This window comes from Acidianus infernus, from assembly GCF_009729545.1.
GTDB classification, from domain to species: Archaea; Thermoproteota; Thermoprotei_A; order Sulfolobales; family Sulfolobaceae; genus Acidianus; species Acidianus infernus.
In genome coordinates this window covers 1,932,352-1,990,022 of sequence record NZ_WFIY01000004.1, presented here as the reverse complement: position 1 = coordinate 1,990,022, position 57,671 = coordinate 1,932,352, and the positions used below count along the sequence as shown (strand labels likewise).

The 57,671-nt window shown below is 35.7% G+C and carries 42 protein-coding genes and 2 pseudogenes; 25 read left to right on the top strand and 19 right to left on the bottom strand.

Features of this window, described 5'->3' with window-relative positions; all coding sequences use genetic code 11:
• The first annotated feature begins 203 nt into the window (after window positions 1-203).
• Window positions 204-1,355 carry an RNA-guided endonuclease TnpB family protein gene (locus tag D1867_RS11205; RefSeq protein WP_155864207.1) on the top strand — a complete coding sequence of 384 codons (1,152 nt, stop codon included), beginning with the start codon at window positions 204-206 and terminating at the stop codon, window positions 1,353-1,355.
• 35 nt (window positions 1,356-1,390) lie between these two features.
• Here D1867_RS11205 and D1867_RS11200 read toward each other — a convergent pair whose 3' ends face one another.
• Both D1867_RS11200 and D1867_RS12785 read right to left on the bottom strand, forming a co-directional pair.
• Entirely contained in the window at window positions 1,391-1,951 is a 561-nt protein-coding gene (locus D1867_RS11200; protein WP_155864206.1) for a zinc ribbon domain-containing protein, read from the bottom strand.
• 57 nt (window positions 1,952-2,008) lie between these two features.
• Window positions 2,009-2,143, bottom strand: coding sequence for a TM1812 family CRISPR-associated protein (locus D1867_RS12785; RefSeq protein ID WP_420809279.1), 135 nt, complete (start codon window positions 2,141-2,143; stop codon window positions 2,009-2,011).
• Window positions 2,144-2,359: 216 nt separating this feature from the next.
• Between D1867_RS12785 and D1867_RS11195 the strand changes: the two genes are divergently transcribed.
• The 4 genes and pseudogenes from D1867_RS11195 (at window position 2,360) to D1867_RS11180 (ending at window position 7,997) form a co-directional block, all read left to right on the top strand.
• On the top strand, window positions 2,360-2,971 hold the full coding sequence (locus D1867_RS11195; protein WP_240872377.1) for a hypothetical protein: 612 nt from the start codon (window positions 2,360-2,362) through the stop codon (window positions 2,969-2,971).
• Window positions 2,940-4,154, top strand: a pseudogene (locus D1867_RS12710) (glycosyltransferase family protein). Before D1867_RS11195 ends, D1867_RS12710 begins: the two are co-directional and overlap by 32 nt.
• A gap of 980 nt (window positions 4,155-5,134) precedes the next feature.
• Window positions 5,135-6,142 carry a protein kinase domain-containing protein gene (locus tag D1867_RS12185; protein WP_162309171.1) on the top strand — a complete coding sequence of 336 codons (1,008 nt, stop codon included), beginning with the start codon at window positions 5,135-5,137 and terminating at the stop codon, window positions 6,140-6,142.
• A 736-nt stretch (window positions 6,143-6,878) separates the two neighbouring features.
• Window positions 6,879-7,997 (top strand): hypothetical protein, encoded by a 1,119-nt coding sequence (locus tag D1867_RS11180; protein WP_155864203.1) that lies wholly within the window; start codon window positions 6,879-6,881, stop codon window positions 7,995-7,997.
• A gap of 717 nt (window positions 7,998-8,714) precedes the next feature.
• Here the strand turns inward: D1867_RS11180 and D1867_RS12780 are convergent.
• The 3 genes from D1867_RS12780 to D1867_RS11170 all read right to left on the bottom strand — a co-directional run bounded on the left by D1867_RS12780 (window position 8,715) and on the right by D1867_RS11170 (window position 11,275).
• On the bottom strand, window positions 8,715-8,864 hold the full coding sequence (locus D1867_RS12780) for a TM1812 family CRISPR-associated protein (RefSeq protein ID WP_420809299.1): 150 nt from the start codon (window positions 8,862-8,864) through the stop codon (window positions 8,715-8,717).
• The gene (gene csx1 / locus D1867_RS11175; RefSeq protein WP_240872244.1) at window positions 8,807-9,982 is read right to left on the bottom strand and encodes a CRISPR-associated CARF protein Csx1; all 1,176 of its coding nucleotides are present in this window, start codon (window positions 9,980-9,982) and stop codon (window positions 8,807-8,809) included. Before csx1 ends, D1867_RS12780 begins: the two co-directional genes overlap by 58 nt.
• A gap of 189 nt (window positions 9,983-10,171) precedes the next feature.
• Entirely contained in the window at window positions 10,172-11,275 is a 1,104-nt protein-coding gene (locus D1867_RS11170; protein ID WP_155864202.1) for an MFS transporter, read from the bottom strand.
• Window positions 11,276-12,093: 818 nt separating this feature from the next.
• On the opposite strand from D1867_RS11170, the gene D1867_RS11165 reads away from it, so the two are divergent.
• The 9 genes from D1867_RS11165 (at window position 12,094) to D1867_RS11125 (ending at window position 31,159) form a co-directional block, all read left to right on the top strand.
• Window positions 12,094-14,829, top strand: a complete 2,736-nt coding sequence (locus D1867_RS11165; protein ID WP_338078052.1) for a DUF1156 domain-containing protein — start codon at window positions 12,094-12,096, stop codon at window positions 14,827-14,829.
• The gene (locus D1867_RS11160) at window positions 14,826-18,107 is read left to right on the top strand and encodes a DUF499 domain-containing protein (RefSeq protein ID WP_338078051.1); all 3,282 of its coding nucleotides are present in this window, start codon (window positions 14,826-14,828) and stop codon (window positions 18,105-18,107) included. Before D1867_RS11165 ends, D1867_RS11160 begins: the two co-directional genes overlap by 4 nt.
• Window positions 18,107-18,499 (top strand): hypothetical protein, encoded by a 393-nt coding sequence (locus tag D1867_RS11155; RefSeq protein ID WP_155864200.1) that lies wholly within the window; start codon window positions 18,107-18,109, stop codon window positions 18,497-18,499. The genes D1867_RS11160 and D1867_RS11155 overlap by 1 nt, the downstream gene beginning before the upstream one ends.
• Window positions 18,492-21,179 carry a DEAD/DEAH box helicase gene (locus D1867_RS11150; RefSeq protein ID WP_155864199.1) on the top strand — a complete coding sequence of 896 codons (2,688 nt, stop codon included), beginning with the start codon at window positions 18,492-18,494 and terminating at the stop codon, window positions 21,177-21,179. The genes D1867_RS11155 and D1867_RS11150 overlap by 8 nt, the downstream gene beginning before the upstream one ends.
• Window positions 21,172-22,458 carry an MBL fold metallo-hydrolase gene (locus tag D1867_RS11145; RefSeq protein WP_155864198.1) on the top strand — a complete coding sequence of 429 codons (1,287 nt, stop codon included), beginning with the start codon at window positions 21,172-21,174 and terminating at the stop codon, window positions 22,456-22,458. Before D1867_RS11150 ends, D1867_RS11145 begins: the two co-directional genes overlap by 8 nt.
• Before the next feature lie 66 nt (window positions 22,459-22,524).
• On the top strand, window positions 22,525-24,081 hold the full coding sequence (locus D1867_RS11140) for a zinc ribbon domain-containing protein (RefSeq protein ID WP_155864197.1): 1,557 nt from the start codon (window positions 22,525-22,527) through the stop codon (window positions 24,079-24,081).
• A gap of 788 nt (window positions 24,082-24,869) precedes the next feature.
• Window positions 24,870-26,153, top strand: coding sequence for a hypothetical protein (locus D1867_RS11135; protein WP_155864196.1), 1,284 nt, complete (start codon window positions 24,870-24,872; stop codon window positions 26,151-26,153).
• The gene (locus tag D1867_RS11130) at window positions 26,137-29,031 is read left to right on the top strand and encodes a DEAD/DEAH box helicase (RefSeq protein WP_155864195.1); all 2,895 of its coding nucleotides are present in this window, start codon (window positions 26,137-26,139) and stop codon (window positions 29,029-29,031) included. Before D1867_RS11135 ends, D1867_RS11130 begins: the two co-directional genes overlap by 17 nt.
• Entirely contained in the window at window positions 29,024-31,159 is a 2,136-nt protein-coding gene (locus D1867_RS11125; RefSeq protein WP_170283913.1) for a phospholipase D-like domain-containing protein, read from the top strand. The genes D1867_RS11130 and D1867_RS11125 overlap by 8 nt, the downstream gene beginning before the upstream one ends.
• Here the strand turns inward: D1867_RS11125 and D1867_RS11120 are convergent.
• Together D1867_RS11120 and D1867_RS11115 are read right to left on the bottom strand one after the other, a co-directional pair.
• Complete coding sequence (locus D1867_RS11120; RefSeq protein ID WP_155864194.1) at window positions 31,150-32,223, bottom strand: DNA adenine methylase; 1,074 nt, start codon at window positions 32,221-32,223, stop codon at window positions 31,150-31,152. The genes D1867_RS11125 and D1867_RS11120 overlap by 10 nt on opposite strands.
• A gap of 101 nt (window positions 32,224-32,324) precedes the next feature.
• Complete coding sequence (locus tag D1867_RS11115) at window positions 32,325-32,591, bottom strand: hypothetical protein (RefSeq protein WP_240872242.1); 267 nt, start codon at window positions 32,589-32,591, stop codon at window positions 32,325-32,327.
• A gap of 70 nt (window positions 32,592-32,661) precedes the next feature.
• Between D1867_RS11115 and D1867_RS12705 the strand changes: the two genes are divergently transcribed.
• Window positions 32,662-34,455 (top strand): DNA/RNA helicase domain-containing protein, encoded by a 1,794-nt coding sequence (locus D1867_RS12705; RefSeq protein WP_338078050.1) that lies wholly within the window; start codon window positions 32,662-32,664, stop codon window positions 34,453-34,455.
• A 47-nt stretch (window positions 34,456-34,502) separates the two neighbouring features.
• Window positions 34,503-35,006 carry a PaREP1 family protein gene (locus D1867_RS11105; RefSeq protein WP_155864192.1) on the top strand — a complete coding sequence of 168 codons (504 nt, stop codon included), beginning with the start codon at window positions 34,503-34,505 and terminating at the stop codon, window positions 35,004-35,006.
• A gap of 538 nt (window positions 35,007-35,544) precedes the next feature.
• On the opposite strand, the gene D1867_RS11100 is transcribed toward D1867_RS11105, so the two are convergent.
• The 3 genes from D1867_RS11100 to D1867_RS12505 form a co-directional block, all read right to left on the bottom strand.
• A complete protein-coding gene (locus D1867_RS11100; protein ID WP_155864191.1) occupies window positions 35,545-36,039 on the bottom strand; it encodes a hypothetical protein in 495 nt (164 codons plus the stop codon).
• Between the two features lie 5 nt (window positions 36,040-36,044).
• Window positions 36,045-36,959, bottom strand: coding sequence for a hypothetical protein (locus D1867_RS11095; RefSeq protein ID WP_155864190.1), 915 nt, complete (start codon window positions 36,957-36,959; stop codon window positions 36,045-36,047).
• A gap of 891 nt (window positions 36,960-37,850) precedes the next feature.
• Entirely contained in the window at window positions 37,851-38,006 is a 156-nt protein-coding gene (locus D1867_RS12505; protein ID WP_338078049.1) for an ATP-binding cassette domain-containing protein, read from the bottom strand.
• A gap of 867 nt (window positions 38,007-38,873) precedes the next feature.
• Here D1867_RS12505 and D1867_RS11085 point away from each other — a divergent pair.
• From D1867_RS11085 to D1867_RS11075, 3 genes are read left to right on the top strand one after another with little or no spacing between them, the layout of a single operon-like run.
• Entirely contained in the window at window positions 38,874-39,287 is a 414-nt protein-coding gene (locus tag D1867_RS11085) for a hypothetical protein (RefSeq protein ID WP_155864189.1), read from the top strand.
• 12 nt (window positions 39,288-39,299) lie between these two features.
• The gene (locus D1867_RS11080) at window positions 39,300-40,103 is read left to right on the top strand and encodes an ABC transporter permease (RefSeq protein WP_155864188.1); all 804 of its coding nucleotides are present in this window, start codon (window positions 39,300-39,302) and stop codon (window positions 40,101-40,103) included.
• Window positions 40,104-40,107: 4 nt separating this feature from the next.
• Window positions 40,108-40,920: an ABC transporter ATP-binding protein gene (locus D1867_RS11075; RefSeq protein ID WP_155864187.1), complete on the top strand. Its 813-nt coding sequence runs from the start codon at window positions 40,108-40,110 to the stop codon at window positions 40,918-40,920.
• A 136-nt stretch (window positions 40,921-41,056) separates the two neighbouring features.
• Here the strand turns inward: D1867_RS11075 and D1867_RS11070 are convergent, their stop codons facing one another.
• The 3 genes from D1867_RS11070 to D1867_RS11060 form a co-directional block, all read right to left on the bottom strand.
• Complete coding sequence (locus tag D1867_RS11070) at window positions 41,057-42,340, bottom strand: ankyrin repeat domain-containing protein (protein WP_155864186.1); 1,284 nt, start codon at window positions 42,338-42,340, stop codon at window positions 41,057-41,059.
• Between the two features lie 703 nt (window positions 42,341-43,043).
• Window positions 43,044-43,400 (bottom strand): aspartyl protease family protein, encoded by a 357-nt coding sequence (locus tag D1867_RS11065; RefSeq protein WP_338078048.1) that lies wholly within the window; start codon window positions 43,398-43,400, stop codon window positions 43,044-43,046.
• A gap of 480 nt (window positions 43,401-43,880) precedes the next feature.
• Entirely contained in the window at window positions 43,881-44,666 is a 786-nt protein-coding gene (locus D1867_RS11060; RefSeq protein ID WP_155864185.1) for a helix-turn-helix transcriptional regulator, read from the bottom strand.
• A gap of 93 nt (window positions 44,667-44,759) precedes the next feature.
• On the opposite strand from D1867_RS11060, the gene D1867_RS11055 reads away from it, so the two are divergent.
• Together D1867_RS11055 and D1867_RS11050 are read left to right on the top strand one after the other, a co-directional pair.
• On the top strand, window positions 44,760-45,173 hold the full coding sequence (locus D1867_RS11055) for a hypothetical protein (RefSeq protein ID WP_155864184.1): 414 nt from the start codon (window positions 44,760-44,762) through the stop codon (window positions 45,171-45,173).
• Between the two features lie 54 nt (window positions 45,174-45,227).
• A complete protein-coding gene (locus D1867_RS11050; RefSeq protein ID WP_155864183.1) occupies window positions 45,228-45,701 on the top strand; it encodes a hypothetical protein in 474 nt (157 codons plus the stop codon).
• A 447-nt stretch (window positions 45,702-46,148) separates the two neighbouring features.
• Here D1867_RS11050 and D1867_RS11045 read toward each other — a convergent pair whose 3' ends face one another.
• Window positions 46,149-46,748, bottom strand: a complete 600-nt coding sequence (locus D1867_RS11045) for a 7-cyano-7-deazaguanine synthase (protein WP_155864182.1) — start codon at window positions 46,746-46,748, stop codon at window positions 46,149-46,151.
• Between the two features lie 156 nt (window positions 46,749-46,904).
• On the opposite strand from D1867_RS11045, the gene D1867_RS11040 reads away from it, so the two are divergent.
• The 3 genes from D1867_RS11040 (at window position 46,905) to D1867_RS11030 (ending at window position 49,990) form a co-directional block, all read left to right on the top strand.
• Complete coding sequence (locus tag D1867_RS11040) at window positions 46,905-47,543, top strand: ferritin family protein (protein ID WP_155864181.1); 639 nt, start codon at window positions 46,905-46,907, stop codon at window positions 47,541-47,543.
• Window positions 47,544-47,784: 241 nt separating this feature from the next.
• Window positions 47,785-48,687, top strand: coding sequence for a mechanosensitive ion channel family protein (locus D1867_RS11035; RefSeq protein WP_155864180.1), 903 nt, complete (start codon window positions 47,785-47,787; stop codon window positions 48,685-48,687).
• A 565-nt stretch (window positions 48,688-49,252) separates the two neighbouring features.
• The gene (locus tag D1867_RS11030; protein ID WP_338078047.1) at window positions 49,253-49,990 is read left to right on the top strand and encodes an exodeoxyribonuclease III; all 738 of its coding nucleotides are present in this window, start codon (window positions 49,253-49,255) and stop codon (window positions 49,988-49,990) included.
• Between the two features lie 432 nt (window positions 49,991-50,422).
• Here the strand turns inward: D1867_RS11030 and D1867_RS11025 are convergent, their stop codons facing one another.
• Window positions 50,423-50,869 (bottom strand): HPP family protein, encoded by a 447-nt coding sequence (locus D1867_RS11025; RefSeq protein ID WP_155864179.1) that lies wholly within the window; start codon window positions 50,867-50,869, stop codon window positions 50,423-50,425.
• A gap of 25 nt (window positions 50,870-50,894) precedes the next feature.
• The gene (locus D1867_RS11020; RefSeq protein WP_155864178.1) at window positions 50,895-51,512 is read right to left on the bottom strand and encodes a 7-carboxy-7-deazaguanine synthase QueE; all 618 of its coding nucleotides are present in this window, start codon (window positions 51,510-51,512) and stop codon (window positions 50,895-50,897) included.
• A 159-nt stretch (window positions 51,513-51,671) separates the two neighbouring features.
• Here D1867_RS11020 and D1867_RS11015 point away from each other — a divergent pair, with 159 nt between their 5' ends.
• Complete coding sequence (locus D1867_RS11015; RefSeq protein ID WP_155864177.1) at window positions 51,672-53,240, top strand: serine protease; 1,569 nt, start codon at window positions 51,672-51,674, stop codon at window positions 53,238-53,240.
• A gap of 46 nt (window positions 53,241-53,286) precedes the next feature.
• Here the strand turns inward: D1867_RS11015 and D1867_RS11010 are convergent, their stop codons facing one another.
• The 3 genes and pseudogenes from D1867_RS11010 to D1867_RS11000 form a co-directional block, all read right to left on the bottom strand.
• On the bottom strand, window positions 53,287-54,513 hold the full coding sequence (locus D1867_RS11010; protein WP_155864176.1) for a metallopeptidase TldD-related protein: 1,227 nt from the start codon (window positions 54,511-54,513) through the stop codon (window positions 53,287-53,289).
• Window positions 54,514-55,833 (bottom strand): annotated as a pseudogene (locus D1867_RS11005) (TldD/PmbA family protein); the annotation flags it as partial. It abuts the gene before it with no gap.
• Window positions 55,834-55,906: 73 nt separating this feature from the next.
• Complete coding sequence (locus D1867_RS11000; protein ID WP_155864174.1) at window positions 55,907-57,109, bottom strand: AAA family ATPase; 1,203 nt, start codon at window positions 57,107-57,109, stop codon at window positions 55,907-55,909.
• Window positions 57,110-57,671: the final 562 nt, after the last annotated feature.

Below are 57,671 nucleotides of genomic sequence, written 5' to 3'. Positions count from 1 at the left end.
GTGAGCAAAATTATGCTATAGATAACGCCAAAAATTGACTATTCTGATACTTTAAATACAGAAAGAGCTGAAAAGTTGGCTATTTTGCTGGCGGTTAACTAACATGATGTTACAAAACTGGGGGTTAAGGGGGCGGAAAGCCTAAGGGATGGATAGCCCCCTTATAGAAAGCTTTTTTAAACTTTTTTCCTAGTCAATATTCAATGGCTAGGAGGGATAAAAACCCAATCAGAGCAACAGTTTCGATGAAGATTGGCTTATCTGACCCTCTCCTAGCCCTCGTGAACAACTACGTTAAGGCACTCCGTTTTGCCCTATTTTGGATGAAAGAAAACGTGAAAGATCCAAACGAGAAGGGCACACTTTCTAAAGTGCACGAGGGATTGTATGAAAAGCTGAGGAAAGAATACAATCTGCCATCAAAGGTTGCTGAGGACTGCTATCGTGATGCCCTAGCAATATATAAGAGTTGGTACAACAACCCCAAGAGGGGTAGGTTCCCGCGCGTCTATAAGCCGACAGTGTGGTTAACACCAAAAGCTAGCTACAGTGTAGACTTAGATAGGATGGTAGTTAAGATAGCAAGTGTTTGTGAACTGCCAATACTAGGTTATCCTAGGAACTTAAAGGATTACTCAACCTGGGAGATGAAGGAGGCTAGGCTCACAATCAAGGATGGCAAAGCTTTCCTCAAAGTAACTTTCGAGAAGGAAGAAGAGAAAGTTAAACCTAAAGACAGTGTTGCCGTAGACGTAAACATGAATGACATTGTAGTGGGGAAAGACGACAGTCACTACGTTAGGATTCCCACTCGCCTTCACGATGCTTATCACTTCAAGTCATTAGCTGAACATTTGCAGAAGAAGTATCCTAAGAGGTGGAAGGAGAACAAGAGAATTCTACACAGAATACGTTATTTTCATCAAAAGGCTAAACGAATCATGGAGGATTTTGCTAGGAAAGTTGGCAGATGGACCATTGAGATTGCTGAGAAATTGGGTGCCAACGTTATAAAGTTGGAGAACTTGAAGAACCTCATTAAGGACGTTGATAAGCTACCAAGTGAGTTTCGCGATAAACTCTACTTGATGCAATATCGTCGTATTCAGTATTGGATAGAGTGGCAGGCTAAGAAGCACGGAATGATTGTTAAGTATGTTAATCCTAGTTACTCTTCCGTTTCCTGTCCTAAGTGTGGCAAGAAGATGATTGAGATGGCTTATAGATATTTTCACTGCCCCTCGTGTGGTTATGAGAACGATCGTGACGTTATTGCTGTCACGAATTTAAATGGGAGGGGGTCTCTGACCCTCTCGACTGCCCCTCAGATGAGAGATGTAAACCCAAATCGATGAGGGGAACCCTCGCTGACGGGGAGGAAGTCAGTTTCTCACCTTAATCTATATCCACAATTTGGGCAGAATTTGTATTGCGGAGCAACTGGGTAACCGCAGTTAGGACAATACCTAGGCGTTTGTTGGCTTACGGCTTGTTGGTGCGACGTTATCACTTGCACAATTTGGTTTATAATCTCTTGTTCTTGTTCATAACTACCCAAGACGCTGGCTACATCTACTCCCGCAAAAGCACTACCTAGCAAGGCTAGAAACTTGTTATGTAATAGTAAGTCCGAAGCGCCCGCTATTCCACCTTCGACCCCAGCCCACTCTAGTTGGACTCTGGCACTAGTTATCCCAGTCTCGATTACGACTTTGTTGTTATCTTGACATATCTTGGTTGTGTAATAATGCCCCTTTAACCCCCTAGCGTGTAATTGCAATATGAGGATATTAGGGGAGTAGGTAGCGTAAACAGTCATCCCCTCGCTTCGGAAGAGCATCTTCAAATCTTGTGCTAATGCTTTCATGTCAAGGGGCTTGTTGATGTTTAATTGTATGACTTTACCTCCAACTGGTTGGCATATCATTGACTGCACAAAATTATTAGACATAAAATGAATTATGCCACGTCAAATAAAAATGTTATAACTGGTCTTCCACGTTATAGTCTATGCAGATATCTTCACCACAATTCTTACGTTTTTCTCAAAGCCTCCGTGGGCGTATAAGTTCCTCTTATCAACGCTACATATTTTAACCTCTTCTTCCTCATTCTCTTCCTTTTTCATTACCTCTGCAAGCATCGTGGGTTTTCAATTCTACCAATGAGGAACTTGTAGTGTATCCTCTTGTGCATTTCTCGATCTCCTCAACCGATTTATTGATGTGTTTAGGAACGAGAAATGATCGTGAAGTGATAGTCTTCACGGTCCAAGAATTCGTAATGTACACTTGAATCAGCTAATAAATTAGGAATAAGTTAAATTTATACTTCTCTCTAATCTGAAGATAAATTGATAATGGCTAAGTTTATCATAGAGCATTTAGACGTTTTAGGCAAGTGGATATTAATTGAGTATAAACATAGCTATGAGATAGCTAAGAGAGAGGGAGTAGATTTATTAATTTGTGGACTAAAGCTTGAGGGAATACCATCAACTGAAAAAAGATTTTATGAGATATTTGATCCCAAAAATGTTATAATTTTGGATCCTCAAGCAAATGAACCCTTGAAAACAGAAGATTTTGATGGAATTGACGCAGTAATTATAGGAGGAATACTTGGGGATCATCCTCCTAGGGGAAGAACTAAGAGCCTTCTTTCTGATAGATTCCCTCAATCTAAAAAGAGAAACATAGGGAAATTGCAATTCGCAATAGATGGTGCATTATATGTTGCTATACAAGTAATGAAAGGTAAAAAACTTGAGGAAATACCCACTATAAATGGTTTGAAAATAATATCAGAATTTAAGGGTGTAGAGGATGAGATAATTTTGCCTTTTGGGTATCCGTTAGTTAACGGGAAGCCCTTAATTTCGGAAGAGCTTATTAAATATTTAATAGGTAACAGACCACATAGAATCAAATGGGGAGAAGATGAATATATTAGCTATTGGCAACATGTTTAACTTGTCTGGGGCATCAGTACATATTATTAACGTTTTAAAAGAATTAGCCAAAATGGGCAATGAGGTCACACTTTATGTTCCCTCTTTTTTAGTTAAAGAAGATTATAACGTATTTTAGAGAAAAACGGAGTTAACGTTTACCATTCAGTTTATGAGGTAATCGAGAAGAGATTAAATACGACAGTTAATAGATATTTGTATTTTATCGATTCACATACAGTTTATCTAAGGTGGAATAATATAGGATTAGATAAAATATATGTAGATAATTTGAGTAAAGAGACTAAAGCTGATGTAATTTATGATATGCATGAAGATAGTATAACGCTTAGATTAGCACATTACATTTCCAAAAAGATGGGTAAACCGGTAGTTAAACTCCTACATGATGAACCATTTAGGAATTCTTTCGGAAGGGGATATAGGAAATTTATGATACGCTAATGTGGTTATAAGTTAGATAAAAGGGTATTCATTCTATGCAAGACGGAATTTTGAGGGGTATAGCTTCCGTTTCCAAAGCTCCAGTTTATTTGTCAAATATAGATAAAATTACTAATTAGTAAATATAATGTTAAACTAAGAGTATTTAAGGTGGGTAACGCATTTAATAAGGATCTCATATATAAGTATAGAAGAGTGAAAAATAAGGAAAATTACGCGGTATTTTTTGCTAGATTAGTTCCACAAAAGGGAATAAGAGAACTACCTAAAATAGCCGAGTTAATAGATAGTCGGAAAGTTCTTTAACGAAAGAGATAAGAGGTTGTTAATAGGTAATCATAAGATAGAATATAGGGGATATAGACCAATAGAAGGGTTATATGACACTGTTTCCAGGGCTAAGGTATTAATATACTCATCAAGATGGATTTTCCTTAGTAGTCTTAGATACTTTAGCTTTAGGTACGTCAATTGTAGCTTATGATATCCCTGCAATAAGGTCAGTCTATTCTGGGTTGAAACCAGTTAGAATCGTAAAGGAATATGATATGGCTAGGGCTGTAAATGAAGTCCTTAAAATGAGTGATGAGGAGTACGAAATTGAGCATAATGATGAGGAGGTAAGGAAATTCTTAGATGATCACTCTTCATGGTAGCTAAGGAAACTTATGATTTCCTCTCCGAGTTCATCTCTCACTATTCCCACTCACGATGTTCACAACTTCAAGTCGTTAGCTGAAAATTAGTTCAACTACTTATAGGCGTAGTTTCCCTCAAAGTCCTCAATTAGCTCGTAGAAAAAAGTCGATAAAAAATGACTATTTATCAAAGTCCTCAATTAGCTCGTAGTAACCCTTGAGAAGGGGGAGGTTATTCTTTTCTTTTTAGACAAGTCGTAAAACTAATAAATTTGGAAGTCAAGTTTTGTAGATGAAGTTTTCAATAACTACCTTAGCAATCGTAGGGCTCCCTTACGTACTGTTAATCTATTACACCTTAAGGCTACAGACGTTCACGATCGAGCTAACGATATTGTACATAGTGCTTTACGTGTCCTTTATAATGAGCTCACGGTTACTCCCAAAATATGCTTTCATGCCCCCGTTGATAACCTTCCTAATTCCGATAATATACACTATACTGTACCCTCAACTCTTACAGCTTAACTTTAGCAACCCACTAACTTCTATTGCCTCGGATTTTGAGCTCTTGATTATAATTATAGGCATAATTTTTGCTGTCTTATCGGGTCTGGATTTGGCGTCAGATGACGGATCACAGTTAGCGGGACCCCTCCTCTTTCTAGGAGTATTCGCCAACGGAGTCCAACTCTACCTTGCTCTTCAAGGCTATCAATTCAACATGGGTTATATTCTAATCCTAGACCCCATGTTCCTAACAATTGCTACTGCGAGTTACGTGCTCCCAAGGAAACAGACTACAAGAAACGTTACTACAACAATACCGACTTTAAGTAAAAGCCCTACAGCCAATACAAGAAAAGCAGCTGCTAAAAGAACCGGACAAAAAATGAAGTCTACACCAACATCCAATACAAGAAACGTTACTACAACAGCTAACGTATATTTTGAACTGCAAGGTCTACCACCAAGCTGTACTCCTATCATCAGGATAAACGGTTATGACAAACCGGTGTATTACAATAACGGGAAGTTCCTACTTAAGGTAGATTACAGTTGTGTTTGGGAGGCATTGCCAGTGAATTGCAATGGCGAACAGTACTATCCAGACAAAAAGAGCGGGTTGGCTACCATAGGGGATCACGTGATAATTAACTACAGTAAAACTGTAACTCTTATTTCGCTAAGTCAACCTAGTGGCTCCGTGAATCCAACAAGTGCCCAACCTCTGCCAAAAGTCCCAGACGTGTGGATAGGTAGTACTATAGGGTCATACAAAATCGAAAGCCTCATAGGTGAAGGAGGTACTGGGTACGTACTCAAGGGCAGGTTTTCTAACCAAGAGGTGGCAATAAAAGTCCTCAAGATTGATAAAGACCCAGACCTCTTTGCTAACTTAGCAAGGGAGGCGTTCAACTTGGCAGAACTATCTAAACACCCTAATGTGGTGAAGATCTACGCAATTAACGTCGACAAGCTCGTAATAGATAAGATTTTGAACGGTGACACGTTGCTTTACGTAAAAAGCCCACCTTACATAGTAATGGAACTCATGAAGGGCAGTATCTACGACCTCATGATGAAGGACGAGTTCTTTTACTCCCAAGCCTGGAGGAGGACAGTGATTAGGGCTATAAAAAAGATAGCCGAGGCGTTGTACTACATGCACTCAAATGGTTACGTACACATGGACGTTAAACCCCAAAACATTTTAATAGATAAGGTACCATCAGAACCAGCAGAGCTAGACAACGTAAACTTTAAGCTCGGAGACATGGGAGGGGCGGTGAGGGTTGGAGAAAAGGTCATTCAATTCACTCCGACTTATGCACCTCCAGAAGTATTTTTATATAAGGCGATGCCAGTCTTTGATGTTTTTTCCCTAGGGATGACGCTTTACGTACTTTTGACCAGAAAAATAGATAGGCCAGACCTGCAGGAAATGAACGAAGCTTTTAACGACTTGAGCAAGGTTAAGGTCGCTAGAGACAAGCTAAACGCGTGGAGCCAGAACTTGGATGAAGTGATAAGAAAAGCGATATTGTTACGAGCTACGATAAAGGATTTCATGAACTTACAGTACTGACTAGCTACGAAGCGCTGCTCGACTTGACCGTGAGTACCTCCTCGTCTTGCAGGAATCCCTTCCGGGGTCAGACTAATTTCGTCAATAAGGTCTCAGCTTATTTTTCTCTTTTGAAGAATTCTACCCGCCTTTATAAGTGTCTCAGTATAGCCTGCCCGGATAATAACGCTAATCTTTCAAGTATGAACACCTTCCACATAAGCGTAGCAGTGCTAACTGTGTAGTTTTAGCGGTACTTCTCGTCTCTAAAGAGGTATGAGCCCTCTGGGAGGCAACATTGGCGGAAAACGTCAGTTGAGTGAGCGCTAATAAGGCAACTTCAGATTTGTTAGCTGTTGTAGACATGAAATGTATTAAGATAGAACCAATTCGCAAAACGTCGATTTGAGCGACTTCTCAACCCGTCGTTTACTTGAATACCCACCGTAGAGAAACACAGAGGCGCTTACGTAAATAGAAAGCCTAGATAAACTAGATTTTAGCAAGAACTCCGCTAGTATTTCAGTCTTATAAGAACGTTAAAAGGCATAAACATTGAGAAATTCCCTTGCTAAGTCAATCGAAATTTAAACGTTATGGTCAATCAGCTTTCTATATTTGTACGAAATTCGCATTAGGCAATTGAGACTTGCAATATCGAAAATGCTCAGCATTTCCCTCCTATAGGCTTTTTTCCAATAATGGCGAGACCCTTAACTCTCGATAGAAATAAAAAGAAGTGAGGCAAGAAATATTCATGGACGTTACGTTTTACTCTCACGAATTTAAGCTTTTCATATTCTCCATCCTCTCGTTCATAGTAATACATTATTTTTTAACGACCTTTTACATAACATTGCCGTATACATGTAATTATGAGGTAATAGACGTAATCGTAAATCTTGTGGTCTACTCTTTAGTTCTATCCCTACTGACTTATAAGCTCTTTAGGGGAAACGAACCCGGAAAATATTACATAATCTGGTTCTGGTCTATATTCCTTAACTATTACTTTTTTAATGTTTCCCTCTATTTCCCTTTTGATCTAGGTATATTAACCGGTGTAATTTCCGCTTTATTATACTCAATCCCACCATCGCTAGTAATGTCTGCAGTAAGGATGAAGAATAAGGATTTAACTTGGTCCTTATCTACTCCTCAATTATGGGCTGGCACAGTGATGTTCGCTTCACTGTTTTTACTCTCCTTTTATACTGGGATAAATATTGATTTCTTTATTTATGGTGCACTGGCTGGGCTTCTACTGTCTTTCATAGCCGTGGGGACAATGGAGACCATGGTAAATCTTTCATTAATACCTTTATTTGTTATAGCCTTTTATTACACTGGCAAATCAATATATTACGTAACTCCTTATACTCTCTTACTTGTTTTCGGGGGCTCTCTCCTTATCTTCTGGGCTTCCATGAAGCCAGCAATTATAATTAATCGCTTCACTGGCGAAGTCACTCCATTAGGAGTAGTGTCTTCTATTTCTTTATCGTTTTTCTTCCCAATAATACTCTTAGCCTTGTGGTATATAGCAAGGACTATAGCATTTAATTACAGCGATTACATTTCGCCCGTCACTTTGTCAACATTCCCTATAATCTTCTTACCTACCGTGATAGGCAATACCTTAGTTGACTATCTTAAGGGAAAAAAGCTTGATAAGATGATGAGATATTACGGCGGTAAAACAGGTGGGATAATTGGCGGAGTCGGTTTAGCTGATGGCTTATGGCTAGACTTAGTAGGGCTTATGATATACTACTTAACGGCACTTAGGTTCGGGTTTATCGACGGCACCACACTTTATTTATTAATAATAGTACCAGTTATTACAATTCTCTTGCGTTTTGGTAGGATAGCTTGAGATGAAGAGAGCAACATTCAATCTTTTCTCTCCCACCTATATGGCCCATTTATAACTGTCTTTGATGATGAATTGAAGCAAATATATGAAGAAGCAAGTATTTATAATAGCAATACTGCCTTTGATTTCATAACTCTCAAAGACCACATTTAGGAACCTTGAGCGTTAATTTGAAGGAGTGCATAGAGATGGAATTTTAAAGTGCATCATTTAGGAACCTTGAGCGTTAGTCTTGACTCCCTTAGTCCTCCAGTAAACTATTTAACGCATTTACCTTCGCTCTAAAAGCCTTTTACATTAAACGAGTTATTTCTACGTCCCCTTTCACCTTTCAATTTTGATAAAGATCCCCTTAAACGAGTTAGGGAGTTTAATGAGTTTTAAGATAAACGAATATACAGGCTATGATGAAATTGGTTATAAGAACAACACGAAGAATCTAAAACTTCTCCTTCTATGTGATATAGACATATTACTTGAGTATAGTAGTTTTATGGAAAAAGGGTCCACCATTCTCTTAAAGAGATGGTTAGAAGGTTTTTATTTCTAATATCAATGAAGAAATAAGATTAGAGAGAATAAAAAGAAAAATATAAAAAGAAATTCAAGGAAATTATAAGAACAACCTTTGATAAAAGGAGCAGCGCGGCTAATGAGGAAGTTGTTGCTTAAGTAGCGTAACCAGCAAGGGTTGTATGACGACGAAGCTGTTAAACATTATAATTGCTCTTCCACGTTTTTAATACAATCTTTATAGTCTACGCCTTTATAGTCTACGCAGATATCTTCGCCACAATTCCAGAGGAACGTTACGTTTTTCTCAAAGCCTCCGTGGGCGTATAAGTTCCTCTTATCAACGCTACATATTTTAACCTCTTCTCATCCTCTTCCTTCGCCTTTTTCATTACCTCTGCAAGTATCATGGGTTTTTCAATTCCACCAATTTTCTTTACAATATTCTCTATATTATTTATCTCATTGAGGATTAGGTATTTAACTGAGTCTGACGTAGAGTACTTTTCAGCCATACGACGTATATTTTTCAGCGTGTTATTTCCTTCTGCTATGTGTTTAGAGATCATAAGTAGTGAGTGTAAGTAGCTAACTTCAATGTGCATCGATTCGTCGTAAATTACGTTACCTTTGTCGAAAGTTATATTTATGTTGAGATTCTCGCTATCAAGCTTTTGTAATTTATTTTCTACAGCTTCTAAGCAGGCGTCTATTTTATCCTTGCTCAGCAGTAAGTATAGGAATATCCCTCCTGACAATGCGTTGACCACGTGGTAAACGAAGTCTGGGTTACAAGAGCTGTCGCCTATCTCTTTAAATACCTTGTTTTTTATTACGTTCTTGCCCTCCTTTGATAGGAAAGGAGATATGATTGAGAGTATCGCTTGCCTAGTGGTTAATTTTTCCGAGTAGATTGCGTCTATTTTATAGGGGCCTTTGTTTCCTTTCACCACTGGTTCTGAATTGTAAACTTTTAGTTCAACTCCTTCCTTATCTTTTTCAATCATGTAAGTATATGTGGCTAGCTTAATTGCGTCTGTGGCGAGTAATGGCATGTGATTTATTCCGTGAGTTATATCTATGTAGACCTTGTCAGGCTTTTTGTCTTCTAGGATTTTTAAAGAATTGAAGTATACGAAATTAAAATAGAGCGTATTTCTCCTATCCTTTTGAGTGAATCTAGTGCCGTATATGTTTGGGGATATTAATAACTTGAAGTTATTGCCAAGTTTATTGGAGACTTTCTTTCTTATAGAATTTCTACAACAGTTGAGATCTGTACAACTATTATCGCATAAGCTCAACCCTGCATATACTATTATCTCGTCCTTGTTTAGGTTTAAAGCTTTAGATATTGCAATGAATGAAGCATTAGTGAATTCACTTACTTGCCCTCCATCCTCTTTATCAACTATATACGTAACCTCATCGTAATTTGTTGGGTCGCCTATAGGGGCAAATAAAATATTCATAATTCAAGATAGAGGTTTATTAATAAAAATCTTTGATTTTCTGACCTCCTGGGCTAGTAGTCAAGTGGTGTAACTAATAACGTCACTGAGCAACGTTTTTAGAGGGACGAGTAAGGGCTGAAAATGGGGAGAATCACTTCACGATAGCTGGAGGTTAATCCTTGAAAAGGTTAAACAATCAGACCTACCTCACTGCGTCTTAACAGTCTCCGGTAATTGAGTGGCAGATAAAAGGACAATTATCGAGGAAATCAATACGGTTAACGATAGATCCCTTTCCAAGCCGAAAGGCAGTAACAACACTAACGTAACTCCGAATCCCCCTCCTAATAACCTACCTAAAAACAACGTTATATTAGTCCCAGTAGCTTTAAAATTGATGGGATAAATCTCGCTCATCCAAATCCCGAAGTAAGCAAAGAAAGAAGAGCCGAACATCAGGAGGATAAAAGAGGCTATTACTAGGCCGGAAAAGAAGAGTAAAGACGAGAAAACGCTTATTCCTGCAAAGAGATAGCTCGCTTTCTTCCTCCCTATCCTATCTGAAATACTTCCCGCGATAGTAAACCCTATCATACCTATTATAAAACCAATTAAGATCACGGCGTAAGCGTTAAGCTTAAGGCTAGAGAAAAGCGTAAAGCTCAAGGAAACTAGGGGGACTAATAGTAGAAAAGCGCCAATGGAAAACAGTGAACCAAATACAGTGACTTTCACGAATTCTCTTGAAACCCTAAAGCTGAACTTAGCCTTCCACTTAGACTCCGGTATGAGGAACCATAACGGTATACTTATTGCTGATAACACGAAAATTATCGTGTAGTAGGGGAAGATAGTCTCCTTAGTAACAAAAGAAATCAACAATCCTAATATTGCACCGAGGAAATATAGACCTTGCATTATACTTCCTATTAGCCCTCTAATGCTTGGAGGTGAGAGTTCAGCGGCATATACGTAACTAATCCCGTTAACTGCGTTAACGCCAAAACCTATTAAAAACCAGATAAGATAGAAAAGGACGACATTATCAACAACCACGTTCCCTAAGATGGGGAAGACGAATAATAATATGGAAATTAATAACGATAATCTCTTACCCTTAGTGTCACCGAAGATACCCATCAAAAGCCCGCCTATAGCACCGCCTATCCAACTCAAGGGAATTGCGAAAGACGCTAGTCCCCCAAAGCTGGATATAAATTCCGGTAACACGAAGCTGATTGAATAAATTGCTAAAGCGGAAAACAAGAAAATCGTTAGTAATGCCGTTAAAGCTAGTTTATAGTTTGCCATGTTTTAATCTATCCCTTAGCGAGTAAAAAAAGTTGCATTAGCAATTATTTGGTACCTAACGGTTATAAGAAGACTGTAAGTCCTTATACATTCATTCACTCAACATTCTTGACACCTCAGACGTTAGGATTAAAAAAGGGACAGAGAGTTAGTTAACAAAGTCGTACAATACAAGGGGTAATAGACAAGATTGTTGTGAAGTACTATATCTGAAATTTCTGTGATTCACTACTTAAAGGGGAATGAGAGAGAAAGGTTATTTTAGGTTCTGAGGATTTTTACGTGAGTTCTTTAACCGTATTTAGTTAAGGAGAGTAAACTTCCTATCAGCGTTTAAGGTTATAAACCCCACTAGAAAGGACTCAATAATGGGCTCACGAATCTGGCCGAAGAATAATCATCAGAAAGCTTTGATACACTAATTTCCGCCCAAGCCAGTAAACAATGAATTAACTAAGAATTCAGATTTCTTAAAAATTAAAGAATTCAACGAGTTAAACTTAATTCTAATTTAAACAATAAATCCTTCTCAACAATACCACTCATTCAAACTTGCAATTTTAAACTTCTTGCAAACTAACACCTTTATTTAAATGAGTTCTCCACTTTCCAGAGGAGTGTGTCTAACTATTCTGTTAAATCAGTATTTACAAAATAAATGAGTAAAACTTTTCTAACCTAACGTGGGATTGTTAAAAAACTGATAACACTTTTTATAAGAGTTATTAAATAACGTCATTTGATGTTGATCTATGAATAAGTTTCAAACTCCCATAAAACAACCAAAAGCTTAAAATATGTCTATAAGATTACTACTTGTGACACAGAGAAAGCTTATCGAAAGTGAAAACTTTACCGAGATAATCCCACAAATAGACAAGGAAGCGGCAAGAGAAAAGGGTCCGGGCAGACCCCCTTATTGGGAAATGATTTTCTGGTGGACGAGAAAACCGTTAATCTCAGCTAGGGCATTCACCGCAGCTGCGCTCTTACCAGAAGACGTACCGATGACAGAGTTTAAGCGAATGGTTAGGCTTACTGATAATACGAGGCCACCACACAATTTACTCCCTATCACTAACGGTAGGTTTAAGGAGTTTACGGTCTTAGACCCATTTGCTGGTTTTGGTTCTATTCCACTTGAGGCTAAGAGGCTCGGTGTGGGTAAAGTCATAGCCTCAGACCTCTTACCTACTGCTTATATCTTCTTGAAGGCTGTACTAGAGTACCCAAAGTATGGGAAAAAACTCGTTGAAGACGTCAAAAAGTACGGTGAGGAAATGTTAAAGAGTATAGAGGAGGACGTCAAAGAATTGTATGGGGATACAACCGGTTACGTAGGGACTTGGGAGGTTAAGTGCCCACACTGTGGCAATTATACTCCTTTAGTAAACCAGTGGTGGTTGTTGAAGTTAGATAAAGGTGGAGGTAAAGGGTACGAGAGGCTTGTGTACATGAAGCCTGAGAAGCAGGGTAATAGTATTAGGATAAGGGTCGTTGATCTCAATAAGGAGTTGAATAAAAAAACGATTAAGGCAGAAGTTAACGAAAGCGATGGGACAAAGTATGAGGTACCAGAGGGTAATATAGAGGCTAAGAACAGTTATGCTAGGTGTTTAATATGCAATAACGTCTTCCCGGGAAAGGGTGATAAATGGTATGTGAAGGAGGCATTGAGGGAGTGGAACGAGAATTATGAGAGGTTCCTGAATGGCGAGATAACCCTAGGAGAGCTACGCAGTTCCAAGGCTAGACCTAAACTCCTAGTAAAATTCAAAGGGAGGTCAAAAGACCTTGATTTTGAAGAAATTACGGATGATGATGAGAAAATGTTCTGGGATTCATTCGAGAAACTTAAAGAAGTGGATATAAATAAAATACCAATTGAAAATCTTGCCCCATATGGTACTATTCGCATTAGTACATGGGGAACTGATAAATTTTTCAAAATGTTTAACGCTAGACAATTAATAATTTTCAGTAAAGTTGTTGACTATCTGAATAAGCTTTATGACGAAAACGACGAATACAAAAAAGCAGTGCTAACATATCTAGCCATAGCGTTCTTAAATCATATAAGACATAATTGCTTCTTTACAAGCATTGATCCCAGTAGAAAATTTATAGCTCACACGTTAGCATTTAGAAGGCTTGGTTTCACATGGAATTGGGTTGAAATCAATCCTTTGGCTGATGTAATAGGTTCTCTACGTAGATCTCTGGATCATGTGATAGAAGGGTTAGAATATTTAATACAAACTAATAGCGACTCGAAGATAGAGGTATTGAATGTCGACATAAACGAACTAAACCTACCCGAGAAGGTAGATGTTATAATTACTGATCCGCCTTTCGCTGATGATGTTCCTTATCCCGAGGTCAGTGATTTGTATTATGTGTGGCTGAAAAGAGTAATTCCAATGCCATATAGAACACAATGGGAAGAATTAATACCAAAGGATATAGGAGTTGAAGAGGGAAGGGCGAAAGTATTTGGAAATAACACTGGGACTTACGACGATTTCAGGGAGAAACTAGCTAAAGCATTTGGAAAGCTTAGTAACTTCTTGAAAGATGACGGACTGCTCGTAACATTCTATAACCACACCTCTACAGAAGCGTGGGTATCTCTACTCTACGCTGGCTGGTATTACTCAAAGTTCAAGATAACTGCTGTGCACGCGGTAACTACCGAGGATGAGACACGAATAACGGCTCAAAATACTACAATTTCTTTAGACAAGTCAATGGTTATAGTTTGGAGGAAGAAGGCTGAGGGGCAGAAGTTACTCCAAGAAGTTAGAAAGGAGGCAATCTCTACTGTGTCTGATTACGTTTCGACAATGGTACAGAAAGGAAAGCTTAAGCTCTCGACTGACACATATATTGAGGTATTAGGAAAAGTCCTTAGTGTGTTCACGAAGTATGAGAAACTTGCAGGATTGAAAGGAGAGAGGGAAAAGGCTGTCGAGGAGTTGATAACTAATCACGTTTACCCGGCTACTGTGCAATCTATAATTGAAGGTTTATCTAAGGGCGTAGGGGTTACGATCTCAGACCCCTACGCAGCTTATTACATTTTGGTGAAACTTCTAATCCCAAGACCGGAGAAGGGGGTGAGGAAGATAGACAAGACTTCTTTAACTTTCTTTAGCCTTACTGGGAACTTAGATTTTAAGGATTTGCAAGATAACGGGATAGTGAAGGCTGATAAGGATTCAATATCGTTAGCAGAACCGAACCAAGCTGCCAAGGAAACGTTGGAAGTTATCTCAGAGTTGGAGAAACTTCTTGACAAGAAAGCGCTCTTAGGGGACTATAACTTCTCTAACCCAGTTCAAGTTTTCCATTACCTAGAATATATAGCCCTTAAAAGTAAGGATAAACTCAAGGAGGAGATAGAGAAACTGAGGGAGAAAACTCGTTTCGTTGATGAGGCTTTAGCAATTGCTAAAATCTTTGCCAAGGTTTTGGATGAAAAAGACGTGGAGAAGGAACCATCAAAGCGTATATCCGGGGAAGAAAAAACTGGTATACTGAGGTGGACTAAGTGAGCAACCTAATTTACGAGAACAAGGTTAAGGAAGACGTATTTGATAGTAAGCTAGACGATCAAGTAGCACCAGAACTTAGCGATGTTATATTGAAGAAAGCGCCGAAGGTTTATCTCGATCCCAGAGAATTCTTGGCGTCAACTTACTTGACAGGCTCGATGAAGAGCCTAGTTAATGAAATTACTTATGCATTAAACCAAGGTAAGGGAATAACATTAGGGTTGTTTTCGTTATTTGGTGGAGGTAAGACTCACACAGTTCTATTGCTTTATCACGCTTTTACAAACCCCTCCCTAGCTAGACAATTAGGGCTAGAAGTTCCGGACAACGTCAAAGTTATAGGCATTGGCGGTAAAGACAGTAGGACTGCGCCGTCTCCCATTGACGTTCTAATGGAAGATGGTATAGAAATTAAGACTTTGTGGGGATACATTGCTAAAAAGCTTGGTAAGTACGACATCATAAGGAAATACGACGAGGATCAAATTTCCCCACCTAAAGATAAGCTGGAGGAGTTGTTTAAGGGAGAGAAAGTACTGATTTTAATCGACGAGATAGTATTTTATTTATCTAGAGTTAGGGGGTTAAAAACTGGAAACAACTTTTATGAACAATGTTTGACCTTTTTCGAGATCTTAGCGTCGGTAAGCACTAATTTACCAGTAGCTGTTATAGTTACAGTTCCAGCTAACTTACCAGAAGAGAAGAGTAAAGAGGGTGGTCTCCTAAATTTCATTCCTGAGCCTGGCTATGAGGAAGTTACTGAGGCTTTAGTTAAAAGAATACTGAGAGTGGGAAAAGTATATAGAGCTCCTATCGAAACCGCAGTTGATCTGGCTAACGTGTTAATCAAGAGGATATTTAAGGAGATAAATAATGAAGTCAAGAGGAGGGTAATAGAGGAGTACCAAAAATACGTTGACGAATTTAAGGATTACGTAATCGATAAAGCTGATTTAGTAGACACTTATCCTTTCCACCCACTTTACATTAATTTACTTAAGAATCTTTTGGAAGGAAATCGTCATTTACAGGGCACACGTGAAGCAATTAAGATTACTAGGATTGTAATTAGGAATATTTGGGAAAATAAACCAACAAGGAGTTTAATTCTACCATCGGATATTAGCATTAAGGATAACCAAATTAGACTTCTATTGTTAAAGGATTACAAGAATTACGATATTGTGGCCGACACTATAATTCAAAGGTCAAAGGGATTAGACATCGTATTCCTTTTAGCAAACTACATTTTCGTGTCTACATACTATAAACAATTAGGTCTTGACCCTGGACCGTTGATTACAGCACTGCCAGATTCTAAGGAAGTAGTTACCTCAGTTTTGGATCCAGAATATCTAAATTCTGTTGGTAAAACTCCTGCTGATGTCAAGGATATTTTAGATAGCATATCCAGTACTTCTAAGGACGTGGAGATGGTTATTCCTTATTTAATTTCAGATAAGGGAAGATATTGGGTTACGTTTTTTGCAGATCCAAAGACCATATGCGAGAAGGAAGCTAGTAAGATACTACCATCTGATGTAGAGAAGGAGTTAGACGAAAAGATACTCAGCCTAGCTGAAATTCCTATAGATGATATACAGAAGAAGAAGAGATATCAAGGCGGTAGATTATTAAAGCTCCATCGGACTGTAGTAAGGAACTTAAGTGCTCCAGTTGATATTGATGAACCTTCTTATTACCTTATTATATTAGGAACGCCAATTTGTAGGGATTGTAAAGACGATGAAGTGAAAAATAAGGCCAGAGATATAGCCAGAAGATTTATATACTATACTTCATCCGGTAAGGCTGAAAAGCCTAGGAAATATTCCAATACGATAGTATTATTATTCTCTTCACAAGGAAATAATGAGGATAAAATAAAGGATTACGTGAGGAGATATATATCTTGCTCTAATATGAACGTCGATCCTTACTATAGTGACAAAGCCACTAGAGATGTGGCAAAAAAGATTCTTGATGACTACGTTAGGGGGCTAGAAGGTACAATTTACAATCAAATATTCCAGTACTTTGATAAGGTAGCATATCCTTATGGCAATAACGACGTAAATATTGTTGATTTGAAGAGCAGTGGTAAGACACTATTACAACAAGTAGAAGATACTTTAGTCGAAGAATCGAAAATAATGATGAGCGATAGTTTTAATTTCGATACGCTAAAGTGGCTATTACAAAACATCAACATTGACATAACAAACGGTACGTTTAAAGTTGAGAATATAAAGGAAATGTTCTACACTAACCCTTCACTGCCATTTGTCCCAGAATCAGTCCTATTAAACGCTATAAAGGAAGGTGTGGATAGGTTAGAGATAGGCATCCTTAACGGCAGTAAGATCTATTACAAGAAGTACGGAGGTTTAAGTGAATTCACTATAAATGATTCTTCAATAATCTACCCACCACAGATTGCAGCAGAGAAGGAAATTGAGGAATTATCTAAGGAAGAGACTGTACAACTGGAGGACGGAGTTCTAAAGAGGTATTACGTTTTAGAGCTTGAAGGAAATAGAATTCCTATAAGCCAGCTGAGGAGAGAACAGGACTGGTTAGAGAAGTTTAAGGCAGGGGAAATTAAGCTAGTTGAGGAGAAGATCGAAAGTGGAGTAGAAATTTACGCTGAGCCAGACTCTATTGAAGGGATGAAAGGTGAGACTAAGGAGGTTAAGCTCATTGTAAGGAAGATCGGTAATTTCAATTCCAAAGTTTACCTCTCATCAACTTTAGGTGAGTTGAGCGTAAAGGAAGGTGTACCAGATTTCCAAGCTTCATTGAGGATTACGTTGGATCATGACACTGACGTGGTTGTAACTGCTAAGTATGAGAATAAGGAGAAGCAGACCAAGATTCATGTAAGAGTTTTACAAACCGTTTGCGAGAAGTACGTAGATGAGGTTTCGAAGGATTCAGTAATAACAGAGGTCGACATAGTGAATACGACTGATTTAAAGAACATTCTACCTAAGTTGAACTCTTCAATAATAGGTAAGAAATCTTTGACTGGAGAGTTAACTATTGAGGAGCCAGATAAGAAGATAAGCCTAGTAATAAAGCCTAACGGTTCTCAGATCAACGACTTCATTACCTTACTTTCACCGCTGTTGAGTTATGCTGGTTTACGTGCCAAGGTCTCGGGCAATCTGAAGGTAAAGGTTGAGGAGTTCAAAGGGTTGAGCGACGAAGGAGTAAAGAATTTAAATGAGTTATTGAAAGGACAAGTGATAAAAATAAACGTGAAGGTGTGCTGATGAAGTTCTTGATCAGAGAGGGGAGTTCTTTCTCTTACTACTACCTCGTGAGGGACAGTTCTACTTCAAAGGTTTTTAAAGCCTCTGTAACTTTAGGCGAATTTGACGACTTAATATTGAAAAAGATTAACGCAGAGTATAAGAGGACTAAAAAGACTATAAGCACAGATAACGAGAGGATTTTCAAAATCCTAGTCGTGTATGGCGGAGTTAGGCAGACTATGAGGAAGGTTCTAGCGTCAAGGATTAATAAACTCAGCGACGTACTAATTAATATGGACGAATTCAGTTTACACTATTGGTATAGTGAATTCCTGACGAGGTTTTCACGAAGGAATAACGTTGTAGACACATATAGAGTTGGGAGGGCATTCCGTGACCTCTATGAGTGAGTTCGTACTTAATTATTTAGATTTACTAAAAGAGACCCACCCCATGTTTAGGTACCCATTGCTTACTGCTGGTGATTACGAGCCATATGTCCACCAGTCAGAGATGTTTTATAGGATTCTCGCCAGAAACCCTTCGAGGTTTTTAATTGCCGACGACGTTGGATTGGGGAAGACTATTGAGGGAATTATGATAATGGATCAATTAATTAAGCTTAGGGGGGTTAAGAGGGTACTTTTAGTAGTTCCTAAAGTTTTAGTAAATCAATGGGTATACGAACTGAGGAGGTTTTCAAGGGAATGGAACCTATCTGTCTTTGAGTACGACCAGAGTTCGTCCATGGACGAGAACGGAATTTACGTTGTTAGTATTGATACTCTAAAGAGGAAAAATCATCTTGAGAAGTTTCTCTCATTGAATTGGGATTTGATTCTCGTTGACGAAATACACAAAGTTGGCGTAATAGGGAATAGGGAAAACCAAAGGTATAAAGCGATGGCATCACTGGTTAGCAAGAATCCCAATACTCACTTTTTAGGCATGACTGCTACTCCGCACAAAGGTAATGATAACGATTACTTGAAGAGGCTCGTCTTGATTGATCCCTACCTAAGGGATCCTAATGATCAAATATTGAGTGGTACAGTTAGGGCTATTACACTGAAGAGGAACAAGGATAACGTTAACAAAGTTTACGAGCAAGATGATATATTCCCCAAGGCCATATTTATACAGTATTTAGCCGAACCCACTGAAGATGAAAAGAATTACTACACTTTAATTAGGGATTTATCGCTATCCATTCTCAAGGAGTATTACAATCTAATAAATAAGCAACCAAAGGGGCTTCAGCTTTTAGCCTTCATTATCGGCAGACGATCGTTGTCTAGCCCGTGGGCTGGATTGAGAACATTAGAGCACATTATTGAAAACAGAGTTCCCGAGAAGAATATAGACGAGCAGGAAGTTTTAGAAGAGGCTGAAGAATATGCCGAGGAGGAAGAGACTGAAGAAGTAGAGCCAGACGAGCTAGCTGAGAAGCTAACTAAAATTAATGCGCCGTTTTTACAGAGATTTAAGGACTACATTGATAAGTTAATTGAATCAGCAAAAAAGGTGATGGAAAACGATACTAGGATAAAGTCAGTTGTTGAGCTAGTGAAATCCCACCTAGAGAAGGGAGATAAGGTAATAGTTTTCACCGAGTATAAGGACACTGCAAATTACATCCAAAAGAAGTTGAAAGAAAGCCTTAACTTGAGTGAAGACGAGATTGAAATAGCCTCAAGCGAGACTGTTAGTAAGAAGGGGATAGAGCACTTCAAGAAATGGATAGCGGAAAAAGGAAGGAAAGTCTTAGTTGCAACCGACGTAGCATCAGAAGGTTTAAACTTACAGAGCGCTAATGTGATAATTCATTACGAGATCCCGCTTAGTATAGTGAGGTTTGAACAGAGGAACGGAAGAGTGTGGAGGCTGAAGCAATTTAAACCGGTGTACATTTATTACGTTTCATTGAATGTTAAACTGGAACAAGCTTTACTGGAGAACTACTATAACAAACTATTATCAATAACTAGGGGGACTGGGTCTAACAGTAAAATAACTGACGCCTTAATCTATAAAGGACTCACTTCTAAAGCAGTATTTGACCTAACTGAGGAAAAAGAGGATATACCAATATATGCATTATACAACGACCCCGAGAAGAACGAGAAGATAACTCCAATGAAGATTTGGGAAGCAGCTTTGCAGGATAGGTTGGACGACGTAGTAAGGCAGATGATAAAGAGGATAAAAATAGTCAAGGACGCCATGAAAAAGTTCGCATTGTTTGAAAAAATGCATGGGGCTATAATAACTGAGATAGATAAGGTAAGGTCTATTTCTGGTTTTAGGAATAGAAAAGAGCTAAAGGAGGCTATTGAAGCGTTTCTAAAAGAGTTTGTAAAGCGTCAAGGTGGTACCTTTGATAACAACAGTATAATTATACGGAGTAAGCAGATTATAAAGAGCTTCGACGAGAATAGGATAGGGAAAGACATCTATTTATTATACTCAATAATTAAGGAATTCGCCAGGGATTATACAAGGGGCTTTGTGGTTTCTGACGCGTTAGATTATAACGTTTACCTCATAAAGGCTGAGGTTAGGGACAAGGATGGGAAAAAGTTGATTGAAATACCTTTAATCGTGAACTCCAAGGGGGATATAATAAGCCATAAGGACTTCTTTGAGAAAACCCTCCCACAATTACTGAGTGGAAATTATTTATACGCTGACGAAGTTGTACCAATAGGTAATTCTTGGAAGTTTAAAGTAATTAATTACGTTATGGATAACTTGTATGCTTTAGAACAACAGTTTGTCACGTATAGAAAAAGCAGAGGTATTAGAGATCATTGGTTCCCAGATAATAGGAACGACTTCAAGGTCAACGTTAATATCTTGGGGGGAATAATTGGCGTGAAAGGTCAAGCTAACGACGTTGAAAAGGAAGTGATAGAAGCTCTGCAGAAACTTGGGTGGAAAGTTAGCCAAGGGAGTGAAGTAAGGATAGAAAAACCTGGAGAAGTTAGATATATAAAGGTTATTAAACCTTTAGAAGTATTTAACAAGGGGAAAAACTGGGTTTACACGTACGTAAACGACGCTTTAGTGGGTGTTAGGGGTGATGTTTAAACACAAAGATACATTAATAGAAATAAAGCAAGGATTTAACGAAATAGGTGGTAATTTTATAATTATTAAAAATAAGGATAATAACGTTGTTTTCGATCAAGGGATAAGGTTCTCTAGGTTTAAGAAATTCTATAATGCAACTATTCAGCCCTCTTCTGTGACAGAGATGAAAAAACTGAAAATTATACCGCCTTCTGATGAATATAGTAAAATCTTCATTTCCCACCTACACTTAGACCACTTAGGGGTTTTACACTCATTGAACTTAGGGACTACGCTTTATGTCCCAGATACGGAAGTTTTTGAAAAATTTATTGGACCTTATAAGGAATCAAACAACTGGACAGCTTATATCTCACCCCCTATTGGAGTTAAAGTAGTTGACGTTAAAGGAAATAACGATAACGTTACTCCATTATCAGTGGAACATAGTGCTTATCCAGCTTATGCCTTATACTACGACAGCGGAGACACTAGAATACTTTATTCCGGAGATTTGAGGATTTCATCTCCATTACGACTACTAGATCCTCAACTTCACGAAAGGCTTCACCATAAGACTATACTAGAAGAATACGATGAGAAGGGATTAGACACTGACGTGTTATTATTGGAAGGAACAAACTTCTCATCAGCTTCTTCCCCAATTCAACCTCACTACTTCCTTGAACAAATTGACAACATCTTTGATAGCCACGAGAACTCTCTAATTATAGTCTCTGTAGATCCCATTGATTTAGAGGGCTTAGCTACTTTACTGCTCAAAACCAAGATCAGAAATAGAATTCCCATATTCTTAGGTAGGAGAATAATAGAGATGGCGAGTTTTTGGAACTCAAAGTTCCAGATAGTTGATAAAGCTTATCAGATAGTTGATAAAGCTTATCAATTTCGGAGTGAACCAATCGAGTTTGACATTATAGATAAGGAGGAGGTGGTAAAATCTCCCAAAGATTATGTAATATTTACTGCCAAGGGAAATTTAATAAACCTAGGGAGGGACTTAGGAGATGCCAGTAAAGGATCAGTAATTATATCCACTTCTACAGAATCAAAGAACGAAACGGGAGAAGACGAGAGCGTGGAAGATAATTGGTATAGGATGTTGGGTTTTATTACTTATAGGTTAAGGCTCTCTGGTCACTATTATCCTTACGAGCTCAAGCGGATACTTGACACTGTAAAGCCTAAAGAGGTGATCCCAATACACACTGAAGCCACTGATGTAATGTGCGATTACGTGAATAAGCTAGGATACAAGTGTGCAAATACAGCATAATAATAATACTAACCTCAAAATTTATTATCGTTATACTCTCTTCATTAAATATAATCCTTAATTCTCATGGGCGAAAGAGAAAAGGTGAAACTTGCAAAGTCAATTGTCCCCTATTGGAGAGGAAAATCAGTACCACCACCAATAATTAGAATTCTCAAGAACGCTGTAAATAGTCGAAAAGATGCCTTAGCTTCTGCTAGGGATATTGCTAAGGAGGTAGGGTTTAACAGTTTAAGGATGGAGGGTTGGATCGTTAAGTGCCCTTATTGTGGGCATAGGTTTGAGGTGGTGGATAATAAGGTAATAAGGTGCCCTAGGTGTAATAATGTCATAAAGAAGGTCAACTTTGAAGTATGGAACAGCTTGTTGGAAAAGTACGTTAACTACGAGGTCACAGAGGCAGAACTGAATGACTCGCCCGTAATACCCACAGATGACCAGTTTGAGTTAATGAAAGAACCTGACATAGCCTTCTTTTCAAAGACAAACTTCAAGGTTAGTAAGTACGGCTTTGACAAGATCTTTAAGTTCTTCTCGCCAACCCAAATCCGCATTATAACCACCCTAATTTCTAAAATAAGGGAGACTAAAGGGGACGTGAGGGTATTACTGTCTTTAGCCTTGTTAGATTACTTGTCGTACAACTCCATGTTTACAGATGTAGGTAAAAAGATAAGGAGTATGTTCCACTACTTACAACCTAAAGTTAGCTGGAAGTGGGTGATCTTACCTCCCTCGTATTTTATTGATTCCTTGAATGCTGTACTAAGAGCTGAAGATGGGGTTTACGTGCCATCACTAAACCTTGCCTTACAAGAGGAAATCTACAACTTCTACTTACAGTTCCTCAAATCTTCCTTGAGCGATTTTTCGGAAGGTGTTTTAACTCCCAATTTATACCCCGAGTATTTCTTTGAATGCCTAGATGAAAAATGCAACGCCTTTGTAGAAATTGGTAGGCATAAAATTTCTTTGGAGGATTTGACGGGAGGTAAAACGAGCTTCATGTTGAAAACGATTAGTGAGGACGATATCAACACGTTGTTAAATTCTGAATACAGGGTACTTTCAATAAAGTACGAGAGGGACGCGTTTAGGATACAAGTAGACAAGAATAGGAGTGAGAAGATAGCCCTACTATTAGACATTCACGCGAGGTTAAGAGATAATAAAATTGAGGGAAAGGACGTAGAAGCTTTGGCTAACGCACTAGAGGCCGTCTTAAGAGAGTTTACAAGTTATAAGAAAATAGTAGGAATGAAAGGTGTTACTGACGTATTTAATGAGGTTGCCAATGTACTGTGTAATTCAATTAACTGTAATGTCTCAGATAAGATGGCTAAATATTACATAATAGGCAAGTATTATGGCAAGAGTAAGAGATTCTTTAGAATGCTTTACATGATAAGTAATGGTACTAAAGTGAAGTTTAATGAGAATAGTAATAATGTGTTAGGACTTTTAGCTAAAGTAAGAAGAGATCCTACAATTTTAATGAAAATTCCACCTGCCAAAGTTCATGAATTAATACAAATTATAAGAATTTTGTCAAATACTGATAGCACATATAAGGAATTATTAAGTAAGGTTAAAGAGGAGATAGAGATTAACAGCAAGATTTAATATCATTTTGATCTACATTAATCAATTTGCTCTTAATAATCTATAAAATTCGTTTATGGATTAAGTATCAAATAAATGTTGAGCCTTGATGGTAATTGCCACAAAACTTATTTCAAAGGTCTTTTTGCACAAAACAAAGATGACAATTCTTTCAATTCAACCGTTAGTTTTTTTCACGTGATTTTATGGGGTTGTGTAGATTATCTTACATACTCCTTTAATGTAGAAAAAGATTATATCGCGTTATTTGAAAGAAATTTTTCAACACAAAAGTTTATACTCCGGTGAAAAGACGAGAAAAACTCGTCTAAAAATTCCCCAGATTGTGAACATTTTCAAACTCCCTAGTTTTTAGAAGAAATTGAAAGGGAGTAAATAGCCAAAGTATATATAATGGGGAAAGAAGAGAAAATAGAAAGGAGGAAATTAGGTAAAAATACTCAAAGTAGATAGAGGGATTTATCCCCTCACAAATCTATATGAAAAAATTCCAAATATCATTTATTTAATTCTAAATTTATCATAACGATTTAGCTACAAAAAGAGAACATGGATAACGTCACAAAGAAGAAAATATATAGTGAAGATTGAAAGTTTCATAGAGGCAAATAACTTGGAATTCATAGGGAGCTCATGCATTAGATAAAGACTACGAGGAGAGTACTAAACAAGTGTTTACCCGTGGCGTAACTTATCTTTAATTCCACCACGGGCCTAAGGAATCATACATCCTTCGAGGGAAACATCATTAGTAATACTTATAATTTAAAAATATATAGCGTATTATGATGAATAAGAAGGATCATGAGGAACATGTAAAGAAGCTTTTGTTCGATTTTGGCCTAAGCAATCAATATATGGAAGTAAAGGAAATTCTAAATAAGAACGGTTCCAATACTTCTGGAAGTTACGCTTATTTCTTTAATGCAGGAAATGTTACTTCTAATATCGTTAAAAGAGTATTTCTGAATAATTATAAAAAATGGTCGAGAAACGATGTTCAATTTACTCCAATTTATATACCAGTTCAAGATAGGATTGTTACATTAAAATATTGGGGGAGGAAATATAAGAAAATTTTTAGTGCTGAAGCAAACAAAGTCATACAATTTGATTCAAATTTAACTTGTTATCCTTCTGGTATATGTAACTTTGAGGAGTTAGATAAAGAGTTAAGAGATGATGAAATTAAAAAGGCCTTAGGATTATATTGGACGTTTTCATTAAGTTTACCTTACGAAGAACGTAACTTATTCCTAGGCAATACATTCATTACTGTAGGTAACGATGAATTAAAAATATCTAAAATATATCATACATTTATAGTTGAACAGGACAATAATTTTAATTATTTGGATATAAATTTTACTCTTAAAAAAGTACAAAAACCAAAAGAACAAAATTATATGACTTTTATACTAATCAAAAGTATAGTGCTAGAAAGTATTAATAAAAATAACAATAAATATAACAAAGAAATCAAATTAGTTCCATATTATGATAAAGGTCATTTTAACGATGTAGATATATACAGTAGGCTGGCGTTTCTTATATTAAGATCTATGTATTTGAAGAAGACAATTGATAATTTTGATTTTCTTAATATTGGAAATCTTAACGAATTTAAAAAAATATTTGATGATTTATTTAAGAAATTATTTATAATTAATAGTAATATTAAGATAGAATTTAATGTTGAAAAATTGTTTAAATGCAAAGACCTAGAAATTAGAAAAAATGGGCGTTCAATTAGAATGTTTATTATCGATGATAAAGGTGATATTATTTTCGTTCACCCGTTAATTGCTATTTCTTTTCTAAGCGATAGTAAAAATTCCGAAATTTATGAGATACTTGTAAATAACATTCTAGGAAATTCTATGAAAAGAAAGGAATTTATCAAAACGATGTTAGATAATTACTCAAGCAGGCATCACTTATTACTTGAAAACATACGTAACCTTTTAGGTTATAATAAATTAGAATATATTGAGCTTTCTAAAATGATTAGCATGCTTAAAAGTATATATACCTCTGTATTACTAAATAAATTAGATGGCATATCAAATTAATGATGAAGAAATAGAAATCTATCAAGATCTATTGCGCTTGGAAGTAAATAAATTCACTAGCAGCCAGAGTAAAGACTTTAAGAGTGCTCTACTAGACAAAAGTGAGATATCCCAGATTATTGGAAAATATAGTAATGGTACAACTATTTTTAATAATCTTCTGAAAAAAGGGATGATCATTGAATACTGTGGTAAGTATAGAACTGCACATATGGATTTACTAGCAAAGGCAGCATTTATAAGACCGTTTATAAATATCGAGCCTTATTCGTTAGAATTTGATATTATGCTTAATGAAGAAGTTTATCCAGATTTTGGATCAGTTTCCGTAAATCAACTATTGCAAATTATTAATTCTAAATTAAGTAAAGATAACTTATCTCCAACCCAAATTAATATTATAGATGAAATTATTACAAGGTTATTAAAGGGGGTTAATATAAACGGTTTATCGAGCTTTCAAGGATATATGATTGATAAAATTCTCAACACCGACTATACTTACATACCTCTAGTAGCTCCTACTGCAACTGGTAAAACTATCATTTTTGTTATTCCTTCAATAATATATTTATTAGAATCAATATTTAAAGAAGAAAAACCAATAAATGTTATTTTTGTTTATCCAAGGAAGGCCTTGGCTAAAGATCAAGTAGAGAAGCTAATTAAATACTTCGATATAATTAATGATGAACTAAGCAAGCGTCAAATTAATAAAAAGATAACAATAGCACTTGATGATGGCGACACTCCTAAGAATAAAAAAGAAATTAAGCAAAATGAATCTTATAGAGGTCTCAAATGCCCTAGATGTCAAAAAGGAGATTTAATATACAAAAATGATCACATAGAGTGTAGTAATTGTGGTGAAAAATACGATTTTATTATTCCTACAAAAGACGAAATCAAGTCTTCTCCTCCAAACGTAATAGTTACTAATATATGGACTTTATATAGAAGACTTTTAAACATGAATACTGTACATAATTTTAAAAATGTAAAATATATTGTATTTGACGAAGTTCACGCTTATGATGGAGTTTTATATCATCATCTTAGGTTTATCTTGAGGCTTCTTTTCTCACTAAAACAAAACGCTACTAAAATCGAGAAAATTATATTTTCATCAGCAACTATCCCCCATTATAAGGAGTTCATATCCAAATTAGTTTGTTGTGGTAACACTAATTGTATAGCGAATATAGAGACATATGATGACTATTATAAGAATAACAAAAACAATGTAAGTAAAAAACGTTTAATTCTATACGAATTTTTACTTCCAAATGTAGAAAGAGGAATAGAAACTCTAACTGAAGACGTTACAGAGGTAGTATTAGCTTGGTTAAAGGAACATAACTTTAAGGGCATACTATTTGCGGATAGTATTTCTTCAGTAACTAACTTTTATAAATACTTTAAGAATACAATACTGGGAGAAAGAAAAGCAAGAGAAATAAGGGATCATATATGTTATAATAATCCAAACGACTTATGCAATAATAATGAGTACTACTGGCCTTATTTATCAAATTACCTTAATTCTTGTTATAACGATAAGAATCTAGATAAATTAGCTAGTGACTTATCAAAAGGAATAGAGCAGCATTATTCAATACTATCTTTACAAAAGAGGTCTAGAATTGAGGAAGAGTTTAAGAATTCTCGAGATAAGTTACTTCTCTTCTCAACGTCCACGCTAGAATTAGGCATAGATATAGGCGATGTAGCTGCAATAGTTCAGCATAAGCTACCGTTATCTAAGGAGAGTTTTATACAAAGAATAGGAAGAGCTGGTAGAAGTAATGAGACTTATAGAATAGCTACGGGAATTATAATTTTGCAACCTACTCCGTTTGCTTCATTATATATGTTTAATCGTAATTTAAGAGATTCACTTATTAATGCAAATTATACCTCCTTGCTAAAATCTATAGATGCAACTAATATTCAAATAATTTTTCAATATATACTTTCGTATTTATTATTAAAAAGAGCTATAAACCATCAACCAACATGTATTGATGACACGCGTAATAATAATTGTGAAGAACTCTTGAGAGACTTAATTAACGAGGCATATAATTATTTAAATAACTTAAATAACAATATACAAGAGTTACAAAATGCGTTATGTATTGATCTGGGACATGTCAAAGACGATTTACTGAATTTAATTAATAGGTTATTAAAGATGGAGAATGGTAGTGGTAATGAAGACTATTGTAAAGATATAGTAAATAAATTAAATAAGGATATATCGAATTTATTATCCGCAGCTTCTGCGGCTATAGATAAATTACTTGAATCATCGAACATAGCAGAATACAAACGGCTACAACGCATTATAAACGATATTTATGACAAGACAGAACAATTAGATGATATCTTGAATAATAGTTCTGGTAATCTATCTGAGGTGTTAAATGAGATACAAAATAAAGGTGAAAAATTAAAGTCATATATAAATAATCTTGAAGATCAAAAATCAAACTTAGAAAGATCTTCAGAAGATATGCGTAAAAAAATGGAAAATAGAAAAGATATACCTCAAAAAGATATTATGAAGCTATGGGAAAATGATGAACTTATATCTCAAATAGATGATATTATAAAGCTATTAAATGATATTGTAGACAAGATAAATACATTAATAAAAAGAAGTTTTGATATAATTGACTATGCTAAAGAATGTCTTGATACGTTTAGTTATTTTAATAATACTTCCTCAAGTAACGACAAAGATCAGTATAATAATGATATATTTACACTCATGAGGAAAAAATACAATAAACACATATATGTTGATCTCCTTATGACACCCCCATCTCCGACAATTGAATTAATTGGCATTGAAGAGGCTGATGATTATGAGTGAATCTCGTACTAAAAGGAGTGGTATTCAAGCGCTGTATTCTTTCACTCCATTTAAGTTACTTTTTGGTAAAAATGAGTATGGTCTAATATTAGTTCCCATAGTTTATAATAAAACCTATGATGATAAAGGTAAAATTATAAATGATATGAAGTGGAATAGAGGTATAGCAGATGAGTTTCCTGTACCATATTATAAGAGAGATTTTAAGGTAATGCTACCACGAGAGATAAAGCCGTATATTTTTGTAGACAAAAACCCAAAAAAGTCTATCGTATACAAAAACAAAAACTTACTTAATAGTAATTATCGTATAAATAAGCTCGATGCTTCTAAGCCTTTTCCTCTTCTGATCAAATATAGTTACGACTCTTTGCGTTATGGATATTATTGTAAATATGGTTTAGTTTTATTGCACAGTAAAAAAACATGTCCACTATCACATCTTTGCAAATTGTATGAGCGTGGTAATAATGGAGACTGCAAATATTATGATGGACCTAAACCTTATGAGAGATTATATAATGTATTTCCTCATATTGTTAGACGAGTAAGAAGAGAAGAAGGAATAGGTAATAGAAAAGAAGTTTCCGCACTAATTGTAGTTGACTTAGGAAAAACAGAAAGGATTCTAGGCAAAATAGAATTTAGTGACAAATTAACTGTGACAGCTTTTTCTGATGCTTCCATATTTCGTGCAAAGGCTGCAGATCTTATGTACAAAGATTTTCTATGGGTATCGTATAAAGAAGGAATAGGGTTTAGGCTAAATAATTTAAATGGGCTAATAATTGAGTTTAACGAGGATGCCCTAAAAGATTACATTTCATGGATAATTAACAACAATCAAGCCATAAGAGAGTGGTTATGCATAAAAATGTTAATATATTTTGGTCTTGAGCCTAATAAAAATATTATATTAAAAAAGTTTAGTTTCTCTGGAAAAGGATTTGATGCCATGGATAGATTTGAAAATATAATAGATAAAATTATTAATAATAATTTCAAATTAAGTTGTAAAGATGACAATTTAACTTTATTTGGCAGCTTTGTATTAATACACACATTAGCTCATGTTATTATTAACAATATAATTAGCGCCCTGGTGACTCCTAATATTTTATCAGATTATATGTATTATATCAACCATTCCATTTTTGGAGATACTTCAGCTAGTATATACATTGTTGAAACGATATATGGAGGATTTGGATATCTGAAAACTATAAATGATATGATAATTTCAGGGGACAAGACATTGAGTAGTATTTTAAGTAATTTGCTAAATAACTACAATAATCATGAAAAAGTGTCTAACAGATCTTTATATAATTTGAACCAGCTTATTGGAAGTTTTAAGGGTAGATTAGATCAAGGAATACTTGATAGGGTTTTAGATATATTTAACTCTTGGAGAAACAATATTAGTAGTAATAGTTTCCCAAGCCATTTTGCCGTTAGAAATTATCTAGGAAATAGATTTAAGAAGAATATTAATGCTAATGGGGATACTAGGCAAGCTTTTAAAGATCTAATAGCAGAATTGCCATTGTGTTGGGATGGATGTAACTTATGTGTAGGAATGGATAAAGGTTGTATGTTTGGACCTTATGATCAGCCATTTCTTATAAGCAGGAATTTAGTAACCGAATTTCTCGCAACCTTTAATAAATGGTTTGGTAAAAAGGATTTCTCAATTACAAATAATTTATACTTAATATTCAAAGATTTAATAAATTTAGCTAGAAATGAAATTAAAATTGTTTCGCCTTGGATAAGTAAAGAAATAATAGATGATTTAAAAACAGTCAAGGAGGAAAAGGAAAGGGATCTAAACATAACTATTATATGCTTAAACGATAGTAGCAATGCTGAAGCTATTGAGGAAGCAGAAAAATCTGGAATACATATAATAAAAGTGCCTTCATCAAAAGAATCAAAAGAAGGCAAAATACATTCTAAATTTATGATAATAGATAATTCAATTGCTCTCATGGGCTCAGCAAATTTCACTGTAAGTGGCTTAAAGAATAATGTAGAAGCAGATATGGTTACAATAGATCCAGATAAAATAGAAAAACTCCTACAACAATTTGATGAGATATCTAAGAATTATGGGCGTCATGAATAAATTAAAATATACTTTTTTCCGCCCTTATGTCCTATATTCCTTTGATTAATTATTTCAATATCCTCTATTTTAATTCTGCTCCATTTTTCCTTTGCTAACATTATTACCCTTTGTTTTAGTTCATCTTTATCGTAGTGAAAAAGAAGGTATTTCTTCTTCATTTTCCTAGTTTTTACAATAAAATTCTCTAATAATTTAAGATATTCGGTATAATTAATACCTCTCTTCGGATTGACTATCATTTCATAATGCATTTTAAAGGATATGTCTTCCCCAAGAATTTCCTTAGCGACATCTCTGAATTTACTTTCCCTCAACCAAGCCCAATAAAAGAATGAAAGTTCCATATACTGGACTTCGTCAAAGAACGGTGGATCTGTGAAGAGAATCAAGTCTTTGTCATATTTAAAGCTGAGGGCATTCTTTATCATTAACTCAACATCTTGGTGAAGTTCATATCCTTTATTTCTCTTAAAGTATGAGTAGAATCTCTTTACCTCAGAACTGAAAGCCTCTAATGCGTCAGTTTCGTCATGTCTTTCCGGAATCCAATAAGACGGTACCCCCCAACTTCCCGCGTTTTTCCTATTCATCTTTGACGCTTTGAATAGGGAAGAACAAAACGCCCCGTAAAGCGATATCTTAACTTCTGGAGAAGTTTTCACGTTGTCTATTGCCTTTAAGATGGAATATAACTTTCTGAAATTACCAGGTGAAAAGAATTGAGAAACTCTCTCAACATTTCTCTTCTTCCAGAAAGGCTTACCATTAGGGTAATAAAGGTAATCATTTCTTAACGCCCTTTTTCTTACTTCAGGTAAGTTTTCTAGAACTTCCTCTCCTTTACTCATGAATTCTTCAGCGTCAATCTTAACTATGTTTACAAATGCGACAAGCCATGCGTAAGGATTGATGTCTAAATATATCCCTTTATTATCGTGCTTTAGTGCCGATAAAATTATAGTTCCAGAACCACCAAAAGGGTCAACGACGGTGCCTTCGACATCATTCATTAGTTCATCAATGAGCTTTAAAGGCTTCCTTCCCCAATACCTCATTAGCATGTAATAATATATGTTAAGTAATTTAAAAATCTTTCTTCAAAAGATTACATCTATAATATTTTTGTTATGCAATTTATCTTCTTCCTAGGGAAAAAATAGTATTACTTAAAAGCAAATCGGCTTGGTATTATTATTCTTTCTTTCTTTATAAGCCTAAATTTCGAGATAAGCTCAAGTCTTTTACAATCTCCGCAAACATCTCCTTCTATTCTTTCTGCACCCTCTATAAAGTCGTTAATATAATTTTCCTCAATTCCAGTTTTTATTAATTCATTTTTTCTCGTCCTAGCTTCTCCTTTTCCTCTTGATTCATAAGTTAGTACTTGGTAATCAGTTTCAACTATACAAGGTAAGATTTCGAGAGCCACACCGCAGATATTGCTTAAAAATGGGAGAGAGTTAGCCAAAAGTTTATAATTTATTCAACGAATAAACTTTGTGTTACCTGTAATACTCGAGAGAGTCACTCCTACAGCATACTACGATTTAATTAAGCATTACAAAGAAACGTTCAACGAGGAGCCACCAGTAGAGCAGCAGAACGCTTGGAGGAAATTGCTTGAGATTCTATCTACAATAAGCCCTCCTCGTCCTCTCATTTTAGAATATCCAATTTTTACCGAGAGGGCAGACGTGATTTTCGTTGGTAAAGATAAAGCTTTAGTCGTTGAGGCCAAAGGTTGGAAGCGAGTGAGTAAGGTAGGGGATAACGTTGTAGAAGCTGACGGGGAGCTTCATGAAGATCCTTGTTATCAACTTAACAATTATGTGAGTAAACTCAATTTATTCCATTCATCTAATATAAAATTTGAGGGTGTACTTTTCCTATATAATACCTCAGATTATTCTTCATCGGAATGTAAGGTTATAAGGGACGTAAGAGAGCTCGAGGAGGAGTTGAATAAGTTTCCTCCGGGCAGTCTTGAGGACGCTAAGAAAATAGCCGAAGGTAAGCTGGAGCTTAAGGAAACTTTTATTCAATTGGTTAGGAAACTTAAGTATGAGAAATTAAGAAGTGACTTAAGTAAGGCCTTACTATCTAAAGGTTACGGCTTAACTGAAGATCAGATGAAAGTGATGAACGCAGTTTTTGATGCACTAGAAAAGGGCAAAAGAGTTAATTTCCTAATAAGAGGAACTAGCGGTTCTGGGAAGAGTTTATTGGCAGTGACCCTCTACTTGGAAGCGTTGAGCAGAGGGTATACTACAATACTTGCATATAAGAATAATAGGTTAATTAATACTGTAAGGAAAGCTCTGGGGAATGAACTGTCCTCTCATATCATGTTTTATTCAACTGGAAGAAGGGAACCGCCAGGGGTTGGAGAGGAGGGTTTTGAAAATTGGTTTAATAAAAAATTCAGCAAAACTAACATTGACCTTATAATATTTGATGAGGCCCAAAGGATGACTGAGGAGGTAATAAAGAATTCTCCCAGAGGTAAAGTTAACGTTTACTTTTACGATGATTCTCAAGTGCTTATTGGGAACGAGGCAGGAACTAGGGATAACTTTCTGAAATTCCTGGAGAAAGTAGAGGAGTACGAGTTACCTTCTCCAGTAAGAGAGCCAAAGCAGTACATAGATTTCGTGAAAAGGATTCTAGAAGGAGTAAAAGGTAACCCGGGTAATTTTGATTTTAGAATTTTTGACAATATAGTCGATATGCTTAACGAGCTGGAAAATAGGAGAGAAAAGGGCAAAATAGCGTTAATATGCTCTTTTACTGAGTCTGAAGGAGATGTTGAAAATAAAACTAGCTGGAGCAGCATAAAGAACATAAGGGTAGGCTATCCAATACAGTCAGGCTTTGATTTATATAAAGGGATGAAATTTAGAGGAGGGGAGTTGAAAATTAAATGGCTAATGGATGAAAAGACAGAGTACCCTAGATATTGGGAAGGGAAACTAGACCCATTAAAATACTGTGCCTCAGTTTACGGGGCTCAAGGGTTTGAAGCAGATTACGTTGGAGTTGTGTGGGGTAGGGACTTAATATGGAGGAATAACGGTTGGACTGTAAACCCAGACCCAATAACTGACTACGTAGGCGGAAGTAAGTCTCTAAAGAAACTCGCTAAGAGTGATAAAATGAAGGCGTTAACACTCCTTAAGAATAGATATTATATAATGCTTACCAGAGGATTGAGAGGAGTTTACGTATTTTTCGAAGATAAGGAGACTGCCAATGCTGTAAAGAAGTTGATAGAAAATCCTAGTAACGTTAATTAGTTCACTATTAGCAAATATATATTTGATAGAGAATATAAAAAATAAGAATGAGCGAATGGGAAAGGGATGTCAAAAAATATGGAAAGCTAAGATTAGATGAAAGCGTAGATGAAGCTTTAATTTCTTTAGAGCTTTTGAAGCAATGTAAGCTAAGGAATTCTGCAAATAAGGCTTTCTTAGCTTTTAAGGCATTCTTGAGCGGATTAATAAGCATTAATCACTCTACTTTCTCTTCACTACTGGATGAAAAGGAAAGGAAATTCTTCTACAAGATAGGCTTTACTGCGCCTTCAAATAGGTTGATTTCCTATTCATCTCTTTTAGAAAAGGATTTTCCAGGTATAACTAACTTAGCTAAGGGGGCCATGTCACTTCACGTCTTTTCCTATTTAGGTTATGATAAAGCAGGAGAATATTCTCCAATAACTTCTAAAGAAGATGCACAAAAGTGGATTATTGACTTTATTTTGAATTTAGCTAATTTAATTATAAAAATTAATGATAAAGGGAAAGAAATATTAAAAGAGATAGAGGAAATACATAAGCAATAGCTCAAGGATCTATAAAATCTCAACTTACCGAAACCTTGGCTAGCTCCCCTTTCCTCGTCTATTCTAAAGTTCACGATTTCCATATCATTTCTCATCTTCATTGAAACGTCTTCGTAACCATTTATGAAGGTTTCATCGAAAACTTTACCGTTTATCACCCTTCTATTTAAAACCATGAAGCTTCCTGCGTTAATGAATCTTTCACGTCTCCAGCAAAGTTCCTCTCATTTATAGTTTGACTCCCAGCTTCGCACCGTATTTTTCATAAACTTTCCAACAAAAAGTATAGCACACTATCTGTTGATGCCATTAGTAAATCACGGCGTATTATATCTAGGACCTGTGGAGCTATGTGCAATTATCAGTGAGGTTTATTAAATGCTTTAGGTGGAGGACACAGAGGTATAAATGGATTGCAGTTAATGCTACTTTTCAGGAAGCTTATAGCTCTTATCTAAGGACATACAGTTAAATCATAGTCCAAGAACTTTCGTTTATGTTAGCATTTTAATATAAAATCTTCAGTAGGCGACTCCTACTATATAGCATGCGTAGATAGTAAGGACAGTAAAGCTGCAATAATTGCTAGAGCAATATAACCAGCCCTCTTATATTTTCCATCATACTTTTTAAGTATTATCCTTACTGGCTTATATTTCATATATATTATCTTAATACTCAAAACATAAACTAGTATAAATGAAAAATTACTTAAAAGCCAAGTTAGTAGACTAACATTAACAGGTTTAATAGCAGAAAGGACATTAGTTAATGTTATATTAAAAAACCCAAATGGCACCGTAAACATGGCAATCACATAATTAGTAGACATTACCTTATATTTAGAAATTATCAAATATATTGTTATAATCTCTAAAATCATATATAAAGTAAATATAATAGGAGATAAAATACTTATATTAATTATATTATGAAGAAATAAAAAATCAATAATTATAAGTGGTATAGCTATAGAAACTTCAATAAATCCCGTGCGCTTAGTATAGTTACCAAAAATCTTTTCATAATCCATATTTCTCACCAGAAAGCATACCACGGTGGTGTATACGGAGATGGTGGAGCTATAGAGGAATGTGGTTGTTCATACAAGAAAATGCCATAGTTATAGTTAGGAACAAGGAATAACGTAAAAGTATTGGCAAATGGTATATACTTCTGATTATAGTAGGCTCCAAACTCCATATAAACACCAGTAGGAATGCAGAAACCAAACAAATTAACATAAGACGAGCCATCGGTTAAATATAAAGTAACGTTTCCATTGTTACTATAGCTATTCGCAAAATTATCAAAATCATGAATATAATATAAAATATAACCGACTATTAGGCCAGATATTATGGAGGATCCGCCAATAACAGATGCTATAGTATTTATTATAGCAGTAGCTAGACTAATATAATTTGTTGGAATAGTATATTGCGTTGATAATAAGAAAGCATATACTCCAGGATAATAATAGATACACCAAACAGTTATTGGATCGCTACCATTAATAGTCATTGAAACTTTACCATCATTAATGGAAGCGTTGATAATACTACCCTTATCTACCATATTTATTGATCCGTCTAATAATGAGATTGTGTTACCTGGATCTTCAACTACAAATCCCTTAGCTCTGATTCCTTCTACATTGGCATTAAACGTTATATTATAATCACTGCCTACTGGATTCTTAGTATAATTAAACCAATAAAATTCAGTAGTAGTTGTAAATAGATATGTGGAGGCAGAGATTCCATTTCTATATATGTGTATAATTCTCGCAACACTATCCATTCCATTAGAGGTTGGAATTGAACTAATACTGACATTATAAAAGCTCTCTTCGAACATGTTATCATGATATGTAAAATTCTTTAGGCAAATGGTATTAAAAGTAAAATTATTGTAATGGGAATCTCCAAGATAATCATTGGTTGAATTCATAACTATCCAATCACCCCCTTCAGATACAGTATAACTTGAATAATTATAGACATTATGAGTTTAAATACTCTTTCGAAATATTAGAACGTAAAAAGACAATGTGTAATTTAAGGGCTCAGTAATAAAAAGGTGACTTGACGTAGGAGTGGATGTACTTGCTAGTGGTATATTTATAATATTGCCTAAACTATGAGTGAACATCTAAAGATAAAGAAAAAGGGAATTATACCTGATATTTAGTATTACTACATCGAGAAGAAAGGTAAAGTAACGACAAACAAGAGACAATTATTAACGAACCTATTGCACATATGGTAAGTTCAATGAATCATAAAGCGGGGGTTAGGGTCTATTGAATAAATACTAGAAGAATTTAAAAAATTATTTCTAAACAAAACTTAATAAACTATAATGTTAATGAAAACTTCTAGAAGCAGTAAAATAATACAAAACAAAGAAAAGGGTAGCAGATAGAGGCTATAAGGTCAAGCTAGGATTCTTAGATGTTTGAGGAATAATGTTTTACTGATCTTGCTCGGAACAAGAGTATATACTAGCTGCAAGAGCAGCAATTAAGACTAAAACGAAGTATGCTATAGTTAAATAGCTCCTTATTAAATAACAAGTAAGACATCATTTTCCCTCACCTCAGAAGGTCTTCTAATGGATCCCTCATTTTTCGAATACTTTGATATTCATTTCCATGAGCTTCTGTATTATTGAGTTTACCTCTAACGGGTCATGAATTTTAACTACAAAATTCATTTTCATACTTAGAAAGATCTTCAGAAGCCCTAATCTCTATGACGTATTCGTTTAACCTTATTTCATTAATTGGTTAAAAAGCATTACAGTCCTATTGTCTATGACGACTACATAATTTCCCTTGCCTCATATAGATTGTGTGAGGTGTATTACGATTTTGCTCTTAGAGGATAAGACTATCATTTTCCTTATGTTAGAAACTAGGACTGGGTCTAGATTTTCTGTGGACTCGTCCAACAGATACACGTCGTAATCCTTGAGAAATATCTTCGCCAATGACACTCTTTTCTTCTGCCCTTGTGATAAATCCCTTATTCTCTTATCATTAAAATTTCTCTATAACCTTCTATTCTAAGAACTCCCTAAGGCATGAGAGAGGTATCCTATACCCCCTCTCATTACCTTACCTTTAAATACTGGAAGGATTCCCCTATAGTTGTTTTCCCAGCCCGTTCTTACCTAAAATTATATAGACTCCATTTTCCTTAGACACGTTATATAAACTTCTTTCTTACCGCATCCAGCACTAACGTTATAAAATGTTATATCAAACTGGTCACGTAATACACATATAGAATATTTGCTCACCCCATATATGTTTATCGGCTTGAAGCTTAAGTATAAGACAATTTTAACACTATTACTCTATGCTTCAGGGGACAGATCAGAAAATATACAACTGCACTTTTAATAATGATTTTTGAATCACCTTAGTAGATTAAATATTATACAGTTTTCTTACTGACAACACTATGGATTTATAAATATTATGTTTAACAATGCTCTAATACTATTGATGAGGATATATTAAATTTTTATTTTAAGCCCACTAAATTATTAATCATTCTCAAGATGACGTTGAAATTTTCAGAAAGATACTATAGTCAAATTTAAGAAAAACCTCATTAATCTATTTATAGAGGTAAAAGAAAAATGTGCGCAGAGGATCCAGGACTTCTATCTCTATATATCGGTTTAAGTCTAAATCTCAATGCCGTGATAGCAATATCACTATTGTGACACGGCCATAAGAGCTGCGGGATGCGATAGTGCAGTAATGTTAGCCAGTGCTGCGATTGAAGACCCAATAAATAATTAAGAGAATTTATTTTTTTAAAATTAATTATATTAATTTGGGTGAGTAAATATATGCAATCTGGGGAAAAATCTTTTAAAATAGATAAAAATTCATTTAATAATATTGCTATACCAGTTGAAATTTATACATCATTTGAAGCTGAAATAGATGGTAAAAAATATATAGGCAGAGAAGTATCGATAGACCTTTACGCGTTAAGAATCGACTTTGGCACTATTCTACCTTTATCCTTTACTAAGCAACTTGTTCACGTTTATAGAAATACTGACGGGACTGTGAGGCGCGAGGCTCATGTTGTGACATTTTACGGTAAAAAAGGCATAAGTAGAGGATACATTGTTAGTAAGCCTAGAGCTATATCAACTCTAGAAGATTCAGAAAGCTTTACGCAAGAAATACTAACTAAGAAAGATAATGGCTTGCTTGTGGAAAATATTATACCCAATTTTTATCATATAAGATAAGAGTGAGGATTAATGTTATATGCCTTCTTAAGGAGGAGATTTTTAAAACTAGTGGGGCAAAAGAGTTTTATCATATATTTATTCGTACAACCTTTTTTATGGCTTCTCACTGTCGGAATCTCGCTTAATACTGCATTTAGTTCCGTTAACCTAGGCTACAAATTTATATCTTATATAGCATTAAATCTGATAAGCATAGTTTCAATTACACTTCCAATATTTTTTAGTAATCAACTTATATTTGAGTTCACATACGGTTCATTAAAGGTTGTAAGATTAATGGGTATCAAGTACTGGAAGGCTTACTTACTCCTATCAGATTCCTTGGTTTTTTTAGCCATAACATTTTTAAACCTCACAATAGTACTACTTGTTTTATACCTCTTGTACAAAGTCACAATTAATTTATTAGGAATAATAATTTCGCTCCCTATATTATTTATTGCCATGATAATTAGTTATAGCATTGGAATTATTATATCCAGCTTTTTTACCGGAGGATCTTTAAATATTTTACTACCACTTGTACAGTTAATATTGCTACTTTTCTCAGGAACTTATTATCCATTAGAGTTTTTGCCAAAACCAGAGAGAATAATATCCTTTTTGACGCCATATACTCACATCTTAGCATTAGTAAGGTATTTCACAATAGGTTACGCCGCATCTCAACTAAAATATATTTATAATAACCTCTTTACCCCTCCAATTCAAGTAATTTTAAGTGCTGTCTATGTACTAGTTTTCACCTTAATCATTACTTATCTTGCCGTGAGAAGGTTAGACAGCTTGCAGTTTAACTTGCCTCTGGGGTAAGAGCATGATAGAGATCGAAGGCTTGTCGAAGAGCTTCACAGTAAGGGGCGTTAAGGTGAAAGTGCTTGACAACGTTTTATTAAAATTAGATAAAGGCGTGAATTGCTTAGTCGGACCTAACGGTTCTGGCAAGACTACGCTAATAAAGATTATTGCGACCGAATTACCCCCAGATGAGGGCATAGTAAAGGTAGAAGGCTTTGACGTGGTAATGGAGAAGGAGGAGGTCAGGAAGAGGATAGCAGTAGTGTTTGACAGCGTTAGTGTTGACCAAGACATTACAGTAGAGGATAATTTAAAATTCTTTAAAGCAATTTCCAACTTTAAGGGAGATATTGACAACCTAGTGAGTGAATTTCAGTTAGATAAATACCTTAAATTTAAGGTATCGTTCTTAAGTGCTGGTAATAAGAAAAAATTAGACCTCATTAGGGCTATAATGCTAAATCGGCCTGTACTACTGCTAGATGAGCCAACAAACCACCTTGATTCTATTACTGCACAAAAAGTTTGGAGCTTGTTAAAAGACCTAAATAAGATAATTTTAGTAACCTCACATACAATACCTAGACTACAAGTCTGTGATAAGCTTTTCGTAATTTCAAAAGGGAAAATAGTGAGATACCCGGTGAGCAGGTTAATAGACGTGATTGAGAACTATAGATTAATTGAAGTTGATAACAAAAGGCTTTATGTTAAGAAGGACGAGATTGAGAGCGTAATTAAAAGATTTGGCAGCAGTGCGAAAAAATTGGAAATAAGAGAATTGGAGCCTATGGACGCTATATATTACTTAAGCAAGATATCACTATTTTAGTTTCTTTCTGACTTCCTTAACATATTAGTCAGATCTGACTAGGGTGTAGGCAGTGAGTCTGAATTCCTTCACGCCCTGGAAGGGCGAGGCTTTCCACTCCCATTGTTTGTAAGAAAATCGGTTATTATAACGCTCCTTATTCTTTCGTGGCGTAACTGACTAGTAATTTAGCAATTTCACTATTACCTTTCTTAGATGCATAACGTAATGGAGATTTTCCGAATTTGTCCTTTATGTTGGGGTCTGCACCATACTCTAGGAGTACTTTAACTACATCGATGCGATCACTTTCTGAGGCATAATGTAAAGGAGTTTTTCCTTCATCGTCTTTTGCGTTGGGATCTGCACCCTTTTCTAACAAATATTTAACAACGCTGGCATGCCCATTTTTAGCCGCAAAATGAATGGGATATCTTCCTTGTTCTCCTCTTATATTTATATCAGCTCCATGACTAAGAAGAATTTTAACAATTTCTACGTGACCTCTTTCTGAAGACTGATGAAGCGGAGTATTTCCTACTCTATCCTTGACGTCCGGATCCGCATTATGTTTCAGCAAGGCTTTAGTAACTTCAAGGTGTCCGTTTATTGCACTATAATGTAAAGGAGCTTTGCTAAATCTATCCTTGACGTTTGGATTTGCGTTATATTTTAGAAGAATTTCCACTATTTTTGAATTCCCTTTTTCTGCGGCAAAGTGTAAGGGAGTTTTATCCTGGTCTCCCTTTAAGTTTGGATTTGCGTTATTTTTTAACAAAACCTCAACGACGTCTGCAAAACCTTTTTCGCAGGCATAATGCAATGGAGTGTTTCCCAGTTTATCCTTTATATTAGGATCAGCTCCACGCGAAAGTAAAAATTCCACAACGTCGGCATGGCCGTTCTTAGACGCTTCATGCAGGGGCGAAATGCCGTATTTATCCTTTACGTTTGGATTTACTCCATGAGCTATAAAAAGTTGGACTACTCTAATACTGCCGTTTCCCGCAGCTACGTGAAGTGGAACTCTCCCCAGCACGTTTTCAGCCTTAGGATCTACTCCACGTTCAAGGAGTAATTCCACAACTCCTGGATGACCATTATTTGCTGCGTAATGAAGAAGAGTATTACCTTCATTGTCAATTACGTTAAAGTCTGCCCCGTGTCTAATAAGCAATTCAGCTATCTCTAAGTTTCCCTTTTCTATTGCATAATGCAAAGGAGTATTACCCAGCTTGTCCTTAATGTTGGGATCGGCACCGTGATCTAAAAGGATTTTAGCAAGATCTATATAATTGAATTTTACCGCATAATGTAAAGGTGCATAGCCCGATTTGTCTTTTACGTTCGGGTTACAATGTAAAGCTAATAACATCTTAACCTGTAATAAGTTTCCGTATTCTACTGCTGAATGGAGCTTTGAACAAAGTATTGAAGACATCTATATAAACGTTTTTGGGCCATCTAATAAAAATTTCTTATGTTAATTTGAAAAGTATTTATACATTCAATTTATCAGGATCTAGAAGTCATTAAATAGGATTAATACCTAAGCGTAGTACTATAAAAATTTTATTAAGCAAGATTAACGGAGTGTGTCCAACTATTTTTGTTAAATCACTATTTACAAAATAAATGAGTAAAACTTCCCTAACCTAACGTGGGTTTGTTAAAAATCTTGATAACACTTTTTATAAGAGCTATTAAATAACGTCGATCTGATGTTGATCTATGAATAAGTTTCAAATGATTTAAATTGTTGGACGCGCTCAAAATTAACGTCTGTATGCTTTTAAATAGGAAAAGTAAAGTAATCTTCTTATTATATGAATAGGCATCCTCAAATACTTTCAGTTCACCTTTTTCTCATAAAAGGCGATAAAATATTGTTAAGGAAAAACGCGGGTTATAGAAACGGGCGTTATAGCGGGTTACGTAGAAGCTAAGGAATCAATGATAAGAGAGGCTAATGAAGAAGCAGAGTTCATGTGATGCATAGGTTTGAAAACCAAGAAACTTCTTCTTTAAAAAAGGGAAGCCTAAAAAGTTGAGTAGTTTAAACTCTCTGATTTGCCTTCTAATACTGTACCTTATTTTAGGCAAGCGATTTTAATGAAGGAAAGGTTTAACACGATCTATCGTCTTTACTTCATGATAATTCTACCTTGCCTAATTTCCCTCTTTAGGGGATCCAAAACAAGACCAAAAATTTCCAGGGTTACAACTCCTAGTAAATTTTCATCTTCACTCTCTCCTAAAATAACTGGAGAGTGCCTTTCTCCGTAGGGCGGAAGTTCAATGATTGCCTCTGAAACTCCCCTTTCTATAGTTGTACCGTCAGCTAAAACTAGCGACACTTTGGAAATCTCCTTTAATCCGAGCTTTTCCCAAATTTCCTTCTTTAGCACGGTGTAATAAGCGCCAGAATCTATCAAGAATCTAACCTTTTCACTATCTCCTTTCTCGTTCTTTACTATACCGTCAACGTAGATTAGTCCCACAAGTTACATGTATTTTCATAACTTAAATTATTTATTATAATAGCATCTTGAACGCTTACTCAAGGATTTTCTGTGGGATTTCTTCAGATAGAGATTAGAAAATTTATATTAAGCTCATTTTAATTTGTTTTGTTAATTAAAATGCTCAACATTCGTGTTTATAAAATGTAATTGTTAAGGTTAAGAACATATCATTAAAAGTTGATAAAACGGAACGACAAACCTAGCCCCTTCTAGAGGAGGGGTAAAGCTATTTAAACTTCAGCACTGACTATTTGTCATGACACCTTCCTCTGGTCAACTCTTAGAGGACGAGGATAACTCCCGCAATGACGAGGGCATCTAGAAGTTGAACACTCAGAAAAGAGGGCAAATGTAGTCATTATCCTTCATAGTGGTTCACAACCGAGTAGCACCCGTAAAGGGGTGTAACCCCTAAAACCTCGCCCTTTAGGAGCGGAGGAGGTTAGATAATACGAATCATTTTTCTACATAATCTTTCTTCAGCACGTACCTAACTTTGCCTTTTTCCCTGACTTCTTCAACGTAACCTATTGTTATTAGTCTCTTAAGTCTCCTATAAACCGTAGTTTTAGGTAAGTTAGTTTGCTTTACTAACTCAGATAAGGTAGAAGTGCCTCCGCTCTTCTTTATTGCATCAAGGACTACTTTATCCCTCTCATCTAAACCGATCTGAATTTCCTCTTCTTCTTTCGTTCTCTTATTTCTCCTTATATAATATAGGAAAAAGAAAAGAAGGGAAGAGTCACTTAAAACTATGAGTAAAATAAAGAATTCAGGAGAAAAGAAAGATGAAGTGCGCAAGTTAGTCTGAGAATAATAAGTATAAAGTACAGTAACCTTACTAGTGTTCTCAAAGGTTATGTTATAAAGACTTCCAACAACTGTAAAGCTGGAAGGTTGAGGATAAAGGTAGGTTATAGAAGATCCGGCCGGGATCAATATGTTAACTGTGAGATTTTCTGGCTGCTCAGTTTCAATAACTCCTTTAGGCAAAGTGGTTCTGTAAGTTATTATTGCACTCTTCCCTTGTATGATGAGAGTGTTCCCTTGAACTATGTATTTTGCTCCTTCTACCTTTATGCACGTTACATTTGTTCCTATTAGATTTATACTCGAAACATTGTATAAATATGCAGTTACAGTACCATTATAATACACGTTAATTACTCCAGTAGAAGAATGAAATAAAGGTAAAAGAAGTGCAGACAAGAACAGTAGCAGTAATGCTGGTAATCTTAGCATCTATTTTACTATCCCATCCCAAGCTTATTAGTTTACTGTTCCACAGTTTCGTGGAACAAACGTTTAAATTCCCTATGAAAGAAGATTATGCACGTGAATTTAAAATTATTAACAGCACTTCTTGCATTAACCTTGGTTCTTAACGTTATCCTAGGCTTTGAACTTTACGAGGCACTTCATCCTTCTTCGATAAGTAGTGTAATGCCTTCCTCTTCAACTCATCTCTATTCCTTCTCTTTCAAGACAAAGTTCCACTTTCACGTTAAGGAGCCCGGAGAATATGAGGTAGAACTTAAAGTTAAGGAAGGAGTTTTTAACCAACTTTACGTAATCCTTTATTTTAAGGACGGAGAAAGCGTTACGCTAAGTTTAAACAATACTACTGCTAATGTAGAGTTTGAACATAAGGAAGAGGAAGTAGTAGCTTACGTGAGTGGAACGGCCTATTCAAACATGACTGAACAAGAAATATTGAAAAACATTCAGATTTGCTTGTTACAATCCTAAGTGGAACTGTTCCGGAACGTTATCCTTAAAAGGACTAAACTACAACCTTAGCATATGAAAACATATCTGTTACTGGCTCTAGTTGCGACGGCTTCCCTAGCGTCTGGAATGGCAATAGCTGGAGTAATGGGATACGGACCACTAGCGTATATATCATATCATATCCAAACTAGCAGTCAAGGAGAAGTAATTCCTGCATATATTAATTTAGGAAATTTAACTGCCGGAGAAAGCGGTAACGTAACTGCTAATGCAACAGTTGTAATAAACTATAACGGAACTTATGAGCTTCACCTGCTTCACGGAGAAAAGCTTCAAAAAGTTTTTAGTGAGTTTACCGTGAAAGTTACAATAGGAAATACGTCGGTAGTGCTAACTCCTGATAACGATACTGCAAGCCTTTATTTGGCTAAGGGAACATACACCGTCTTAATAGAGGTAATGTATCAAGTATCTCAGAATCCTAAAGGAGATTTAAACGTAAATCAAGAGCCCCTACTAATAATACATCCTGAAGGCGAGGATTAAGAAAAATATCTTTTCTTTTTTATATAAAAATAAATATGATATTCCTAGTTATTTTTTATATAATATCCAAACACTATTTTAAATTAGTCCACCCCTATCATGAACGTTTGTAGCTAGTTCATCTTAGCTGACTTCCTCCCCGCCCTGGAAGAGCGAGGGTTCCCTCCCAAGGGGTTCATAGTTCCCACCATTGATTCGGGATTACATCTCTCATCTGGTGGGCAGTCGGGTGGCTCAGAGAACCACCCCCATTGGAAGAGTGAGGGACTTTCATTCATCTAGTCCCTTAGAGAGGAATTCTGGTTGCCCCTCCCACAGTCCCATTGAGCCCTCAGTCGAGCTGGGGAGGAGCGTCATTAACGTCACTAGAAGAAAAAATAGTTTGACAGTTTTAAAAGCTTTCTATAAGGGGGCTATCCATCCCCGCCTGCGAGGCTTTCCGCCCCCTTAACCCCCAGTTTTGTAAACTGTCTCATCTTTTATTCCTGCCTCTTTGAACGCTATCTTTCTAGCTTGGCACTGTGAGCAAACTCCGCAGTGGTATTTATGACCTAGTAAGCAGGAATATGTCTTATCTAGCTCTATCCCTTGTTTTGCCCCAATTTTGACAAGTAAAGATTTGCTTAAGTTTACGAAAGGCATAGATAACTTAATACCGTAAATTTCCGCAAGCCTCTTCATTGTAGAAAGTATGAGAGGTTTGTCTTTCTCAAAGAGGCACTCTTCGCTCGCTGTTGCAAATATTACTTCTTCGTAATTCCTCTCCTTTGCGTAAGTTAATGCAATGGATAAAAGGATTACGTTCCTGTGAACTATCGGTTCGTTTAACCTTATTCCTAGCCCATCGTAAAATGCCTTTCCCAAGGAAGGTATGCGGATTTCTATCAATTTCTTTCCCAGTTTTTCACAGTGATACCTAGCCATTTCTCTTTGCATCCTTGCAGACCTTTGACCGTAATCTATGAAAAGGCAATCCACAACGTCCTTGAACTTATACAAAGCAATTGTGGAGTTTATTCCGCCAGAGTATAAAAGGAGGAGTTTCATAAGATTAGACAAGGTTTTTTGCTTATCAAATTATTTCGTCACTTCTCTTTGTTTAAACTCCATTATTATTTTATAATATTCTAGATAATATGTATAAAACTTTTATTAAATATTTTGGAAAAAAGGTTAATTAAATTTATCTTATTAATTTTTAACATGGACCCTAACTGGGCAAATACACCGGTCGAAATTAGGGAAGGAATAAGGTATCTTTCGGCTCATTTTTATCCTGAAGGAATTATGGATAGGTGGAAAGAACTCAAGAAGTTATCATTTAATGCTGCTAAAATGATAAAACTTTATTCTCTACAGCAAGTCATTGAGGAAATAGAGCATTTTGATTTCTTTAAGGAATATTTTAAGGAAGAACCTCTAAAGGACGTTAAATTGCCCGCCTCGTATATAGAGTTATTTGATGGGCTTATAGAGGACTTTAAAACTCCTAAATGGAAGGATAATGTTGCTACTAGATTTCACATGATTACTGAAGGCATTCTAGCTACTGTAGGGTTAAAGATACTTAATGAAGTGTCTAGGAAATACAACCTTAAGCAGTTTAATGAGGGGATTAGGATCATAATAGAGGATGAAGCCAGGCACGTGAATTTCGGTTTTTCTCTCATTGATGATAAGGAGTACGCTATAAAACGTATAGAGGAACTTTATCCTTTAGCTGTTAGGATAGTTAAAGACGGTAGGGAGAAGATAGAGCCTTTAGGATATAGTCTGGATGAACTGATAGGTTTGATGGAGGAGTTAAAAAATGCTAGGATAGAAAAACTTTCTAGAGAATAAACTTGTCTTGATTTCATTTCTGTTGCGAAATTAATTATATATAATTAATTTTCACATAACTAGATCATAAATTGTTGAAGAAAAATTGATCGCCAGTGATTTGTTCTAAACCTGATTCAGAACTTATGCTTTTCTAGTTACAACCTCATTTTAATAGGAGAACGTTTATACGTTATAATTTGCCCCTCCTTCAAGTTCTTTAGAAGAGAAGAAATAAATTGCATAAAATAAAGTATTTTTTATGAAGTTTTACCAAAAGTTTCTACTGGGTATTTTATTAATATTTGCACTTTTTGCTTTAAACGTCTTTGTACAAGCATTAAAGCCCTCTAGCCTTATTTCACTGGCTTTAAGAGCTTTTAGCATAGTTGCAGGAGGAATTTATTTTACCATAATATTCTCTGACGGAGTAAGGGAAGTCCTAGAAAGGAGAAAAGCTGGTACCTTACCTGCTAGTGCGATAATAATTCCTAACATTATAAAATACATAGGCTACATTCTGGTTTTCATAGGAGTGTTAGCAACTTTCGGAGTGACGTCTGCAGAAGCGTTGGCAGGAGGTACTTTTGCTGGCTTAGTTTTCGGCTTGGCTTTACAGCCCGTTTTGGAAAACCTCTTCGCAGGCATTCTTATAATTTCTACCGGATTTATTTCAATAGGAGACCATATAAGGATTTTAAACTCTCAAATTCCTTACATGGCTGCAAATTTGCCTCCTTATAAGTACTTCTCCAGGGAGTATTTTGAACAAGGCTTGGAAGGTACGGTTATTGAAATAGATTTGTTTTACTCAAGGCTTATCTTGGAGAACGGTAGAGAGTATAGAATTCCCAACTCCCTCCTGCTAAAGTCTTCTGTAATTGACTATACTTCTAAGCTCTCTAAGAAATTATATGTTAGTATAAGAGTTGAGTTTCCTTTAGATAAAATAAATTTGAATACAATTGAGGAAGAAGTTAAGGAAGCATTAAAAGATTTTGAAATAGAGGAAGGACCGTATTTAAGTGAGCAAAGCGATAAAGAACACGTTATAATATCGTTAAGAATATCCGCTGATGTAAATAATTGGAAAAAGGCTAAGTCTGAAGCATTAAAGAGAATTTTAGCTTTAAGGCATAAAATAGTTAAAGAGCAACCAGCGTAGAAATTATTGTAGCTCACGAATCTTCGTTTTAATAAGCCGTGAAGTTTTATTTTATCTTTTTATTATTATTATTTATTTTAAACATCTAGGCAAAAATAGCTAAAAGATGCTGATCATAAATTCTGAGTCCTTCCTCTGGAGGGTTCCCTCAGTGCGGTTTACCGCCTTTATTCTCATCACTTCATAACTGGTGGGTGATGACACCACTCCATTCGTCCAGCGGTAGACCGCGGGCTGTGCCTTCAACCAATTACCCCTCGCTCCAAGCTCCTAGGAACTCGAGGATATGTAGGCTTCACCTATGCGGGGACACTCATAGAGACCGCGCCCACCATTGTGGGCTTCCCTGCTTAGTTCCACAAAAACTTTAAAGTATTCCAGTGTTTAAATAGCTTTACCCCGTCCCCTAGAAGGGACTAGGCTTGTCGTTCATTTTATCAGTGATTAAAAAATTCTATTTAACTTTCTTTTCCAACTCCTCAACCTTCTCTTCAATCTCTTCTACTTTGAGATTAATGGCTAAGAACTGCTCATTATTTAAAGTTTCCAGACTTTATTTATAAGTGTGAAAATAGTAACCTGGAACGTTAATGGTTTAAAGGCAATAACTAGGAAAGGCTCCCTAGACGAAGTCTTAAAATATGACGTTGTTATGTTACAAGAAATAAGGACTTCCGACTTACCTTTAGACTTGTTATTCTCTGGACTCACAATAGAGTCTTTCTCCGCAAAGAAGAAAGGATATAGCGGTGTTATGACATTAACGCGTTATAAACCAATAAACGTAATAAAAGGCTTAAACGTTGAAGAGTTTGACGAAGAAGGCAGAGTTTTAACCTTAGAGTTTGATAAGCTATTTCTAGTTAACTCTTATTTTCCTAGAGCTGGGGACGAACTAAAGAGGTTAGATTTCAAGATAAAGTTCGATAAGGCCATGGAGGAATTCATGACTAAGTTGAGAGAAAGAAAGCCCGTAATTATTTGCGGTGACTTCAACGCTGTAAGAGATAAGAAGGATTCATCTTTTTGGGACGAGAAGGAACCGGCTTTAACTCCTCAAGAGAGGGAATGGTTAAATCACGTGGTTAATGACCTAGGATTTATAGATGCTTACAAACTAGTTAATCCTAATAAGAATGAATTTACTTGGAGAAGCTACAGGTTTAAATGGAAGGCAATGAGAATTGATTACTGTCTAGTTTCCTCTGAGTTAAAGAATGAAATTAAGAATTGTGAAGTGTTAAAGATTGAAGGATCTGATCATTATCCATTACTCTTAGAGCTTAACATTGAGAGACCATAATTTCCTGAATTATTCTTATTAATATCATCTTTTTTTTAATCATAATCTATCATAATAGGATCCACTGTCTCGTAAACTCCTCCTTTCTTCTTTTTTATTGATAAGGGATTCTAAATTATATATAGATAGATAGTTAGTTAGTAATCCTGCAATAAATAGTGAGTTATTAAACGGAATAGCTAATAGGGCTACATGTCAGCTCCGTGCCGTTGGGCTCCCATGACCCACTTGTGCATACACTCGATATGTCCAGAAAAACGTAAGTTACGAGAGATCTTTCCAGTTCTCCTCAACCCAATTATAACAGCGTAGATTTAGTAAATTTTTAAGTAATTAGATTTAATTTTCTCTGTCAAAAATATCTTTCAACCTTAGGTCTAGGATTAATAAATAGCGCTTTACTTGCCCGCTGGTAATTTATTTACCCAAGTTTTATTTCTTACTGACCTTCATTATTCTCGAGATCACGTAATTAATCCCTTCAATAGTGAGTACTCCTACAAGGACTGGATGCAAAATATAAATTGGCGAAACTCTTTCTAAAACTCCCAGAAAAGTTGCCAAAATTGATGGAGGATGCTCTATATTTAGGATTAACTCTATACCATAAGCTATTATTGATGCTAAGACAGCTATAAAGATGCTTGAACTAAAAAGCGCAAAAATTATTCCTATAGTCGCGGAAAGCAGATAGGAGGATATTACCACAAGGCTCCTTTGAAACTTCCAGGCTGGGTCTGGAAGCTTAGTTGCTGCAGTAGCTAAAAAGGGAGGTAAGATAAATGCGACGTGAGTGTCCACTGAAGCTATAGTAATTACCGTAACTGAGATTGAAAGGTTTAAAAATGCAAATAGTTTGTATTTCCTACCTAACTCCATGACGAAAAATATTAACCATCAAAATTTATGGTTTACTTACGAATTTATGAAGTTGAATTGATAAATTATAACCCGCTTTAACAGCGATGTCCCACCAATAATCTATCCTTCTGTTATCAATGGGTTGCAGCCAGACCTGCCTTTTTTCCACCCCAAGATATTCTACCATTTTCTTAACTTCATTAATGTCGTCCTCCCACATTACTGGAAACTTTAGATAATAGAACTTATCCTTGTTTGTCAATTTTTCTACGTTTTTCTTTAAAACCTCTACTCTATATTTTACCCCGGCATTGGACAACTTTGGAGATATGCTGAAATAATCAACATAATCCACGAAAGTGTCCTTTAGCACCACCGTTCCATTAGTTTCAACAAGAATCTCGCTCCCTTTGCTCTTAGCCCTGGTAAGGAAATTCTTTAGAATATCTTGATATAACGTAGGCTCTCCGCCCGTTAGAATTATAAAATCATCGAATACGTCCAACTCTTCTAGAATTTTCGGCTTGCCGTAGTAGGAATACTTTGTATCACACCACGAACACCTCAAATTACAACCGAAGAATCTAATAAAGAGTGCCCTCCTACCAGAAAAAGGGCCTTCACCTTGTAAGCTTACGAATATCTCGCTAATTGGTAACATTTGGTAGAGGAAAGTTTTTGATAATAAAAAGTCTTCCTTTTTAGCTCACAAAATAATAATACCCATGTGTTTTAAGGTTAAAAAGGTAAGTAAATATAGTTTCATTTTTACGTTAGATTTGGGTAAAAGTATATTTAATGACTTTCTCTATCTTGAGTTATGAATTTAAAAAATCAATTTGTATACATTCTAGGAGTATTAATTCTAGCTTCAATAGCAGCACAAATATACATAGCTTGTAAGCATGATAACGAGGAAATGAAGGTTATAGTGATAAATAACGGGACTGGATATATTGGAGATCCTCCAGCAAGTTTAGGAAATGGTGAAGACTACCTAATAAACCCAGTTTTCCCTGCACATACCATAGCTAGCCAGTACGCTTACGTAACTTACGGTAATGGAAGAGTATTCATAGGCGGATTTTATTTATCCGGCAACGGATATTTAGCAGGTGCAAAAGGTGCAGCAGTGGTTTCATCAATGTTAGCCTATCAACCTTTAACATCTTATGATTACTATTTATATATTACAGCACCTTCCTGCATTAACGTTGGAGGTGCGGTTAAAACTGACTCGGCTACGGTAATGTTCTTAGCCTCAATGTTAGGCCAAGAGTCTTCATTAAATAAGTCAATGTACTTCTTAGGCGACGTTGGACTAGAAGGTTACATGTATTCAACAGGAGTAGTTTACCAAAGGATAGTACAATTATACAACGGAGGAATATACTATCTAGTAGTTCCTAAAATGATGGCATTAGCTGAAGGCAAGAATTACCAAATGGCTCAGGAGTTTGCATTACAGCACCACGAGGTTTTACTTACAGTTTGTTCAATACCTCAAATGTATCAAATGGAAACTTCAGAACCATTACCTCAGCCGGTAGGTTATTTAGATTTGCAATATAACGCTTCTGCAGGATATCAATATTTGTGTTCGCTTTACAAAGAATTAAATTCGTCAGTAAGTAATCAGACAGTAAAAGAAGAGGCATTAAGCTGTTGGCTAAAAGCAGAAGGCTTAGCAGAGGAAGGTGATTATTATGCGTTTTACTTCTATCCAAATCCTGCAGTTAATGCAATAGCATTACTTTACTCTCAAAATCCTTCGTTTAATCTAGATGAAGAAGTTTGCAAGGCAGTAGATTGTGCAGGGAATAATTTATGGAGAATAGAAACTGCTGCAGAGGCAGCATATTTAGCTCAAGGTAATTTAACTGATAAAATACTTGCTGATGCTTGGGCTGCACTGAGTTTATCAATTACTTCAGGACCAACAATAACCCCGTTAGGATTATATGAAGGAGTTTACAATGCTTACGTTATAGACATTTATGCTGCTGAATACTACGATGCAGTAACAGGATCAAAGGCAGGTAACTTGACGCTTCTAACTGACGTATTTGATAACCATAATTTAATTTACGACTACGGCTTCTTCGCAAACTATTACGCAATGCTGGCAATAAACTTCCGCAACTACTTCTTACATCAGTTAAACTCCACTGCATTGCAGGAAGTTGAGAATTCAATATGTAATTACATGGTTCATGAAGACCAGATCCTTGAAAACGCTGCTGCATACTATGACGGTCCTTCAGTCGTAGGGTATATAATGATGATTTACGGAATGGAAAACCACAACTTATGTTACTTATACTACGCAATGCCTTTCATCAGAATGACAATGAACATGGAACAATTGACGTGGTATAATGTGGATTGAAAAAGGAAAAATTTTAATTTTTTACAATAAATAATTCCTCTTTTTATTAAGCTCTAGTTATTTTTACATCTCTCACTAAGACGTATGGAGAAAGTACTGGGATTCTAGAATCCCACCACTTTACTAGGTATCTCTCTTTAGATACTTCTTCTATATTCCCTATTATATTAGGGATGCTGTCTGCAATTCTCAACCTTCCCGCTACTCCTTCCACGTTGCCATTCTTATAAACAATTATAGCATCCCTGCCTACTGTGGAGAAATTCCCTTCAACATAGTTTTGAAACCTAGTATACCAATTATTATTAAAGAATATTACATTCCCAGAAAGTAGCGAGTCCTTGCCAACGTCACCTTCATCAACTTCTAATGTCCAAGGGATAGGATTTACCCACCCTGCATTTCCAGTGGATTCAAGGTTCATTGTTTCCGCAACCTCGTTGTTTAGCAAAGGAGTTTTGAAAACTCCGTGATCTATGATCTTTTTATTCTTAGTAAAAGTTGCCTCCATGTCAAATTCTACTGCGTTTGGCATGTCAGCTTTGGGAACGTCAGAGAAAGTAAATTTCTCGCTTGCTATCTTATCCTCGGGTTTATATCTAGAAAATATTGAGTTCCCCATCATTATTGATAGTCCAGAAGACATACGAGCAAGATAATTCATTAGGTTTCCAAAAACTAAAGGAGAAAGAACTACGTTGTAAACCCCGTCATCTACTTCAGCTTTTTTAGTAATTGACGCCATTTCGCAAGCAGTGTTAATGCTTTCCTTTATTGTAGACTCTGAGTAGGTAGAAGAGGCAAAAGCCCATTGACCGGTGAATTCCCCATTAAAAGTTCTAAAGTAACCGTCTATCGAATTCCTCGCATCGCTACCAGAAAAACCCTTGGAAGTTGATAAAGAGACTGTACTCCTTGTAATGTTTACTATTCCTGAGATTGGGTACTTTGAATTAAGGACTAGCGAAATTACATCTTCAGGATTTTCCCTCATTTTTTCTATTTTATCATCTAATTTAACGAACTTATATTCCCCAGTATTTTCAGAAATTTTAGGTGAAAGCATAGGTTCTTCCATTACATTTATTACGTTAGAAAAGTTAAGATCCGGATCTTTTCCTTCCATTATAATGTATTTATTACCTTTCTTAAGCAGAACGTAAGAAACTTCGTCATCTAATCTTTGAATAGCTGAGACTTTCCCATTAACAAATTTTATTACAGTAACTTCCCTTTTAGTTTTGAAAATTGCGTGCTCATCAAACCCTCGCATTTACATCACCTTAACTCTCACGTTTCTTAACCTTAAGTCTGGACCTCCTAGCCAAACAGGAATAGCTTGATCTGGATCTCCTTTACCGCAAATTCCTGCGTAGAACTTTAACTCTCTATCAGCGGCATCTACTGCAGGAAGGAACTCCGTAGTTTTCCCTTCTAGCACTGGGAAAAGTAATGGATCTCCTATTTCTCTGTTTTTTATCTCATAAGCCTCAAGACCTACATACCTCTCTCCAAGTCTCATATCGTCTATGTTCCACTCCATATAGCTCTTAAAGTATACTCCTTCCTTTACGTCTTCAATTAGTTCTTTAAAGCTCATGTCTCCAGGCTGGAAGAAAGTGTTTGACATCCTTATTATAGGTTCTCTATCAAAGCTCATTGCCCTAGCAGAGCCGTTACTTTTGGTTTTAAACTTAGGTGAAGAAAACCTATCTTGGAGTAACTCGTTGATCTCTCCGTCTTTTATTAGGTATTTTGCTCTTGCCTTGACTCCTTCGTCGTCTATTAGAAAGAATCCATTACTGTTAGGCAAGGTAGGGTCGTCTATTACACTGACAGCGTTACTACCTATCTTTCTGGTATTAATATCTTTCAAGTAACTTAAGCCAGCTTGTGCACCTTCTCTACCTAAAACCCTGTCTGCCTCAAAAGGATGTCCAACAGACTCGTGAGCCATTATCCCAGCTAATAGGGAACTTAATACGATGTCAGTTCTACCTTCTCTAGGCGTTTTACCTTTAGTTAAGACCCTATCAACTTCTTTCATCTTTTCCTCAAGCTTATCTCCTATTTTCCAGCTATCTAACAATTCCAATCCACCGCTGGCACCGAATTCATCGGAATGAACGGTGACAGTTTTATCCATATATTTTAATACGAAAGAATATACTACATTTATTCTAGGTACAAAACCTTCAACTTTTGAACCGTCTTTAAACATTATCCTTTTCTCCTCTACAGATTCAGAATATAATATGTTAAAATTTACTAATTTAGATTTTATATCTAAGCTTTTCACTCTCTCGTAGAGGTCTTTAAAATATTTTATTTTCTCGTCAATTGGAACCAAGTCGAATGGCTTTATTTGCTTAACTTCATATTTACCAGAGAATACTTCCTCATCTTCCAATTCCTCCCAGCCTTCTCCTTGAATTTTCTTTAGCTCTAAGTTCTCTGGATCTGATGAGGAAGAAAAGTAAAGAATTCCTTTGTCGTAAGCTCTAATAGAATATCCTGCGTAAGTTTCCCTAGTTACTCCTAAGAGTTGTCCATTCATTAAAAATATCGACGAAAAATCGTTCTTATGATACCTAGCCTAAGAATCGAACTTCTTTACAACTTTTTCTAAGTCCATAATTCCATTGTGCTTCTTTCCTATTTATCGGTTACCATAAACTCACGCTTCCTTTATTATGTTCTCTCTTCTTTATTTCATTAGCAATTTCGATTAATCTCTCCGGTCCTATGCTGTCTTCAGAATTGGGCGGATCTTCTAAGACTCCTACTAAACCGGCTCTAGATATCCCAAAGTCCTTTATCCTTTCTATCGCTTTTCTGGCATCCTTTTCAGTAAATTTATTCTTAACTTCGTAAGCTATGAAAGGCTTTCCTTTCTTTAATAAAACTACGTCAATATCTCCCTGAGGTATGTAAGCTAATTCTGCATTATAATATTCAGCTAGCATTTCGCCTATAGAAAATTGTATTTCCTTAGAAATAGGGTAAGTCAAATCTACAATTTTATTACCCTTTTCAGAAACCTTATATTTAGCCTCGGCATAAAAAGTCACGCTCATTATTGGTGAGTCCAAATCATGATACCACTCACTACCTTTTCCTCCTTTGTATACCCTTATTTTCTTTATTAACCCCACTTTAAATAATGTATCCAGATAAGAAGAAGCCTTTGACGGATTAATATCCATCCCTGCTTGCAACTTAGCAGATATCATTGAAGAATTCCACATACCTTCTGCAACTTCTAATAAAATAGCCTCATAAGTTTGCGTCAGTTTTCTATCTTCTTCCTGAAAGATTTCTCCTATTAACCCTTTTGTAATATAATAGAAGGATTGAGGATTCCTTTCTATGTCACTCCAGTCTGAAGCGTGTTCAATTATCCAAGGGTCTCTAAATAGTAACGCCTTATAAGGGTCTTTAACGCTAGCAAGTGCGTCACTGAACTTTATTATTCCCATTTTATAAGGTATTACGTAGCCTAAAAGAGGGCTATTCCTATCAATAACTTTACTGAGTACTCCTAAAGAACTAGCTAGAAGTATTAATGTACCGTTGGGATAAACAGTAGCTAATAAATCTAGATATTTTTCTGGAAGCCTCTGGAATTCGTCTAGTATTATTTTCTTTCCTTCCTTGAGTAGCGATATAATTTTATTTATACCATCATCCAATGGAATCTCATCGTTTTCATGAATAATGTTTAAAGTTCTTGATATTAAATAATAATCATCGTATTCTAAACACCTCGTTGCTAGGTAAGTTTTACCTACTTTTCTTCTACCATAGATTAACCTCCATCCTTTCAAGTTTCTTATCTCTTCGCATTCTCTTCTTTCTATTTCAAACATATATTCACGAATATATATTCGGGAATATAAGAATATTTAGTGCAGTTTAAAGAGGGAGTAAGCTAAAATTATTTCCTAACTAGTAGAAAATTACAAGTATATCGTATTCATAGCTAAGACCATTAAAGTGTGCCCAACTATTTTGAGTAAAACGTGGGGATTTTTGTTAACTTGATAACACTCTTATAAGAGTTATTAAATACGTCGAATTTGATGATGATCTATGAAAAGTTTCAAATAATTTAAATTGTTGGATACACTCAAATTCTATTCTATAAGTCCAAAATTTAATATATGAAAATAAGATTTATATTAGATTTAAATTAAATATTTACCATAAAAATTTCATTTTACTTAGATAATTAGTCAATATCAATTTTCATTTCTATGCTATGACAAATACCTTTTCCTCCTCTACGTCTCAAAAGATTCTTCTTTTTATCAGATAGCCATTCACTTACTCGTTTTAAGTTATTTCATTTTTCCTTAAATTCATTAAACAAAATATTTTGCCCACCTATATTGTAAAATAGTTTAGTTGAACCAATTTTTGACAATTAGA

Coding starts and splice junctions, on each gene's coding strand:
- D1867_RS11205 (WP_155864207.1), top strand. CDS start 204: ATGGCTAGGAGGGATAAAAACCCAATCAGAGCAACAGTTTCGATGAAG.
- D1867_RS11200 (WP_155864206.1), bottom strand. CDS start 1,951: ATGTCTAATAATTTTGTGCAGTCAATGATATGCCAACCAGTTGGAGGT.
- D1867_RS12785 (WP_420809279.1), bottom strand. CDS start 2,143: ATGCTTGCAGAGGTAATGAAAAAGGAAGAGAATGAGGAAGAAGAGGTT.
- D1867_RS11195 (WP_240872377.1), top strand. CDS start 2,360: ATGGCTAAGTTTATCATAGAGCATTTAGACGTTTTAGGCAAGTGGATA.
- D1867_RS11180 (WP_155864203.1), top strand. CDS start 6,879: ATGGACGTTACGTTTTACTCTCACGAATTTAAGCTTTTCATATTCTCC.
- csx1 (WP_240872244.1), bottom strand. CDS start 9,982: ATGAATATTTTATTTGCCCCTATAGGCGACCCAACAAATTACGATGAG.
- D1867_RS11170 (WP_155864202.1), bottom strand. CDS start 11,275: ATGGCAAACTATAAACTAGCTTTAACGGCATTACTAACGATTTTCTTG.
- D1867_RS11155 (WP_155864200.1), top strand. CDS start 18,107: ATGAAGTTCTTGATCAGAGAGGGGAGTTCTTTCTCTTACTACTACCTC.
- D1867_RS11150 (WP_155864199.1), top strand. CDS start 18,492: ATGAGTGAGTTCGTACTTAATTATTTAGATTTACTAAAAGAGACCCAC.
- D1867_RS11145 (WP_155864198.1), top strand. CDS start 21,172: ATGTTTAAACACAAAGATACATTAATAGAAATAAAGCAAGGATTTAAC.
- D1867_RS11140 (WP_155864197.1), top strand. CDS start 22,525: ATGGGCGAAAGAGAAAAGGTGAAACTTGCAAAGTCAATTGTCCCCTAT.
- D1867_RS11135 (WP_155864196.1), top strand. CDS start 24,870: ATGAATAAGAAGGATCATGAGGAACATGTAAAGAAGCTTTTGTTCGAT.
- D1867_RS11130 (WP_155864195.1), top strand. CDS start 26,137: ATGGCATATCAAATTAATGATGAAGAAATAGAAATCTATCAAGATCTA.
- D1867_RS11125 (WP_170283913.1), top strand. CDS start 29,024: ATGAGTGAATCTCGTACTAAAAGGAGTGGTATTCAAGCGCTGTATTCT.
- D1867_RS11120 (WP_155864194.1), bottom strand. CDS start 32,223: ATGCTAATGAGGTATTGGGGAAGGAAGCCTTTAAAGCTCATTGATGAA.
- D1867_RS11105 (WP_155864192.1), top strand. CDS start 34,503: ATGAGCGAATGGGAAAGGGATGTCAAAAAATATGGAAAGCTAAGATTA.
- D1867_RS11100 (WP_155864191.1), bottom strand. CDS start 36,039: ATGGATTATGAAAAGATTTTTGGTAACTATACTAAGCGCACGGGATTT.
- D1867_RS11095 (WP_155864190.1), bottom strand. CDS start 36,959: ATGAATTCAACCAATGATTATCTTGGAGATTCCCATTACAATAATTTT.
- D1867_RS11085 (WP_155864189.1), top strand. CDS start 38,874: ATGCAATCTGGGGAAAAATCTTTTAAAATAGATAAAAATTCATTTAAT.
- D1867_RS11080 (WP_155864188.1), top strand. CDS start 39,300: ATGTTATATGCCTTCTTAAGGAGGAGATTTTTAAAACTAGTGGGGCAA.
- D1867_RS11075 (WP_155864187.1), top strand. CDS start 40,108: ATGATAGAGATCGAAGGCTTGTCGAAGAGCTTCACAGTAAGGGGCGTT.
- D1867_RS11070 (WP_155864186.1), bottom strand. CDS start 42,340: ATGTCTTCAATACTTTGTTCAAAGCTCCATTCAGCAGTAGAATACGGA.
- D1867_RS11060 (WP_155864185.1), bottom strand. CDS start 44,666: ATGCTAAGATTACCAGCATTACTGCTACTGTTCTTGTCTGCACTTCTT.
- D1867_RS11050 (WP_155864183.1), top strand. CDS start 45,228: ATGAAAACATATCTGTTACTGGCTCTAGTTGCGACGGCTTCCCTAGCG.
- D1867_RS11045 (WP_155864182.1), bottom strand. CDS start 46,748: ATGAAACTCCTCCTTTTATACTCTGGCGGAATAAACTCCACAATTGCT.
- D1867_RS11040 (WP_155864181.1), top strand. CDS start 46,905: ATGGACCCTAACTGGGCAAATACACCGGTCGAAATTAGGGAAGGAATA.
- D1867_RS11035 (WP_155864180.1), top strand. CDS start 47,785: ATGAAGTTTTACCAAAAGTTTCTACTGGGTATTTTATTAATATTTGCA.
- D1867_RS11025 (WP_155864179.1), bottom strand. CDS start 50,869: ATGGAGTTAGGTAGGAAATACAAACTATTTGCATTTTTAAACCTTTCA.
- D1867_RS11020 (WP_155864178.1), bottom strand. CDS start 51,512: ATGTTACCAATTAGCGAGATATTCGTAAGCTTACAAGGTGAAGGCCCT.
- D1867_RS11015 (WP_155864177.1), top strand. CDS start 51,672: ATGAATTTAAAAAATCAATTTGTATACATTCTAGGAGTATTAATTCTA.
- D1867_RS11010 (WP_155864176.1), bottom strand. CDS start 54,513: ATGCGAGGGTTTGATGAGCACGCAATTTTCAAAACTAAAAGGGAAGTT.
- D1867_RS11000 (WP_155864174.1), bottom strand. CDS start 57,109: ATGTTTGAAATAGAAAGAAGAGAATGCGAAGAGATAAGAAACTTGAAA.